Raw genomic sequence first — 56,953 nt, forward strand, 5'->3', positions numbered from 1 at the left:
GCCGCTCGCGGGCGAAATCGCGGGCCATGTCCCTGATCTGCTGCTGGGCGTCATTCAGAATCATCGCCGCCTCCCTTAATGTCGCTCTATGCCGAGCGCGGTTGCTTCACCGCCGCCGATGCACACGGCGGCCACGCCGCGTTTCAGCCCGTGGCGCTGCAAGGCGGCCAGCAAGGTGACGACGATCCTCGCGCCGGAAGCGCCGATCGGATGGCCGAGCGCACAGGCGCCGCCATGCACATTCACCTTGTCATGCGGCAGGTCGAGATCGCGCATCGCCGCCATCGCCACCACGGCAAAGGCCTCGTTGATTTCGAAGAGATCGACATCCTTCGCCGCCCAGCCGGTTTTTCCGAACAGCTTTTTCATTGCGCCGATGGGAGCCGTTGGATATCCGGCGGGCGCATCCGCATGGGAGGCCTGACCGATAATGGTCGCCAGCGGTGAAAGGCCCCGCCTTTCCGCTTCGGAGCGACGCATGAGAACAAGAGCGGCCGCACCATCGGAAATCGAACTGGAATTGGCGGCCGTCACCGTTCCGCCATCGCGGAAGGCAGGTTTCAGCTGCGGGATTTTTTCCGGCTTCGCCTTGCCCGGCTGCTCGTCCACGGCGACATCGCCGACAGGCGCTATTTCCGCTTCGAAAACCCCTTCAGCGATAGCACGCCGGGCGCGCTCCAGCGAGGTCAGCGCATAATCATCCTGCATGGCGCGGGTGAACTGGTAAGCTTCAGCGCAATCCTCCGCGAAAGTGCCCATCAGCCGGCCCTTGTCATAGGCGTCCTCGAGGCCATCCAGAAACATGTGGTCAGTGAGCTTGCCGTGGCCGAGACGATAGCCGTTTCGCGCGCGGTCCAGCAGATAGGGCGCATTGCTCATGCTTTCCATGCCGCCCGCCAGCACGATGGAAGAACTTCCCGCCGCAATCTGGTCATAGCCCAGCATGATCGCCTTCATGCCAGAGCCGCACATCTTGTTGATGGTCGCCGCGCCAACCGAGTTGGGAATGCCGGCGGCAATGGCCGCCTGTCTGGCCGGAGCCTGCCCCTGTCCGGCCGTAAGCACACAGCCCATCAGCACATCGTCAATATCAGAAAACGGAACAGCGGCCCGTTCGACGGCCGCGCGGATCGCCGCCGCCCCTAGGTCAGGCGCGGCCACCGATTTGAATTCGCCCTGGAACCCACCCATAGCAGTACGAGCGGCCCCGACGATCACGACAGGGTCATGCACAGCCAAATTCACCTCCCTTGGCCATTCTCCCGCTTGAGAAAACAACCGTCATCGCGATCTCCTCCAGACCTCGACTGACGTGAACGCTATCACTATCTCGAATTCATTTCAAAGCTATTTTGATTGACAGTTTTTTGATTGACGATATCTTTGATCCAACAATTAGTCATATCATAGAGCAAATGATCCATGATTGAGCTCGACAGTTTCGACCGGAAGATTCTGCATGTGCTCGGCGATGACGGGCGGGTGAGCTGGCGTGACCTGGCAGCGCGGATAGGTCTCTCTTTCACGCCGACGCTGCGGCGCGTGCGCAAGCTGGAAGAGGAAGGCATCATTCGTGGTTATACCGCCGTGTTCGATGAGAACCGGCTGCTCGGCAATATGGGCGTCTTCATCTCCGTCACATTGGAACGGCAGATCAAGGAAGCGCTGACAACCTTCGAACACCATGTCGCTTCCATTCCCGAAGTGGTGGGCGGTTACCAGACCAGCGGCAGTTCGGATTATCTGATCCACGCCATGGTGCGGGATCTGCCGCATTATCAGGAGCTTCTGGATTTCCTGACCACGGTGCCCGGCGTGTCGCGCATCCAGTCCAATTTCGCCATTAAGACATTCGTGCGCCGTTCCGCCGCCTTCACCGGAGGTGACACGCCGTAAATCAAGGGTTGCCGGCGCGGAGGAGGTGCCGGCTACTGACAAAAGGGACGGCCTGCCGTCCGGAGGAGGAGACGCGATGAGTTTGAACCTCGCCGCCATTTTCGATGCCGATCTCGGCCCGGAAATCGCAGCATTGCGCGATAGCGCAAGCGCATTCGCAGACGATAAAATCGCCCCTTTGGCGGCAGAGATCGACCGCGACGACCGTTTTCCACGCAAGCTCTGGCCGGAAATGGGTGAGCTCGGTCTGCACGGCATCACCGTTTCGGAAGAATTCGGGGGTGCCGACATGGGCTATCTCGCCCATTGCGTCGCGATGGAGGAGATAAGCCGGGCTTCCGCTTCCATCGGCCTCTCCTATGGCGCCCATTCCAACCTCTGCATCAACCAGATCCACCGCTGGGGAACGCAAGAGCAAAAGCACAGATATCTGCCGAAACTCGTCTCCGGCGAACATGTCGGCTCGCTCGCCATGAGCGAGACGGAAGCCGGTTCGGATGTCGTGTCGATGCGGCTGAAGGCGGAGCGCAGGGGCGATCGCTACGTGCTGAACGGCGCGAAGATGTGGATCACCAATGGCCACGAGGCCGATACGCTGGTGGTCTACGCCAAGACGGATATATCCGCCGGCCCGCGCGGCATCACCGCCTTCCTGATCGAAAAGGGCTTCAAGGGGTTTCGCCCGGCCCAGAAACTCGACAAGCTCGGCATGCGCGGCTCGCCTACCTCGGAACTGGTATTCGAGGATTGCGAGGTGCCGGAAGAGAACATTCTCGGCCGCCTCAATGACGGCGTGACGGTGCTGATGAGCGGACTGGATTACGAGCGCGCCGTGCTGGCCGCAGGCCCGGTCGGCATCATGCAAGCGGCGATCGATCTGGTGCTGCCCTATGCCCGCGAGCGCAAGCAATTCGGCAAGCCGATCGGCGAATTCCAGCTGGTGCAGGGCAAACTCGCCGATATCTATTCGGCCATGAATGCATCGCGCGCCTATGTCTATGCAGTGGCGCGGGCCTGCGACAATGGCCGCATCACGAGGCAGGACGCGGCCGGCGCAATCCTCTTTGCCGCCGAACGGGCGACGCAGGTGGCCCTGGATGCCATCCAGCTTCTCGGCGGGTCCGGTTATGTCAATGAAAGCCCGGCCGGACGGCTGCTGCGCGACGCCAAGCTTTATGAGATCGGCGCGGGCACCAGCGAAATCCGCCGGATGCTGATCGGCCGCGAACTGGTCAAGGGCAACGGGTGAGGACACGCGATGAAGCTGACATCCACTCTGAACCGCGACCCCACCTTCGCTGCCAATGTCGATTTCATGTCGGGTCTGGTGGAGGACCTGCGGCAGCACGTCGAGAAAATCTCCAGAGGCGGCGGCGACAAGGCCCGCGAACGGCATCTTTCCCGCGGCAAATTGCTGGCGCGCGACCGGATCGAAGCCCTTCTCGACCCCGGCAGTCCATTCCTGGAATTCTCGCAATTCGCGGCTTACGAGGTCTATGACGAACCCGTTCCCGCCGCCGGCATCGTCACCGGCATCGGCCGGGTCTCCGGCCGCGAATGTGTGATCGTCGCCAATGATGCGACGGTGAAAGGCGGCACCTATTATCCGCTGACGGTGAAGAAACATCTGCGCGCGCAGGAGATCGCCACGGAGAACCGCCTGCCCTGCATCTATCTGGTGGATTCCGGCGGCGCGAACCTGCCCAATCAGGACGAGGTGTTTCCCGACCGCGATCATTTCGGCCGCATCTTCTATAATCAGGCCAATATGTCGGCGGAAGGCATCGCGCAGATCGCCGTGGTGATGGGCAGCTGCACGGCGGGCGGGGCCTATGTGCCTGCCATGAGCGACCAGTCGGTGATCGTCAAAAATCAGGGCACGATCTTCCTCGGCGGCCCGCCGCTGGTGAAGGCCGCGACCGGCGAGGTGGTGAGTGCGGAAGAGCTGGGCGGCGCGGATGTGCATTCCCGCCAATCCGGCGTTACCGATCACTACGCCAATAACGACCGCCACGCGCTGGCGCTGACCCGGCGGATCGTTTCCACCCTCAACCGCCGCAAACAGGTGGAACTGGATATTCGCGAGCCGACGGAGCCGCTTTATCCGGCAGATGAACTTTACGGTGTCGTACCCGCCGATACGCGAAAACCCTTCGAGGTGCGGGAGATCATCGCGCGTCTGGTGGACGGTTCCGAATTCGATGAGTTCAAGGCGCTTTACGGCACGACTTTGGTCTGCGGTTTCGCCCATATCCATGGCTATCCTGTTGGCATCGTCGCCAATAACGGCATTCTTTTCTCGGAATCAGCGCTCAAAGGCGCACATTTCATCGAGCTCTGCTGCCAGCGCGGTATTCCCCTCGTTTTCCTGCAAAACATCACCGGCTTCATGGTCGGCAAAGCCTATGAGGCGGGCGGTATCGCCAAGGATGGCGCCAAGCTCGTCACCGCCGTCGCATCGGCAAGGGTGCCGAAATTCACCGTCATCATCGGCGGCTCCTTCGGGGCCGGCAATTACGGCATGTGCGGGCGGGCCTATTCACCGCGCTTTTTGTGGATGTGGCCGAATGCCCGCATTTCCGTGATGGGCGGCGAACAGGCGGCCTCTGTTCTGGCGCAAATCCGCCGAGACGGCATCGAGGCCGATGGCCGCCACTGGTCGAAGGAAGGCGAAGAGGCGTTCAAGCACCCGATCCGGGAAAAATACGAGCTGGAGGGACATCCCTATTATGCCAGCGCGAGACTTTGGGACGATGGCATCATCGACCCGAAGGACACACGTCTCGTGCTCGGTCTCGGTCTTTCCGCCGCGCTCAATGCACCGATAGAATCCACCCGTTTCGGCATATTCAGGATGTGAGGCAACCATGTTCTCAAAAATACTGATCGCCAACAGGGGCGAGATCGCCTGCCGCATCATCCGCACCGCCGCCAAGATGGGCATCCGCACCGTAGCGGTCTATTCGGATGCCGATCGTGACGCCATGCATGTGGCGCTTGCCGACGAGGCCATTGGCATCGGCCCCGCGCCTGCGCGTTCGTCCTATCTTGATGCGGAAAAGATCATTGCCGCGGCGCGCACAAGCAACGCGGAGGCCATTCATCCGGGTTATGGCTTTCTCTCCGAGAATGCCGGTTTCGCGGAAGACTGCGCCGCTGCCGGTCTCGTTTTCATCGGCCCAACGCCCGATGCCATCCGCGCCATGGGCGGAAAAAGCGAGGCGAAGGCACTGATGGCGAAGGCGGGCGTCCCCGTTGTTCCGGGCTATCATGGTGAGGATCAGGCCGATGCGCGGCTTGCCGAGGAGGCCCTCGGCATCGGTTATCCGGTGCTGATCAAGGCCTCGGCCGGCGGTGGCGGCAAAGGCATGCGCATCGTCCGCAAGAAACGCGAATTTGCGGCCGAACTTGCCGGCGCCAAGCGGGAAGCGCTTGCCGCTTTCGGCGACGACCGCATGCTGATCGAAAAATATCTGGAACGGCCACGCCATGTGGAAGTGCAGGTTTTTGCCGATGGCCAGGGCAATTGTGTTTCGCTTTTCGAGCGCGACTGCTCGATCCAGCGCCGGCACCAGAAGGTCATAGAGGAAGCCCCTGCCCCCGGCCTGCCCGATGCACTTCGGCAGCGCATGTATGAAGCGGCGATCGCCGCCGCCCGCGCCATCGATTATCGCGGCGCGGGAACCGTGGAATTTCTGCTCGCCCCTTCCGGCGACTTCTATTTCATGGAAATGAATACGAGGCTTCAGGTCGAACATCCGGTGACGGAATATATTACCGGTCTCGACCTGGTCGAATGGCAGATCCGCGTCGCCAATGGAGAGGCCCTGCCGGAAGACTGGACCGGTCTCAGCATAAACGGCCACGCCATCGAGGCGCGGATTTATGCCGAAGACCCGGCGCATGATTTCCTGCCGTCGATCGGCAAGGTCAGCCATCTCGTTTTTCCCGATCAGGGCCCTCACGTCAGGATCGACAGCGGCATCCGCGCCGGCGACGCCATCACCGTGCATTACGATCCGATGATCGCCAAGCTGATCGTCTGGGACCATGATCGCCCATCGGCGGTGCGGCGTCTGCGGTTGGCGCTCGAAAAACTGGCGATCTTCGGCGTCACCAGCAATGCCGCCTTTCTGACGCGGCTTGCGGGACTGGATACTTTCGGAGCGGCCGATCTCGATACCGGCTTCATAGCCCGTAACGAAGCGGCGCTGTTTGCTCCGGCAGCAACGGAAGGGAACGAGATAGCCATGGCCGCGCTTGGCCTGCTGCTCGCGCGGCAGAAAAACGGAAAGCCGGGGTCGCAGGCCGATCCCCATAGCCCGTGGAACACGACGACCGCCTTCCGCCTGAACGCGCCGGCAAGGGAAAAGCTGTATTTCGTGTTTGAAAACCAGCCGCTTGGCGTCGGCGTCACGCATGAGGCGGATGGTTTTTCGCTGGAGATCGACGGACGGGCGATCCGCGCCCATGGCATCCTCTCGGAGGACGGTAAATTCCGTGCGACCGTGGAAGGCAGGAAAAGGCAGGGCCATTTCTTTGCGGAGGATGGCCGGTACGCGCTTTTTCTGGATAGCGAGCATTATCGCATCAGCCAGCCGGATCCCGTCGATATCGCGGATTCCACTACCCATACCGGCGGTCTCGAAGCACCCATGCCCGGCGTCATCCGCGCCCTGCTGAGCAGCAGCGGTGCTGCGGTTGAAGTCGGCGAGGCGCTTGTGGTGATGGAGGCGATGAAAATGGAACACACGATCCGTGCGCCGGCAAAAGGCACCGTCACGGCCATCAATTGCAACGAGGGCGATATGGTCGCGGCCGGTGCGGTGCTGGTGGATTTCGAGCCGGACGGCGGCTGAGATGAGTTGGCCGCGAACCGTCAAAATCGTCGAAGTGGGTGCGCGTGACGGCCTGCAAAATGAAACTGCGCAGGTTTCCACCGCCATCAAGATCGAATTGATCGAGCGACTGGCTGCGGCCGGACTGGCCGCTGTAGAGGCGGGAGCCTTTGTTTCACCCAACAAAGTTCCGCAAATGGCAGGTTCCAACGATGTGTTTCAGGGCATTAAACGCCGACCCGACACGGCCTATCCTGCGCTTGTCCCCAATATGAAAGGTTTCGAGGCCGCCATTGAGGCTGGCGTCACCGAGATCGCGGTTTTCGTGTCCGCCTCGGAAGGCTTCAGCCAGCACAATATCGCCTGCTCGCGTGCGGAAAGCCTCGAGCGCCTGCGCGATGTCGCATCAGCTGCGGCTGGCCGAAACATCCTCATGCGCGGTTACGTCTCCTGCATTGCCGGCTGCCCCTATGACGGTAAGGTTGCACAAGATGACGTAGCGGCGATGGCAGAAGCGCTCATCGCGCTCGGCTGTTACGAAATTTCCCTCGGCGATACGATCGGCGTCGGCACGGCGGACCAGATTCGCAATCTCATCAAGCGGGTGTCTGCCCGCATCCCGCATGAAAAACTCGCCATGCATTTCCACGATACCTATGGGCAGGGCGTCGCCAATGTGCTGGCCTCGCTGGATGAAGGTATCTCGGTCTTCGACAGCTCCGTCGCCGGGCTGGGCGGCTGCCCCTTTGCACCGGGGGCCAGCGGCAACGTCGCCACCGAAGACGTCGTTTATCTGCTGCACGGGCTTGGCATTAAAACCGGTATCGACCTGATGGCGGTGGCGAAAACCGGAGACTGGATCAGCCGGCATCTTGGCAGGGCGAATGCAGCCCGGGCCGGCAAGGCGCTGCTTGCCGCAAATATGGAGGGTGATGCCCATGGCGGATGAACTGTTGAGCGAAAAGCGCAAGGACGTTCTGTGGCTGACGCTCAACCGGCCGGACGTCCACAACGCCATGAACGCCGCAATGACCGACGCCTTGACGGATGCGCTCCGCGCGGCCTCCGGCGATGGCAACCTTCGCGCCGTGGTGATAACGGCTGCGGGAGACCGCAGCTTCTGCTCCGGCGCTGACCTGAAGGAAAGTGCGGGCGGCATGTTCCTCTCCAGAGACGGAACGAACCCCATCGCCGATGTGATACGCGCCATCGAAATCTGCGACAAGATCGTGATTGCCCGCGTCAATGGTCGGGTTCTGGCCGGTGGGCTCGGGCTCATCGCGGCCTGCGACCTTGCCTATGCCGCCGATCATGCCGAGTTCGGCCTGCCGGAAGTGCGCGTCGGGCTTTTCCCGGCTATGGTGGCGGCGAAACTTCTGGCCAGAATACCGCCGGGAAGGCTTCACGAAATGGCCTATCTCGGCCAACCGTTCATCGCCGCGGAAGCCGAGCGCATGGGCCTTGTCAACCGCACTGCGCCATCCGCTACACTCGATGGCGTGATAGAGGAGGTTCTTGCCCGCTTGCGGCAAAACGCGCCGGGTGCAATCGCAGCTGGAAAGGCGGCATTACTGGCGATGCGCGACATGCCGAGCGGTGACCGGCTCACTTTTGCCGAAAGCGTCATCGCCACGATCAGCACCGGTGGAGAGGCGCGCGAAGGAAGGAACGCCTTCGCTGAAAAGCGCCCGCCAATCTGGGTTGCTGGGTCCTGAACCGCCCCTCAAGGTGTTAATCGATATAATGCTCAAAGCCGCGTTGACCCCGTTCGGCAAATCGAGTTCTATCCAGCACCTTTCGCCGGACGGCGATCGGGGAGCCGGAGGAGAGCCCATGCGCCTTGTAAAAACCGTCGCCGAATTGCGCGGCCTGACCGCCACATTTCGCCGCGATGGAAAGACTGTCGGCTTCGTGCCGACCATGGGCTTTCTCCATATCGGCCATTTGAGGCTCGTTGCCAAAGCGAAGGCTGAAAACGAGGTGACAGTGGTGTCGATCTTCGTCAATCCGCTGCAGTTCGGGGCCAATGAAGATCTTGCCCGTTACCCCCGCGATCTCGCCCGCGACAGCGCACTTCTGGAGGAGGCAGGTGTGGATATTCTTTTCGCGCCGGAGGTGACGGAAATGTATCCACGCCCGATGCAGACCGTCGTGGATGTGCCGGAACTGGGCCGCGAGCTCGAAGGCGCGGTACGTCCGGGGCATTTCGCAGGTGTTACGACGGTCGTGACCAAGCTTTTTAACCTCGTCCAGCCCGATGCCGCCTATTTCGGCGAGAAGGATTATCAGCAGGTGACGCTGATCCGCCGCATGGTCGAGGACCTTGCCCAGCCGGTCCGTATCGTGCCAGTCACCACTGTGCGTGAGGCGGATGGGCTGGCCTGCTCCTCGCGTAACGTCTATCTGAGCCACGCGGAACGCGCCGCCGCCGTGATCGTGCCGCGCGCGCTGGACGAAGCGGAACGGCTTTATGGTGAAGGCTTCGACGACCCCGCCGCATTCGAGGCGGCCATAGAAAAATTCATCGCCGCCGAGCCGCTGGCCTCACCGGAAGTCGTCGCGGTGCGCGATCCCGATACGCTCGCCCCCGTTGCTTCATTGCAGGCGGGACCGGTGCTGGTGGCGCTGTTCGTCAGGCTCGGCAGCACGAGGCTCCTCGACAACCGCGTCATCGGGCGCGACAGGATCAATCAACGGGAGGCGGCCGAATGAGCGCCCATGGAAAACACAAGCGGCTGACGACGGCCTCCATCCGGCAGATGAAAGGCGAGGCGCGCATCGTCTGCCTGACCGCCTATACCACGCCGATTGCCCGCCTGCTCGATCCGCATTGCGATCTGCTCCTGGTCGGCGATTCCCTCGGCATGGTGCTTTACGGCATGGACACGACGGTCGGCGTCACGCTGGATATGATGATCGCCCATGGCCGCGCCGTCATGCGCGGCGTCGAACATGCCTGCGTCATCGTCGATCTTCCCTTCGGCACCTATCAGGAATCCAAGGAACAGGCGTTCCGCAATGCCGTGCGGCTGATGCAGGAAACCGGCTGCGACGGCGTGAAGCTGGAAGGCGGCGAGGAAATGGCGGAGACCATCGCCTTTCTGGTGGCGCGCGGCATTCCGGTGTTCGGCCATGTCGGGCTCATGCCGCAGCTCGTGCACACCGCTGGCGGCTTCCGCTCGCTCGGACATTCGGATGCGGAAACGCAAAAAATCTGGCGTGACGCGATTGCGGTCGATCAGGCGGGCGCCTTCTCCATCGTCGTGGAAGGCACCGTCGAGCCGCTCGCCCGCGAGCTGACCGAAAAACTCGCCGCGCCCACGGTTGGCATCGGCGCATCGCCGGCCTGCGATGGGCAGGTGCTCGTTTCCGACGACATGCTCGGCCTCTTCACCGATTTCAAACCGAAATTCGTCAAGCGTTTCGCCGATCTGGGCCCGACGGTCTCGGAAGCAGCGGCCGCCTATGCCGGTGAAGTTCGCTCGGGGGCGTTTCCCGGGCCGGAGCATACGTTTCAGGTGCGCCGGCAATCGCCTTCCGGGAAGTGACATTATTTCCGTCATGCCGGGCTCGATCCGGCATCCAGCCACGGCGCGTCTGCGCCGTGAAAGACTCTTGCGCGATCAAGGACTTGATCGCACTGGACCCCGGATCAAGTCCGGGGTGACGGGTGTGGGGTACGTCCCCAAAAAACAACGCCCTTATACAATCCCGCCGCTGCCGCCAACCGAAGCCGGGCGCTTCGCCGCAACATGGCCGCGATAGCCGCTCGCACGATAAGTCGCGACCGGATCGATTGCGCCGCCCGCCAATTGCCGCGCCTGGGCAAGAATCGGTTCGACGTCGGTGCGATAGGCCCGCTTCAGCATATCGGAAGCCATCAGCGCATCATTGTCCTGCTGGTAGCCGTCGAGGGCCGCGCGATCCACCAGCAGCGCCTGCGCATAGGCGCGGCGGATTTCGTTGGCGCTGGAGATCAGGCTTTCGATCGGGTCCGTCACATTGTGAGACTGGTCGATCATATGGGCGGGATGGAAACCCTTCACGCCGCGATATTCGGCATCCACCAGCTCGTTGAAGACGAGGAACAGGCGGTATGGCTCGATTGAACCGGCATCCAGATCGTCATCGCCATATTTGCTGTCGTTGAAGTGGAAACCGCCGAGCTTGCCGAACTGGATGAGCCGGGCGACGATCATCTCAATGTTGGTGTTCGGCGCATGGTGGCCGAGATCGACGAGGCAGAAGGCCTTTTCGCCGAGCGTATTGGCGATGAGGTAATTGGTGCCCCAGTCCTGCACGACGGTCGAATAGAAGGCCGGCTCGTACATCTTGTGTTCGGAAAAGATGCGCCAGTCATCCGGCAGCGCCTTGTAGATATCGGCCATGGCGGCAAGATAACGCTCGAAACTTCTGGTGAAGTTGCTCTGGCCGGGAAAATTCGAACCATCGCCCACCCACACCGTCAGCGCTTTTGAGCCGATGGCATTACCGATCTCGATACATTCGATGTTGTGCTCGACCGCCTGCCGGCGCGTGGCGGCGTCCGTGTGGCTGAGCGAACCGTATTTGTAGGAATGGCTCTGGCCCGGCGCATCCGAAAACGTGTTGGAATTCATGGCGTCGAAGCCGAGACCCAGCGCATCGGCATGGGCTTTCAATCGCTTCGGGTCTTCCTTGTCCCACGGAATATGCAGGGAAACATTAGGGGTGGCGCGCGTCAGCTGGTTGATGACGGCGCAATCATCCAGCTTGTCGAAAATGCCGCGCGGCTCGCCCGTGCCGGGAAAACGGGCAAAGCGGGTGCCGCCGGTGCCAACACCCCAGGATGGCACCGCGACGAAAAATTCCGCGACCTTGGCCGTGACGGCCTCGATATCGATATTGCGGCGCGCAAGCTGGTTGCCCAGCGCCTGATAATCGTCCTTTAGCGCAGCAGCACGCTTGTCGTTTTCCGCCGCGATCACATCGGCGGCGATTTTCGTCTCGGTCATCTCTTCCTCCCCGGAATCGGTCCAGTGCATGCTAGTTCATCGCCCCACCTCCGTCATTCCGGCCTTGAGCCGGAATGACGGAGGTAAGACGTGCCGAAATTCCTACCGCGTAAAACTCTGCGCGTTACCGGCATCAACATTGATGATGTTGCCGGTCGACTTGGCGGAGGCGTCGGACGCCAGGAAGTAGATCGCCTCGGCGATATCTTCCGGGAAGACATTGAGCTTCAGCATGGAGCGCTTGCGGTAATGTTCCTCCAGATCGGTCACTTCGATCTTGGAAGAGGCCGCGCGCTGTTCGCGCCATTCACCAGTCCAGATTTTCGAACCGCGCAGCACGGCATCGGGATTGACGGTATTGACGCGAATGCCCGCTTCCGCCCCTTCAAGGGCGAGGCAACGGGCCAGATGAATTTCCGCAGCCTTGGCCGTGCAATAGGCGGACGCATTGGGCGAGGAAGCGAGACCGTTTTTCGAGGCGACGAACACCACGTTGCCGCCGAGATTCTGACGCCGCAGCAGCCGGAAAGCTTCCCGCGAAACGAGGAAATAGCCGGTGGCGAGAATGTCGATATTCTTGTTCCACATGGCAAGCGTCGTGTCTTCCACCGGAGCGGAGGAAGCGATACCGGCATTAGAAACGAGGATATCCACGCCGCCGAATTCCACGCTCGCTTCCGCGAAGGCCGCAATGACGGCATCCTCTTTCGTCACGTCAAGCTTGACGGTACGCACCGCGTCAGTGCTGTAGCACTTGACGAAATCGCCCTTGGCGGCTTCCAGCGCCGCTTCGTCAATATCCGCCAGAACCACGCAGGCGCCCTCGCCCGCCAGCCTTTCCGCCGTTGCCCGGCCGATACCGCCAGCACCGCCGGTGACGAAGGCCACCCGGCCGGCAAGGCTCTTCGGCTTCGGCATGCGCTGAAGCTTTGCCTCTTCCAGCAGCCAATATTCGATATCGAAGGCTTCCTGCTCCGGCAGGCCCTGATATTCGGAGACGGTAGAAGCACCACGCATGACGTTGATGGCGTTGACGTAAAATTCGCCGGCAATGCGGGCGGTGGCCTTGTCCTTCGCGAAGGACAACATGCCGACGCCGGGGATCAGGAAAATAACCGGGTTTGGGTCGCGTATATCAGGCGAATTGTCGTGGCGGCAGGCTTCATAGTAGCGGGTATAATCGGCGCGGTAAGCTTCAAGCGCCTTGTCGAGACCGGCCGTCAGCGCATCCACATCGGGATTGGCCGTATCGAGATCGAGGATCAGCGGGCGGATTTTGGTGCGCAGGAAGTGATCCGGGCAGGATGTGCCGAGCGCGCCGAGCGGCTTCAGGTCTTTCGAGTTGACGAATTCGAGCACCGCGTCCTGATCGTCGAAATGGCCGAGCTTGCGTTCCTCACGGCCGATGCGGCCACGGATTTCCGGCATCAGCCGGGCGCCGATGGCACGGCGTTCGGCAAGGGGCAGGCTCTTGGCGACAGCACCGCCGAAAATCGTCCTGCCTTCGGTCTGCGCAGCAAACCATTCGATCGCCTTGTTGATGATGGCTAGCGTCAGCTCGTAACACGCCTTGGCGTCGTTATCCCAGGTGAACAGGCCGTGACTTTCCAGCACCACGCCCTTGGCCTTGGGGTTGGCCTTGACGAAAGCTTCGAGATCGAGACCGAGCTGGAAACCGGGGCGACGCCAGGGCAGCCAGCCGATATCGTCACCGAAAATCTGCTGCGTCAGCTCTTTCGAATTCTTCGAGGCGGCAATGGCGATGATCGCGTCCGGATGCATGTGGTCGACATGATCGTAAGGCACGAAACCGTGCAGCGGCGTATCTATGGAAGCCGCGCGCGGATTGAGGTTGAAGGTGCAATGCGGCAGGAAGCCGACCATGCGGTCTTCATCCTCGACACCCTTGTAAATGCCCTTCAGCGCTTCCAGCTTGTCGAGATAAAGCGTCGCAAAACCATCGAGCTTGATGGTGCCGACATCACCGCCGGAGCCTTTGACCCACATGACGCGGACCTTCTCGCCGGTCAGCGGATCGGTTTCCAACACCTTTGCGGAGGTATTGCCGCCGCCATAATTGGTGATGCGCTTGTCCGCACCCAGCAGATTGGAGCGATAAAGCAGCTTGCCGGGCTCATCGAGCGTTCTGGCATAGGCGTCGTCCCAACGGCTTTCGAGAAGGCGGGATTTTCCCGTCATGTCTTCCTCCCAATATCTGTCTGCATTCGCGGAGCCGATACCGGCCCGCCTCCTTTGACGGCAGATATCGCGCATCCAAAAGCATAATGTCAATCAAAAACGATCATAAATTTTCATGTTGCAGCGCGATATTGATTAATTTGATCGTTCTTGATTGACAACGTAAAGAGATTGCGAATAATCACAATCAGGAGGACCCCATGCACGAACGCGAACGCCATCGCATCATCTTGAGCGCCACGCAGGAAAAAGCTGTCGTGACGGTGCAGGATATTGCCGAACTGACGGATGCGTCTGAAGCGACGATCCGCCGGGATATCGCGTCTCTGCATGTTCAGGGCAAATTGCGCCGCGTGCGCGGCGGGGCCGAAGCGGTGCATCCGCCGCAGCTCGGCAATCTGGCCGCAAGGCCGTTCCGCGTGTCCGAATCGGTCAATATCGACAAGAAACGCGCAATTGCGCGCAAGGCGGTCGATCTCTGCCACGATGGCGACGCGATCATCCTGAATGGCGGCACGACCACATTCCAGATGGTGCATTACATGGCAGCGCGACGCCTGCAGGTCATGACCAATTCTTTCGCCATCGCCGAGCATCTGGTCAAGCATTCCAAATGCAATGTCAGCGTTCCGGGCGGCGCGATCTATCGGGATCAGAGCCTTATCCTCTCGCCTTTCGAGAATGATGCGATCCGCAATTTTTATGCGCGTCGGATTTTTCTCGGTGCGCAAGGCGTGGGCGCACTCGGCATCATGGAATCCGACGCACTGGTTATCCAGAGCGAGCAGAAGCTGATGCGGCAGGCGGAAGAGCTGATCGTCATGGTCGATTCTTCGAAATTCAGAAAGCGATCCAGCCTCATTTTATGCCCGCTCGAAAATGTCTCGACCATCATTACCGATGACGGGATTTCCGATGAGGCGGCGAGGATGGTGGAAGATGCCGGCGTCGAATTGCTGGTCGTCGGCGCGGTGAGGGATGGCAAGACAGCCGCCCCACCGGATGAAGAGGATTCTTCTTCGGTCGCCTGAGGAGCACCGGAGGGAGGAAAAGGTTCAAAACGGGAGGAAAAGGGACATGAAACTTACACGCAGAACATTGACGAGCGCTCTGGCGCTCAGCGCGGCGCTCTCCGTCGCAGGACTGGGCAGCGTTGCCCAGGCCGCCGATGTGAAGATCGCACTTGTGGTCAAATCGCTCGGCAACGGCTTTTTCGAAGCCGCCAACAAGGGCGCGCAGGAAGCAGCAAAAGACCTCGGCGGCGTCGAGATCATCTATACCGGCCCGACCAGCACCACGGCGGAAGGCCAGATCGAAGTCATCAATTCGCTGATCGCGCAGGGCGTAGACGCCATCGCCATTTCCGCCAATGACCCCGACGCCGTGGTTCCCGCACTGAAAAAGGCGGCACAGCGCGGCATCAAGGTCATCTCCTGGGATTCGGGCGTCGCACCGGAAGGCCGCATTCTCCAGCTTAATCCCTCTTCCAACGCGCTGATCGGCAAGATGTGCCTGCAGCTTGCGGCATCGCATCTGGAAGGCGGCAAGGGCGATTTCGCCATTCTTTCGGCCACCACCACCTCCACGAACCAGAATATCTGGATCGATGAGATGAAGAAGCAGCTGAAGGATTTCCCCGGCCTCAACCTTGTCACCACGGTTTACGGCGACGATCTGGCCGACAAGAGCTACCGCGAAGCGCAGGGCCTGCTCTCCTCGCAGCCGAATGTGAAGGTTATCGTTGCGCCGACAACGGTTGGCGTTCTCGCCGCCTCGCAGGCCGTGAAGGACGCGGGCAAGATCGGTCAGGTCTATGTGACCGGCCTTGGCCTGCCGTCTGAAATGGCCGGCGCCATCAAGTCGGGCGCCACCAAGGAATTCGCCATCTGGAACCCGATCGACCTCGGCTACTCCGCCACCCAGATCGCCTATCGCCTGGTGAAGGGCGAAACCGATGGCAAGCCGGGCTCGGAAATCGAAGCCGGCCGCATGGGCAAGATCAAGGTTGGCGAAAACAGCGAAGCGGCGATGGCCGATCCGTTTGTTTATGATGCGAAGAATATCGATCAGTTCTCGAAGATTTTTTGATCTTGAGAAGTGACGGCAGTCTGCGGAGGGCACCCCCCTCTGCCCTGCCGGGCATCTCCCCCTCAAGGGGGGAGATCGATATGCCGCACCCGCTCGATCCATAAGGCAGGGTGCTATCCGCTTGCCGATCTCCCCCTTGAGGGGGAGATGCCCGGCAGGGCAGAGGGGGGTGCCCCTCGCCACTTCACTCAAAACAGACCGGTAAGACGGAATGATGCGTGCTGAAACCCAAACCATAGACATACCAGCGACTTCCAGCGCCACGCCCATTCTCGAAATGCGCGGCATCAGCCAGATATTCCCCGGCGTCAAAGCGCTGGATGGTGTCGATATCGCGCTTTATCCCGGCAAGGTCACCGCGCTGATCGGTGAAAACGGCGCGGGCAAATCCACGCTCGTCAAAATCCTCACCGGCATTTACCGCCCGAACGAGGGCGAAATCCTTCTCGATGGTCAGCCTGTCCATTTTCACAGCGCACAGGACGCCATCGATGCCGGCGTGACCGCCATTCATCAGGAAACCGTGCTGTTCGACGAGCTCTCCGTCGGCGAAAACATCTTCCTAGGCCATGCGCCAAAAGGCCGTTTCGGTCTGATCGACTGGAAGACCATCAACACGCGCGCCAGAACCCTGCTGGAACAAACGGAAAGCACCATCGATCCGACGATCCGGCTGAAGGACCTGTCCATTGCCCAGCGCCACCTCGTCGCCATCGCCCGCGCGCTGTCGGTCGAGGCGCGCATCGTCATCATGGACGAACCGACGGCTGCGCTTTCTCGCAAGGAGATCGACGATCTCTTTCGCATCGTCGAAAACCTGAAGCGGCAGGGCAAGGCGATCCTCTTCATCAGCCACAAGTTCGATGAAGTCTATGAGATCGCCGAGAACTACGCCGTGTTCCGCGACGGCAGGATGGTCGGTGCGGGCAATCTTGCGGCCACGCCGCAGGACGAGATTGTGCGGCTGATGGTCGGTCGCGACGTGACGAACGCCTTTCCCAAGCAGGCCGTCACACTTGGTCAGACGGTTCTTTCGGTCCGTGATTATTCGCATCAGACGGAATTCCGCGATATTTCGCTCGAACTGCGCAAGGGCGAGATTCTCGGCCTTTACGGGCTGATCGGCGCCGGTCGCTCCGAACTCTGCCAGTCGCTGTTCGGCATTACCCGGCCGGCTTCGGGACAGGTATCGCTGGAAGGCCAGCCGCTCACCATCCGCTCGCCGGAAGACGCGATCCGCGCCGGCATCGTTTATGTGCCGGAAGAACGCGGCCGCCATGGGCTGGCACTCGACATGCCGATCTACCAGAACATGTCGCTGCCATCGCTCACGCGTACCTCGCGCAAGGGGTTTCTGGCCGCCGCCAATGAATTCGCGCTCGCGCGCAAATATGCCTCGCGGCTCGATCTGCGCGCGGCCGCCCTTTCGGTGCCGGTTGGCACGCTTTCAGGCGGCAACCAGCAGAAGGTGGTGATCGGCAAGTGGCTCGCCACCCAGCCCAAGGTCATCATTCTCGATGAACCCACCAAGGGCATCGATATCGGCTCCAAGGCCGCCGTGCACGGTTTCATCAGCGAGCTTGCCGCCGAAGGGCTCTCCATCATCATGATTTCATCCGAACTTCCCGAAATCCTCGGCATGTCCGACCGCGCCATCGTCATGCGCGAAGGCCTGATGGCGGGCCAGTTCGAACGCGCCGATTTTTCTCCGGAAAAGCTGGTGCGCGCCGCCACCGGCAATGCCTGAGAGGGGCAAAACCATGCAACGTCTACTCAAAAATCGCGAATGGCTGCTGGCAGGCATCATCCTCATCATGATCGCCGGTTTTGCGCTGCGCGCGCCCGGTTTCAGCCGGCCCGGCAATCTCGTCAATATCTTCAATGACACGTCCATCCTCATCATTCTGGCGCTTGGCCAGATGGCGGTCATTCTCACCAAATCCATCGATCTTTCGGTTGCCGCCAATCTCGCCTTCACCGGCATGGCGGTGGCCATGACCAATGCCGCCTTTCCGGGTATTCCCCTGCCGCTGCTCATCGTCATGGCGGTCGGCATCGGCGCCTTTCTCGGCTCGCTCAACGGCGTGCTGGTCTGGTGGCTCGGCATTCCGCCCATCGTCGTCACACTCGGAACGCTCACCATCTATCGCGGCATGGCCTTCGTGCTGTCGGGCGGCGGCTGGGTGAATGCGCACCAGCTTTCGCCGACCTTCCTCAATGTGCCGCGCACCATGATCCTCGGCATGCCGGTGCTTTCCTGGGTGGCGATCCTCATCATCGCCGGCGCGTGGCTGGTGCTCAGCCGCACCTCCTTCGGCCGCTCGGCCTATGCATCGGGCGGTAATCCGAGTGCGGCCGTCTATGCTGGCATCGATGTCGGCCGCACGCGCTTCTTCGCCTTCGTGCTGTCAGGCGCGCTCGCCGGTCTCGCCAGCTATCTCTGGGTCTCGCGTTATGCGGTTGCCTATGTCGATATCGCCGCTGGTTTCGAGCTGGACAGCGTGGCGGCGAATGTGATCGGCGGCATCTCGATTGCCGGCGGCATCGGCTCGGTGGCGGGTGCGGTGCTTGGCGCGCTGTTCCTCGGCGTCATCAAGAACGCCCTGCCCGTCATCGGCATCTCGCCCTTCGCGCAGATGGCGATTTCCGGCGTGGTGATCGTGCTTGCCGTCGTGTTCAACGCCCGCGCCGAAGCGCGAAAAGGCCGCATCATCCTGCGTGACCGCGCAGCAAGCGATCAGGCCAGGGAGGCCGCAGCATGAGCACGACACCTCAACCAGCGCAGAATCCGCGCGTCATTCCAGACAAGCTCGGCACGCCGCTACGCCGCATCATGGCCAGCTGGGAAGTGCTGCTGCTTGGCGTTGCGATCCTCATCTTCATCGCCAATTCCCTGGCCTCGCCCTATTTCCTCAATGCGTGGAACCTGTCGGATGCGACCTTCAATTTCACGGAAAAGGCGATCATCGCCTTCGCCATGGCGCTGTTGATCATCGCCGGTGAAATCGATCTTTCCGTCGCCGCCATCATCGCGCTCGCCTCCACCGCCATGGGTGCGGCAGTGCAGATGGGGGTCGGCACGCCCGGCCTCGTCGCCATCGGCATCGGCACCGGGCTTTTGTGCGGGGCCTTCAACGGTTTTCTGGTCGCAGGGCTGAAGCTGCCGTCCATCGTCGTCACCATCGGCACGATGAGCCTGTTTCGCGGCATTTCCTACATGGTGCTGGGCGATCAGGCCTATGGCAAATATCCGGCCGATTTTGCCTATTTCGGTCAGGGTTACGTTTTCTCGGTGATTTCTTTCGAATTCGTGCTGTTCATCGCCATGGCCATCCTCTTCGCCATTCTGCTGCACGCCACCAATTTCGGCCGGCAGGTCTATGTGATCGGCAACAACTCCTTCGCCGCCCGTTTCTCCGGAATTCCGGTCGAGCGGGTAAAGTTCATCCTGTTCCTGCTCACCGGCCTGATGAGCGGCATTGCCGCCGTCTGCCTCACGTCGCGGCTCGGCTCCACGCGCCCGTCCATTGCTCAAGGGTGGGAGCTTGAGGTGGTGACCATGGTGGTGCTCGGCGGTGTCTCCATCCTCGGTGGCTCCGGCACCATTGCAGGCGTGGTCATTGCCGCTTTCGTCATGGGCCTCGTCACCTTCGGGCTCGGTCTTCTGAATGTGCCCGGTATCGTCATGTCGATCTTCGTCGGTCTGCTGCTCATCGTCACCATCGCCATCCCCATCGTTGTCCGTCGCCTTCGGGCCCTCAGAAACTGAACAATGAGAGGTTGAGCCATGCCGGAACTTGAAAAACACGCCTTCAGGATGAAACTCTTTGCCGGAAAAGAGGCCGAATATAAAAAGCGCCATGACGAGATATGGCCGGAACTGGTGGCGCTGCTGCGCGAGGCGGGTGTAAGCGATTACTCCATCCATCTCGACCCGGAAACCAACATCCTGTTCGGCGTGCTGACGCGCCCGAAGAACCACGGCATGGCGGCACTGCCCGACCATCCCGTGATGAAGAAGTGGTGGGCTCATATGGCCGATATCATGGAGAGCAATCCCGATCATTCGCCGGTCGCAAAAGATCTTGTGACGGTGTTCCATCTGCCATGAGCGAGAGCATCAAACCGGGCCGCGTCGCGGTCATCGATATCGGCAAGACCAATGCCAAGGTCGTCGTCATCGACACCGGCAGCGGCGAAGAGATTGTCGGCGAGAAACAGGCGAACCCCGTCCTTCGTGATGGAATTTATCCGCACTACGATGTGGAAATGCTCTGGCGCTTCATTCTCTCCGCACTTCAGCGTTTCGGCCAGAAGCCCGGTTTCGATGCAATTTCCATCACCACCCATGGCGCTTCGGCAGCACTTCTCGATGGCAACGGCGATCTCGCCATGCCGGTGCTCGATTATGAACACAGCTATCCCGGAGCCATTGAAGAAGCCTATCGCGGCATCAGGCCCGATTTTGCCGAGACCGGCTCACCGCAGCTTCCCGTCGGGCTGAACCTTGGCGCGCAAATCCATTTCCAGAAAACGGCCTTTCCAGACGATTTCTCAAGAGTGCGCAGCATCGTCACCTATGCGCAATATTGGGCGGGGCGACTGACGGGCATTCAGGCCACGGAAACGACCTCGCTCGGCTGCCATACGGATCTCTGGAACCCACGGCGGAAAAGTTTCTCCTCGCTTGTCGCGCGTCTCGGCATCGAGCATTTGATGGCGCCGGTTCGCTCCGCTTTCGATGTGCTGGGAACAATCCGCCCGTCGCTGGCAATGGAAACCGGTCTTTCACCGCATATGCCGGTCTATTGTGGCATCCACGATTCCAACGCATCGCTCCTGCCGCATCTTCTGCGCCGGGACGGAGATTTTTCGGTCGTCTCCACCGGCACCTGGGTGGTGAATTTCGCCATCGGCGGCGCGGCGGGTTCGCTCGACCCCACCCGTGACACACTCCTGAATGTCGATGCTTTCGGCCGTCCCGTTCCCTCGTCTCGCTTCATGGGCGGCAGGGAATATGAAATGCTTGCACAGCAATTCGGGCATGCCCCGGAGGAAGCAATCGAGGCCTCGCTCAAAAGCGTGATTGCCAAAGGCATGATGCTGTTGCCCAGCATTGTCAGCGGTTCCGGCCCCTTCCCCGATAAAACAGCGTGCTGGATAGGCGACGACAATGCCACTGTCGCCGAGAGACACGCAGCGGCAGCGCTTTATCTTGCCCTGATGACGGAGTTCAGTCTTTCGCTTATCGGGCGGAAAGGCCCAGTGCTCGTTGAAGGCCCATTCGCCAGCAACGCCCTTTATCTCAAGGCGCTAGCGGGTTTTGCCGATACGGAAGTGATCGCAGTCAGCGGCTCCACCGGCACCAGCGCCGGTGCCGCGCTCCTTACCGGCACCAGGCCGCTTGCCGGCCGCGAGCGTCATTTTGCCCCGGGCGTCATTGAAGGACTTGGTTCTTATCGCGAGGCTTGGAAGGCAAAGCTCGTCTGATGACATGATGTGGGAAGTACCTCCGTCCGTCTCCCCACACGCAGCGTCATCCTCGGGCTTGACCCGAGGATCCTCCGCCGCACGAAGAATGGATTCTCGGGTCAAGCCCCAGGATGACGTTGCGTGTGGGGGAGAGGTTCTGGACCAATCCCGAAATACGGCCTAATATCAGGCCGTACTCCTTTTCGCCCAAAGATCAGCCCTTGATGAAGGCCAGAAGATCGGCGTTCAGCACATCGGCATTCACCGTCAACATGCCGTGCGAGAAGCCGGGATAGGTCTTCAGCGTGCCGTTTTTCAACAGCTTCACCGATTTCAGGGCGGAGTCGGCAATTGGCACGATCTGGTCGTCTTCACCGTGCAGCACCAGCGTCGGAACGCTGATATTCTTCAGGTCTTCGGTCTGGTCGGTTTCCGAGAAGGCTTTGATGCCGTCATAATGGGCCTTTGCGCCGCCCATCATGCCCTGACGCCACCAGTTCTGGATAACGCCTTCATGAACAGTCGCGCCATCGCGGTTGAAGCCATAGAAGGGACCGGCCGGCACATCGCGGAAGAATTGCGCACGGTTTGCGGCAAGCGACGAGCGGAAGCCGTCAAAAACCTCCATGGGCAGGCCTTCCGGATTGGCCTCGGTCTTGAGCATCAGCGGCGGCACGGCGGAAACGAGAACCGCCTTGGCGACACGGCCGGCGGGTTCGCCATGCTTTGCGACATAACGGGCGACTTCGCCGCCGCCGGTGGAATGGCCGATATGGACGGCGTTCTTCAGATCGAGAGCTTCGACGACGGCAAAGGCGTCGGCGGCGTAGTGATCCATGTCGTGTCCGTCAGCAACCTGGGCGGAACGGCCATGGCCACGGCGGTCATGGGCGACGACGCGAAAACCCTTGGAAACGAAGAACAGCATCTGCGCATCCCAGTCATCGGACGAGAGCGGCCAGCCATGGTGGAACATGATCGGCTGGGCATCCTTCGGGCCCCAGTCCTTGTAGAAGATTTCGGTTCCGTCTGTCGTCTTAACAAAGCCCATGATCGTTACTCCTTCGGTTGCGTTGGCATCTCCGGCGCAGCCTGTTGTGCGCCGGTTTGATGGAGGGATGATGACGCAGGATAACGGTTGCAACAATTGCAACAATAATTGGGAATGAATTGCCGTTTATGAAATTATCTTCTCGGCCCGCATACCATTCCGGCACACGTGTCGACCCGCTCCGCGCCCTCATGCGAGTGTGAGAACGGGGATGACCGGCGAAGGGTTCCGTGAATTCGACGCGGCCTCAGTCTACTTCGGGATCATATTCCCGTGGGCTGTCATCCTTCGAGAACAACACACAGGGACCACGCGAGCCGCGCGGATCATAGGCATATCCCTTGGCGGTCAGCGCCTGCATGATATCGCGGACCCCGGCGAGGCCATAAAGATGGTCATGCAGTTCGACGAATATCCGCTCCACGCCGGCAAGTTCGGCCCTGCCGAGCAGATCGCGTTCCGCGCCCTCGATGTCCATGACGAGGGCTGTGATGCCTTTGCTTGCAATAAATTCATCGATATTCTCGGAAGAGATTTCGATGCGTTTTTCATAGGGGCCCTGGTATTCGTCCATGGACGACATCCAGAGATCCTTGCGGACATAAAAAGCATAGGAGCTTGGCTCGTCGGCGGTAAGAAGCCCCTGTGAAAACTCAACGTTACCGCGGCAATTGGCCTTGATCACCCGCTCTGCCAGCGCCGCCGTCGAGGGGTTGGCCTCGAAGGCCCAGACGGACACGTCCTTTATGCCGGCGATGATCGAGGTGATAATCCCGATACCGGATCCCAGCTCAAGCACGCGGTCACCTGGCTTGATGGCTTTCAGGACGCTGCGGGCCTCTTTCGCCTCATAGCTGCCATCGGTCAGCGCCTGCCAGATGACGGGCGACACCTCATGGGAAGAGAGGGGTAGAGCTACTCCATGCACGTCCAGTATTTCCATGTCTCAAACCTTTTCCCAAAACCCGGTCGCTTTACCCGAATGATCCCGTAGCGACCGGGAGTGGTCTACAGCATCGGCGCGACAACCGGTATCGGTTTTCGCGCTGAACGGCGCATCATCCTGAAATTGGATGCGCTCCGCCGAAGCGGAAGCAATTCTTGTTCAGACGGAACTCCAGGCCACCAGCTCCTTGGCCGGTAAAGGCCGGCTGATCAGATATCCCTGAACCTGATCGCATCCCAGACGTCTGACGCACTCATATTGCTCTTCCGTCTCGATGCCTTCGGCAATCGTGGTCATGCGCAGACTGCGGCCGACACCAACCACGAATTCAACGATCGCCAGCGCATCGCGGTCGCTGGTGATATCGCGCAGAAAGGACCGGTCGATCTTTATCTTGTCAAAGGGCACGCCGCGGAGATTTGCGAGAGAGGAATAACCGGTGCCGAAATCGTCCATGGCGATCTGGATGCCGACATCCTTCAGCCGCGTCAGCGTATTGATCGTTTGGTCGCTCTTGTTGAGCAGGATGGATTCGGTGATTTCAAGCTCGAGCCGGCTAGGCTCCAGCCCGCTTTTTTCCAGCGCACCCATCACGTTCTGGATGAGGCTGGTGCTGTGGAACTGAACCGGCGAGAGATTGACCGCCACCTTCATGTCCTCGTCCCATCTCATCGCCTCGCGGCAGGCGGTTTCCATCACCCATTTTCCGAGCGAGTGGATGAGGCCCGTTCTTTCCGCGACGGGAATGAACACGCTGGGCGGCACATCGCCCCGCACCGGATGCTTCCAGCGCAAAAGCGCCTCAAAGCCGCAGAGCTCGCGGGTCTGCGTCGCTACCTGCGGCTGGTAATAGACCTCCATCTCGTCGTTCTGCAGCGCTGTTTGCAGATCGGCCTCGAAGGATTTCTTCTCGGTCAGCTGCTTCTGCATGCGGACCTTGAAGACGCTCGCCCGGCCGGGGCCGATGGCCTTGGCCTCATAAAGAGCCAGATCGGCGCGCTTGAACAATTCGTCCGCGTCGACGGCGCCGTGCGATATGGCAATACCGATGCAGGTGCCGATTTTGACCTCCTGCTCGCCAAGCTGATAGGTCCGGCTGATCTGGTCGATGAGCTTTGAGGCGAGACGGCGCGCCGCATCCTCGTTGAGATCGTCGGAGACAACGGCGAACTCATCGCCGCCCAGGCGGCAAACCATATCGTAATCGCCGCTGATGCCTGAAAGGCGCTGCGCCACGGCCTGAAGCAGCGCATCACCCGCATCGTGGCCGAGTGTATCGTTGACGTCCTTGAAGCCGTCGAGATCAAGCAGGAGGATGGCTGTCGTGCCGCTGCCCCCGAAGGAACGGCGCAACCGCTCGATCAACTCCTGCCGGAACAACGAGCGGTTCGGCAGGCCGGTCAGCGCATCATGATAGGCGTCATGCTCCAGCCGGACATTCTTCGCCTGCAATTCGAGAGTGGCGGCACGCAGGTCATCCGTCAGCCCGCGCATGCTCTTTTGCGCGCGGTTCAAAAGATCATTCTGGCGTAGCAGCAATATTACCAGCGCGATGCCGCACAGGATGAGACCACCGGCCAGCGCGGTATAGACGATATGCAGCTTGCGCACATCCTCATGGGCGGTATCGATCAGATTGACGTCATAAGCGACGGAAGACGATGCCAGCGTGGTCATCGGCGCATCGAGAGCACTCATGGCCGAAAGCATAGCCGGCACGTCGGCCGGCTCCAGATGGTCAACCCGCTGCTCCATATCGGCCAGAACCGTATCGAGCTGGGTTACGAGATCCCGCCACTGCTGCTTTTCATTAATGAAAGCCCCAAGATTGCCCTGCTTCAACAGCTCAAGCCGACTGAGCATGATATCGAGACGCAGCTGCAATTCGTCCCGGTCGATCTTGCCGGGGCTAAGCGCGAAAACGGCCAGCTTGTTCTGGAGGCGCAGATATTCCGCCACGGTCTGGCTGACGGCCCAAGAGTCGTTGTAGCGGGCGAATTTCTGCAGAGCGGTCTGCCGCTCGGCAATGACGAAAGCGATATAGCCCGTTGCCAGGACGAAGCAACAGATGATCACCGCCACAAGTTTTCGCAAACGACACCTTTATTCCACTATCAGTTTGGCGACTTGCCATGCGGACCGCGAATAATAGGTCTGCTTCTGCAGCTCCGGGTCGCTGTCATAGGGATAAATGACAAACAACGGGCCCTTTTCGCGAACTGTCATGTAATTGCCATCCAGCTTGATCGCGAGGATAACGTTGAATTTCTTAAAATCCTCAACCGGTATCGTGCTGACATAATCATTGAGCGCGACCGCCGTGACGGTATCGCCCTTTGCGCCGACGACATCCATCAATTTTGCCAGAGATACGCCATCGAAGCGGACGCGGCCATCGTGCCAGGGCGTCGTCGTCTCCACCGTCACCATGCCAAGCGCTTCCAGCATGTCGCGGTCAAACTGCGCCGCACCCTCCGCATTGGTATTGGTGATGTTTCCGGATATGGTTAATATCGGCTTGCCTTGCGGCTTGGCGATCGTTCCGGCTTCGGCACAGGAAAGCCACATGAGTGACAGGAAAGCACTGAGAAGTACCCGGGCGAAACTCATACTTTTTCTCCATCGATAACGTTCGGGTCGAGGGTTTTCGCCAACCTTTGAAGGTCAAGGGAACCGACATCCGCAATATATATCAGGAATGGATGTTATATCCTCACTGAGATTTTATCCGTATTTTCTCTAGGTTTTGAGTAAACCCTTTGGATAATTTTTCCGTCTTATTGTACTTTTTCATGTTTCGCGCACTGTTATGACGCAAGCAGCAGCCGAGTTTCCCTCCTCCCACCAATCCGTCCGGCGTGACAAAGGCCGAATTGAGGCAAACGCTTTGCCGCCTAAGGATGGAAACAAGTGATTCGCACGAACTCGCCGTAAGGACCATTGGAAATTCAGCGCCGGATGCGTGCCAAACCGGAATGACCGGAGACTGGTTCCATTTCACAGAAAAATCATGGCGATTGCCGCAGTGGACGGTTGAAACATACCGCCCGGAACTTAATATAAAGACTGTCGCTTCCGTTTCCGGCCTTTCGAAAAGCCTGTTTGCCGGAAATACCAAGACATTCGTTCCGCGCAGCGAGAGCCGCGATGCCGGATATCGTCCGGCCAGGAAAATTCTGTTCACGTCTCCGGGCCGGACGGCATTTCGCCGTATCGGCCGCATCATGAAGGTAGCCCCTATGCACACCTATCCCGACATCAAACTTCTCATTGATGGCGAATGGCGAGACGCCGTTTCCGGCAAGACGATCGCCGTGTCCGATCCGGCAACCGACGAAATCATCGGCGCCATCGCCCATGCCGAAAAGGAAGATCTCGATCTGGCGCTTGCCGCCGCCGAGCGCGGTTTCAAGGTGTGGCGCGACACCTCACCCTTCGAGCGCTCGAAGATCATGCGCAGGGCGGCCGATATCCTGCGCGAGCGCAAGGACAAGATCGCTTATATGATGACCCGCGAGCAGGGCAAGCCGCTTGCCCAGTCCGCCGGTGAAATCATCGCCGCCGCCGATACCATCGACTGGTTTGCCGAAGAAGCGCGCCGCACCTATGGCCAGGTCATCCCCGCACGCGCAACCGGCGTTTCCCAGCTCGCCATCAAGCTGCCTGTCGGCCCCGTCGCAGCCTTTACGCCATGGAACTTCCCGATCAACCAGATCGTTCGCAAGCTCTCCGCAGCCCTTGCCACCGGCTGCTCCATCATCGTCAAGGCGCCGGAAGAAACACCGGCTTCGCCGGCAGAACTGATCCGCGCCTTCGTGGATGCGGGTGTGCCCGCCGGCGTCATCGGCCTCGTTTATGGTGTTCCCGCCGAGATTTCGGAATATCTGATCCCGCATCCGGTCATCCGCAAGATTTCCTTCACCGGCTCCACGCCGATCGGCAAACACCTCGCCGCGCTGGCCGGCAAGCACATGAAGCGCGCCACCATGGAACTCGGTGGCCATGCGCCGGTGATGATCTTCAACGACGCCGATATTGAAAAGGCGATCGAAGTGACTTCGCTGTCGAAATTTCGCAATGCCGGCCAGGTCTGTGTCGCCCCCACCCGCTTCCTCGTGCAGGACGGCGTGGCGGACCGTTTCCTTGAAGGCTTCGTGGAAGCCGCCAAGGCGGTCAAGGTCGGTAACGGCCTCGAAGAGGGCGTCATCATGGGCCCGCTCGCCAATGAGCGCCGCATTCCGGCGCTGGAAGGCCTCATCAGCGACGCCGTTTCCCATGGCGGCGAATTGAAGACCGGCGGTCGCCGCATCGGCAACAAGGGCAACTTCTTCGAACCGACGGTTCTCGCCAATGTGCCAACCACGGCAAAGATCATGAACGACGAGCCCTTCGGTCCTGTCGCCATTATCAACCGATTCTCGACCTTCGATGACGCCGTCACCGAAGCAAACCGCCTGCACTTCGGCCTTGCATCCTATGCCTTCACCGGCTCGGTCAAGACCGCACATGCGCTTGGCCAGCAGGTCGAGGCCGGCATGCTGACGATCAACCATAACGGCCTTGCGCTGCCGGAAGTCCCCTTCGGCGGCATCAAGGATTCCGGTTATGGCACGGAAGGCGGCTCGGAAGCGGTTCAGGCCTATCTGGAGACCCGCTTCATCAGCCAGATGAGTTGATTTGCGCCGAAATTTCTTCTCCCCATCTGGGGAGAATATGCCCGAAGGGGCAGATGAGGGGGCTAGCTCTCTGCATATCTCTACCCTCGCCCCCTCATCCCGCTGCCGCGACCTTCTCCCCGGCGGGGAGAAGGAGACAAGCCGCGCTCGCTCGATCCGACCTCAATCTCTGAAACTTGCTAGCCCTCCCTTGCCTCGAACCTCCTCCTGCCATAAAAGAACAAAAAGTGAACTTTGAGGGCGATATGAGCGAGACAGCGGCACCGGCGCTGAAGGAAATCTTCAACCACGAAAAACTGCGGCACATCGCCGATCAAACAAAGGCCGTCTACGCGCCTTTTGACGTTTCCGCCTTCATGGCGCTCGCCACCGAAAATCTCGAGGCTCTGGGCATCATGCAGCGCATGCGGCAGGTAGCGACAAGCCTGCACGCCACGCTTCCCGGGGACTACGCCCGCAATATCGAAATTCTGACCGCCGCCGCCCCCGGAATAGGCAACGGCTTCGCATCCATTTCACTGCCGGAATATGTAGCCCTCCATGGGCTCGACGATTTCGATATTTCCATGCAGGCGCTGCAATATTTCACCCGCTTCGGTTCCTCGGAATTCGCCATCCGGCATTTCCTGCAGAAGGACATCTCCCGCACCCTTGCGGTGATGGAAACATGGTCTCAGCACGAAAACGAGCATGTGCGGCGGCTGGCGAGCGAGGGCTGCCGGCCGCGCCTGCCATGGTCGTTCCAGCTCAAGCCCCTGATCGACGATCCGTCCCCGGTTGTGGCGATCCTCAATGCCATGAAGGCCGACGAGGCGCTTTACGTGCGTAAATCCGTCGCCAATCATCTGAACGACATCACCAAGGACAATCCCGCTTTCGTACTGGCGCTCATCGACTCATGGCCGAAAGATAACCCGCATACGCGCTGGATCGTCCGGCAGGCCTTGCGCACGCTGATCAAGAAGGGTGACGCCGCAGCGCTTGCCCATCTCGGCGCGCATGAGGAAGCAGAAATTGCACTTGAGGCGTTTCAGGTGTCTCCGGAAAAAGTTGCCCTCGGCAATCCGGTGCGGATTTCAGCCGCCTTCACCTCGACAGCCAAAGGCGCGCAGAAGCTGGTGATCGACTATGCCGTGCACTACGTGAAGAAAAGCGGTGACGCTTCGGCGAAGGTTTTCAAATGGAAAGAGATCGAGCTTCAGCCGGGCGAAACACTCAACCTGTCGATAAGCCGCGCCATGCGCGATTTCACCACCCGCAAGCACTATGCGGGTGTTCACAAGGTTGATCTCATGCTCAATGGCCGGCTGGCCGCCGAAGCCTCTTTCGAGCTTGTGATCTGAACCTGCCGAGGGCGTCTCACGCCGCCGGGAAAATCTTTGCCCGGCGGATGATAACGGAACCACGGTCTCCGGCAGCAACATCGTTTTCCGGCGGCACATCGAATTCCAGGAGATCGCCGCCATCGGTGTTGGCGATCACGCGGCGCTCACCCGCCCGGTCGAGAACCCGGGCCACGGAAGCCGGAATGCCCTCATGCAGATCCTCCCATTCCAGATCGGAGGGGCGGGCATAAATCTCGACAGCGCCATCCGCCTGACCATAGGAGAAAGGCAGCTCATTGTCGCCCACATAGACCTTGCCGCCGCGCGCCACACCGGACACCCGATTGGCATCGCCCAGGAAGCGCATGACGAAGGCGCTGTTCGGCTGGCGGCAGACTTCCTTCGGCGTGCCCTGCTGAACAATCTCACCCTGATTGAGAATGACGACACGGTCAGCCAGATCGAGCGCCTCTTCCTGGTCATGCGTCACGAAAATCGTGGTGATACCAAGCGCATCGTGAATTTCCCGCAGCCAGCGGCGCAGGTCACGGCGCACATTGGCATCCAGCGCCCCGAAAGGCTCATCCAGTAGAAGAACTTTCGGATCAACCGAAAGCGCACGCGCCAATGCCACGCGCTGCCTTTGCCCGCCGGATATCTGCGCCGGGAACCGGTCGCCGAGACCATCGAGTTTGACGAGGTTCAGCAGTTCCCTGACGCGGGCGTCGATTGCCGACCTGTCGCGCTTGACCTTCGATACCTTCATGCCGAAGGCAATGTTTTCGTGGAGCGTCATATGCGGGAAAAGCGCGTAGTGCTGGAACACGAAACCGACGCCGCGATCGCGCACCGGAATATTGGTGGCGTCCTCGTCTCCGAAAAAGATGCGGCCGCCATCGCTATATTCGAGACCGGCGACCATGCGCAGAATCGTCGTCTTGCCTGAACCGGAGGGGCCGAGCAGCGCCAGAAGCTCACCGCTTTCAATATCCAGCGAAACATCGCGGACGGCACGGAAGGTATCGAAGGTCTTCACCACATTTTCGAGGCGGATTTTCATGGGAATCAGGTCTCCGTGGCGATGGCGGCACCGCCATTGGTCTTTTTGGCTCCGCGCCCCGCGCCGCGCCGTTCCAGCGCCACCTTGGCGATGATGGTGACGACGGCGAGCAAAGCGAGGATGGAGGCCGAAGCAAAGGCGCCGGCCGTCTGGTAATCGTGGTAAAGCAGCTCGATATGCAGCGGCAGCGTGTTGGTCTGGCCCCGAATATTGCCCGATACGACCGACACCGCGCCAAACTCGCCCATCACGCGGGCGTTGCACAGCACCACGCCATAAAGCAGCGCCCATTTGATGTTCGGCAGCGTTACCGAAAAGAAGGTGCGCCAGCCGGACGCACCGAGAGACGTCGCCGCCTCCTCGAGATCGCGGCCCTGCGCCTGCATCAGCGGGATAAGCTCACGCGCCACGAAAGGTGCGGTGACGAACATCGAGGCGATGACAATGCCGGGAAGCGCAAAGAGTATCTTGATGTCATGCGCATCAAGGAACGGGCCGAACAGCCCCTGCAGCCCGTAAACGAAGAGATAGGCGACACCGGCGACGATCGGCGAGATAGAGAAAGGTATCTCGATCAGCACCAGCAGGAAGCGCCGGCCGGGGAAATCGAACTTGGTGATCGCCCATGCCGCCGCAACGCCGAAGGCCGTATTGACCGGCACGGCGATCAACGCCGTCAGCACCGTCAGCATGATCGCGTGGCGGGTATCTGGATGGGTAATGGTGGCCGAATAGACCTTCCAGCCCTGCGAAAAGGCCTCGACGCCGATGATGATGAGGGGTGCCACAACCAGCAGAGCACCGATCACAAGAACGAAAGCGATCAGGCTGCGGCGAACCCAGGTTGCATCACCAACGCGCGGCGGCTTGCGGTGTGAGGAAAAAGCGCTCATATCTCAGCTCCTCACCGTGTAGCGAAGCGCGCGCGCCTGCAGGTAATTGGTCACCGCCAGCATCACGAAAGCGGTGATGAGCAGCACGGAAGCAATGGCCGCGGCGGCCTGATAGTCATATTCCTCTAGCCGGATGAAGATCAGCAATGCCGTGATTTCCGTCGAGAACGGCTGATTGCCCGCGATGAATATGATCGCCCCGAATTCACCGAGGCTGCGCGCGAAGGACAGCGAAAGACCGGCGAGCAGTGCCGGTGTCAGGAGCGGCAGGATGACCTTGCGAAAGATTTCAAGATCGGAACCGCCAAGCGATTGTGCCGCTTCCTCCAGCGCCGGATCGAGGTCTTCCAGTACCGGCTGCACGGTACGTACGATAAAAGGCAGACTGGTGAAGGCCATCGCTACCATGATGCCAAGTGGCGTATAGGCCACCTTGATGCCGAGCGGCGCAAGCAACGAACCGAACCAGCCATTGCCCGCAAACAGCGTGGTAAGCGCGATGCCGGCAACGGCGGTGGGAAGCGCAAAAGGCAGGTCGACAATGGCATCGATAAGACGCCAGCCGGGAAAACGGTATCGTGTCAGCACCCAGGCGAGCGCCAGCCCGAAGATGACGTTGAAGAGCGTGGCGGCGAGCGCGCAGAGCACGGTCACGCGGTAACTTGCAACGGCGCGCGGCGAGGAGATGATCGACCAATATTCGGCCGGCCCAAGGCTCGCGGCCTTGAACACCAGCGCCGAGAGCGGCAGGAGCACGATGATGGCGACGTAAGTGAGGGTAACGCCAAGGGACAATTTAAGTCCCGGCAGAACATTCCGCTTCAAACCCCGCCCCCATTTCATCATAAAGCGACCCGGCAGTTTCCCGCCGGGTCGTTTGCCTGTTGCATATCGCTGTGATTAACGGCTGCCGTAAAGCGTATCAAGCGTCGCGCCGGATGCAAAATGCTCTTTCTGGATTTTATTCCAGCCGCCGAAGGTATCGTTGACGTTGACGAGGCGGATGGCCGGGAACTTGTCCTTGAACTCGCCGACGACCTTCTCATTGTGAACACGATGACCGAATTCGGCGGCGATGCGCTGGCCTTCTTCGGTGTAGAGGAAATCGAGATAGCTCTTTGCCAGATCGCGGGAACCGCGCTTGTCGACCACCTTATCCACCACGGCGACCGGGAATTCGGCCAGCAGGCTGACGGAGGGCACGACGCCTTCGACCTTGTCAGCGCCATATTGCTTGGCGATGCCGCGGGTCTCGGCCTCAAAAGTGATCAGCACATCGCCGATTTCACGCTCCACGAAAGTGGTGGTGGCGGCACGGCCTCCGGTGTCGAACACCGGTGTGTTGTCGAAGATTTTCTTGACGAATTCCTGAACCTTCTTCTCGTCGCCGTTGAACTTCTCCTTGGCGTAAGCCGTGGCGGCGAGATAGGTGTAGCGAGCATTACCAGAGGTCTTCGGATTGGGGAAAACCACCTTCACATCGTCACGGGCAAGATCGTCCCAATCCTTGATTTTTTTTGGGTTTCCGGCGCGCACGAGGAAGGACGGGAAGGAATAGAACGGCGAAGCGTCGTTCGGGAAGTCTTTCTGCCAGTCGGCGGAAACAAAGCCCTGCTTCACCAGAAAATCGACATCGGTGACCTGGTTGAAGGTAACGACATCGGCTTCCAGACCCTCGACGATGGCGCGCGCCTGCTTGGAGGTGCCGGCATGCGACTGATCGACCGTAACGCCCGGATGCTGCTTGATGAACGCCTCGTTTTCGGCGGCAAAGACCTCACGGGCGACGTCGTAGGACGCGTTGAGGATGGTGGTCGGAGACTGTGCCTGCGCCGCGCCAGCAATGAGAGCGGCTATGGCAGTGCCGATGATAAGAAGACGTTTCATAAATACCCCCGGAAAATCGAATGGTCGTCAACATAACGGGCGGCGGCAACGCCCGCGAGAAACAGCCGTGCGTTAGGGAGCCGGGGATTGGAAATTTCACCCAAACAGGAGCAGCTCAAAAGACGATGATTTCATATTTGGCTGCAAGCCGGATTTCTTTTGCGTCGCACAATCTAGAGGCGATGTTCGGGAAACAAATTTCCGGCATGTTCGGCAAAATACGGCGAAAGATCTTCTGCACGCACCTCCTCCAGCCGCGCCGGCCGCCAGCGCGGATTGCGATCCTTGTCGACCAAGGCAGCGCGCACGCCCTCATAAAAATCATGGCCCCGCAATATTTCGGTCCCGGCGGCAAATTCGCGCTCCAAGCATTCGATGAGGCTCGCGCTTTCCCGACCGAGGCGAAGCAATTTCAGGGTCAGCTTCAGGCTGGTGGGGGAGCGTTTCTGAAGGGCCTCGAGGGTCTCTCGCGAAAACGCATCATCGCGTGCAGAAAGTGCCGCGAAAATCTCCTCCACCGTGTCGAAGCGGAATGTCGCGTCGATGATATCGCGGTTTAAAGCCAGCACACCTTCGCCCGCATCGCCGGCATAGGCCGCGATCGCCACCTCGATACCTTCAATATCCTTCGCCCTCGATAGATCCTCCACGAGAGATTCGAGACCCTCCGAAGGCATGAGATAGTCGGCGAAACCGGCATAGATCGCATCGGCGCCAGCGACGGCATTGCCGGTCAAGCCCAGCCAGGTGCCGCATTCGCCCGGCGCTTTCGGCAGAAGCCAGGAGCCTCCGACGTCTGGAAAGTAACCGATGCCCGTTTCCGGCATGGCGAGCCTTGTCCGCTCCGTGACGATGCGGTGGCTGCCATGGGCGGAAATACCGACGCCGCCGCCCATGACGATGCCGTCCATCAGCGCCACATAGGGCTTGCCAAAGCGGGCGATGCGATAATTGAGCGGGAACTCTTCCCGCCAGAAATCAAGCACCTGCGGATCACCCGCCTTGCCCAGATCATGAATGATGCGAACATCCCCGCCGGCGCAAAGGCCCCTTTCACCTTCTCCTGACAGCACCACACAGGAAACCTCGGGGTCATCCTCAAAACGGGCAAGCGCCTGAAACAGGAGGCGAACCATCGGCAAAGTCAGACTGTTGATGGCTTTCGGGCGGTTGAGGCGGATGATACCTGAGCCTCCCCGCTGCTCGACAATGACCTGCGCCTCCGCTTCGGTTGCAAGCTCCAAGGTCCCCTCCTGCACTATTGTTCATCCGCCCATCTTGGCGGGGTTGGCGTCATCACGCAACGTTGATGTTGTCGTGTGGGAACGTCTTTCGCCTAAACCGCTTTCACCGGCGTAAAATGCCTGAAATCCGCTTTCGCAATGCAGCATGTTTGCTTGACGCCCGGAAGATCATGGCATGTAATGCAACTTGGAAATGCCGGCATTGATTCCTGTCGAGCGTGTGCCGGACCAAGCGGGATGTCGCCTTCTCAAAGGCGCTGTAAACAGCAACGGGAGACGAGCATGCAGGTTTCGGAAAACGAATGGATCAGTAAACGGGCCTATACCCTCTGGGAAAAGGAAGGCCACCCCCACGGCCGCGATGCGGAACATTGGGCACAGGCAAAACACGAATTTTCGCTTTTGAAGACATCGGAAGCGACGAAACCGGCGCAGCGCAAAAAGGCAGCTCCCAAGGCCGTTTCCGCTGAAGCCGCTCCGGACGCAGAGACGCCTGCAAAACCCAAGGCCCGTGCCCGCAAGGCTGCGGCCGCGAAATAAGCGCCCGACCGATAGTCAAAGGCAGCATATGAAAAGCCCGACGAAATCTCGCCGGGCTTTGTCTTTTTAGCGCGGGTCGCAACCCGGGTCGCCGATCCGGCATCCACCCTGGGGGTTTTCCGAGGCGGGCGCACGACGTGGGTCATCCCACTGACGGCGTTCGGGACGGCGCTGACCTTCGTCCTGATTTGGCTGGCGATCGCGATTGCGGTCGCGGTTTTCCTCTTCGAAGCGCGGGCGATTATCCTCACGGCGCGGCCTGTCACCCTGGTTTCTGTCACCCTGATTCCAGTCACCGTAACGGCGCTCCCAGCGTCCGTCATTCGGTCCGCCGCCCTGGCGCGGATCGCGCCATTCGTCACGGCGGCCGTCTCGCCACTCGTCGCGCGGACGCGGCCGGTCCCAGTCGCCACGCGGCGGCGGAGGGGCCACATTCCAGTAACCGCCGGAGGGCGGCGGGCGACGCCAGCGATCACGCTCGCGATAGAAATCGCGGTCGCGGTAATAACGGTCCCAGTAACGACCGGCTTCGAAGGTGATCACCGGAACGCCGAGATCACGATAATAGCGTGGCTCCACATAGACCCGGTTTTGCCGGTACGTCGTCTGAATATAGCGACCGGCGACCCAGCCGCGACCGCTAACGAAAGAGACGTCGCACCACGGCGTATCGGACAGGCAGCCATGCACCGTCAAGGGCGCGCCCGCCGAGATGACAACGACGGCCGGATAGGCCGTGCTCGGGCCGGAGCGCATATTCACATTCGCGGTGGCAAAGCCGCGCGTCGCGGCTTCGGCAAGTGCCGGCGCGGCGAGCATGGCCACCAGCGCTATTGCGCCAAACAGTTTTTTCTTCACTTCTTTCTCCTCAAGCAAAGGCCCGCTTTGCCCATGTCGGCATCCATCGCTGTCGATGGACGAGTATGCGTTCCGCATACTGCCACGACCGGAAAATACGCGTTCCTCCATGAACGCAGCATGAAACAAATGAGGCGCCCCATCGGTTCCACCTGCGGCAATGAGGCACCCGACAATTTGCCGGCGGAATGGACCGCCGGTCTTGACTTCGGGGGGCAATCATCCGACTTCAATGCAACAGCAATATGGAGCAGAACCATGAGCGAAACCGCAAAGACGACCGTCGACCAGAGCGAGGTGGATCGCTTCTCCGCGATGGCTGCGGAATGGTGGAGCCCGACGGGCAAGTTCCGCCCGCTGCATAAATTCAATCCCGTGCGGCTGGAATATATCCGCAACCGCATCTGCGACAATTTCGGCCGCGACCCGAAAGCGCACCGCCCGCTGGAAGGGCTGCGCGTGCTCGATATCGGCTGCGGCGGCGGTCTTCTTTCCGAGCCGGTGGCGCGTATGGGCGCGGATGTCGTGGGCGCCGATCCTTCGGAAAAGAATATCGGCATCGCCTCCACCCATGCGCGGGAAAGCGGTGTGACCGTCGACTACCGCGCCGTGACCGCCGAACAATTGCTGGAGGCCGGCGAAACCTTTGACGTCGTCCTCAACATGGAGGTGGTCGAACATGTGGCCAATGTCGATCTCTTCGTCACCACCTGCGCGAAAATGGTGCGCCCCGGCGGGCTGATGTTTGCCGCCACCATCAACCGTACGCTCAAAGCCCGGGCGCTCGCGATCTTCGCCGCCGAAAACGTGCTGCGCTGGCTGCCGCGCGGCACACATCAGTATGAGAAGCTGGTTCGTCCGGAAGAGCTTGAGCGGCCGCTGGTGGCAAGCGGCATGGATATCGTCCACCGCACCGGCGTCTTCTACAACGTGCTGCAGGACAGCTGGAATCTTTCGCCGGACATGGATGTCAATTACATGATGCTGGCGAAAAGGCCGTCGTAAACTAGTGCGCCCAACTCTCCGTCATGGTCGGGTTTGACCCGACCGTCGATTTGCGAACGTTGGGATGCATCCTCGGGTCAGGCCCGAGGATGACCTTGCTTATTGGTCGATATCGTCAAAACCGAATGAAGTTCAATTAACGTCGTCAGGCAGCACCGGCAGCGGCGCAATTTCAATGCCCTCGTCCAGCAGGGCCTTGGCATCCTGAGCCGAGGCATGGCCGATGATGCCGCGTTCGTCGGCCTCGCCATAGTGGATCTTGCGGGCCTCTTCGGGAAATTTATTGCCGACATCTTCCGCATTCGCGCGAATATTGGCGACGGCTTCACGGATTTTTGCCAGCGCTTCTTTTTTCGCCGTATCCATGGCGAGTGTCTGGCGTTCATCCTTCTTGCGGGCGGTGGAGACCGAAGGCGCCATCAGAAGCTTGGAGACCTGCACCGAATTGCAGACCGGACAGGACAGGAAGCCGCGCTGCAACTGATTGTCGAAATCGTCACTCCCGGAAAACCAGCCTTCGAACTCATGGCCCTTGTCACAGGCCAGCGCATAACGGATCACGCCGCCTCACCTCCGGCAGATTTCAGGGGAACAACCGTATCCAGCGCGAATTCGCGGGAATTGCGCAGATTGGGAATTTTTCCGCGCGCGGCAGCCACGAGCGACGTGTCGATCTCGGCGAAGATAATCTCTTCACCGGCGCCACCGGCAATTGCCAGCACCTTGCCCCATGGATCGATGATGATGGAATGACCGAAGGTTTCGCGCCCGTCCTCATGCACGCCGGCCTGTGCGGCGGCAATGACAAAAGCACCATTTTCAATAGCGCGGGCGCGCAGCAGAATTTCCCAGTGGGCTTCCCCCGTCTGGCGGGTGAAGGCGGCCGGAACCGTCAGAACCTCGGCGCCGGCAAGCGCTTCCGCCCGGAAAAGCTGCGGAAACCGAACATCGTAGCAGATCGCAAAGCCGAATTTTGCCAGCGGAAGTTCGGCGACACGCGCCTCGACGCCGGGTTCATAGGCAGCGCTTTCGCGCCAGCTCTCGCCATTGTCGAGATCGACATCGAACATGTGGATCTTGTCATAGCTGCAGATACGCGAACCATCCGGCGCGAAGAGAAAACCGCGATTGGCGATCTTGCCATCCGGACGGGCAATCGCCGTCGAACCGACATGGACATGAATGCCGAGTTCGCGTGCCAGCCGCGCGGCGGTCGCGACAATAATATCGCCGTCATCATCACGCAGCTGGGCGCGCAGCGCCTGCCGGTCCTTCTGGATGGCGCCGGTCATTTCCGGCGTCTGGACATAGACAGCACCTTCAGCTGCAGCGGCACGCACCAGGCGCTCCATATCGGCAGCATTTTTTACCGGGTCGACGCCGGATCGCATCTGAATGGCGGCAGCCTTGAAAGTCATCACGTCCTCCACGCCCGGAATAGAGCCGATCAGGCGGCCAGCATAATGTCGAGTTTACCGGCACGCTCCAGCGCATGCAGATCATCGCAGCCGCCGACATGCTCGCCATTGATGAAGATTTGCGGGAAGGTCGTCCCGCCGGATTTCTCGATCATTTCCTGCCGGTATTCCGGCGTCGTCGTGGCGTTATATTCAGCGTAGTCGACGCCCTTGCTGTCCAGCAGCGCCTTGGCGCGCGCGCAATAACCACAAAAATCCCGCGTATAGATCGTCACCGGTGCCATGTTCTTCCAAGCCTCGCAAACATGCGCCGAAGCGCACAATTTCCTCATCGCATTCAGGCTTCATATAGGCGCGGAAATGGCCATTGCAAAGGTCAAAACGGTCACTTCCGCGGCACCCGCTTTCCTTAGCGCACGGCTTGCCGCACCGACCGTCGCACCCGTGGTGTAAACATCGTCAACCAGCACCACACGCTTGCCGAAAATTCCCATTTCCCGACCGGATGATATTGCAAAAGCACCGCGCATATTGTCCCGCCGGGCAAGTGCCGAAAGCCCCACCTGCCGCTCGGTGGGCTTTACCCGCAATAGCGTATCCACAAGCAGGGGCTTGCCGGCGGCCTTGGCCAGATGCCGTGCCAGTTCAGCAGACTGATTGAAACGGCGACGCCAGAAACGGTGGCGATGCAAGGGCACAGGCACGATGCAATCACAGGCGTCAACCGTCCCATCACTCGCTCTCAGCATCCACAGTGCCATAAGCCGGGCAAGATCGGTCCGGTCCTGATATTTCAGCCGATGCACGAGCTTGCGGGCGGTTCCCTCATGGCTTGCGGCTGCGCGCAGACGATCAAAGGGCGGCGGATTTGCGATAGCCTCAGCGCTCACAGCGCCTTCGCCGTGATTCCGGGAAAAGGGAATGCCGAGAATCTCGCAAAACGGGCGATCGATGAAGCTGACATCCCGCCAGCAATCGGCACACAGGGCGCCCTCGCCGCCCGTCATGCGGGCGCATCCGGCGCAGGTCGGTGGATAAACCATGCGGAAGGCCGAGCGCAATGTGATACGTGCCGCCGCCGACACGGCAGCGGACTTCGACAGCAATCCCGAAAACAGATCATCGCCAGCACCCATGAGGTTGACTTTACCGCCGAACGGGTGCCTTTGCGAGAGCGATACGGTCCGGTTTCATCCCGGCAAAACGATGCCCAAGCGGCATGACAGCAACGATGCGGCCCGCCGATCCCGAAGGCGATGGAGGCCGAGCAGGCAAGACGATGGATATTCTCTTTGACCAGGCCCTGATTGAACAAAACCGTCACCGGGCGTGGAGCCGGCGTGACGACAAGGCCCTGTTCCTTCTCGACATGGCAGCCGAGGAGCTTGCCGACAGGCTCGCAATCGTCGAGCGCCGGTTCGAGACCGCAATCGAGCTGCATGGCGGAACGGGCGTCACTGCCCGGCGCGTGGCCGAGACCGGCAAGGTGGATATTATCCGCCGCATCGAGACCGAGAGCAGTTTTACGACGGATGGAAATATCCCCGAGGCCGCTTCCATGGAGCATCTGCCGCTAGAGGAGGCCTCCGCCAATCTCGTCGTTTCGCCGCTTGCCCTGCATCTTACCAATGATACGCCCGGTGCGTTGATCCAGATAAGGCGGGCATTGAAGCCGGACGGGCTGTTTCTCGGCGCCATTCCCGGCAGCGGCACCTTGCAGGAATTGCGCGACGTGCTTTTGACGGCAGAGGCGGAACTGACCGGCGGCGCAAGCCCGCGCGTCATTCCCTTTGCCGATGTCCGCGACGTCGGTGCGCTTTTGCAGCGCGCCGGTTTTGCGCTCCCTGTCACCGATTCGGAAACATATACGGTACGTTACGACTCGATTTTTCCCCTGATGCGCGACCTGCGCGCCATGGGCATGGCAAATCCGCTGGCAAGCCGCAGCAGAAAACCGCTCGATCGGGCGTTTTTCCTGCGGGCAGCGGAACTTTACGCCGAGCGTTATTCCGATCCGGATGGGCGGATAAGGGCGACGTTTTCCATCATCTATGTTTCAGGCTGGGCGCCGCATGAGAGCCAGCAGAAACCGCTGAAGCCCGGCTCCGCCAAGATGCGCCTTGCCGACGCTCTGAAGACAACTGAGGTGAAACTGTCCTGAGCTACCGGGGCGGTTTCAGCTGTTGGCGAAAGTGTCGGCGATAAGCTGGAACACTGTATTGATATTGCCGCTGATGGCGGTTGCGCCACCGATGAGTGCGGCGGAAATCAGTCCGACAATTAAGCCATATTCGACCGCGGTCGCGCCACGTTCGTCCTTATAGAAACCGATCAAAAAATGCAGCACAGGATATTCCCCATCCGCCATCCGGTGCGCTCAGCCAGCCGGCATTATGACATATTGAAATCGGATTTATCTTAAGGCCGAGCGCATGAGGGATTCGTTACCGATGATGGTAAACGATCAGCAACCGCTCTCATTGCTATAGCCAGTGACGACACAGGGCATTTCCGGCATCGGCTGTGTTATGCTGCGACGGATGGAATAGGTCTTGCCGGCATCGGTCTTCTTGATGGAGCCGGTGCTTATCATGTCGTAATTATCGGGGAACTGCGCAACCCGGGTCGAGGACTTGCCTGCCAGCATGGGGGTGACGATCAGGGAGAGAGCGATCACCGCCGTCCCGAAAAGCAGGGCGACGTTGAGAACGCCGGTGCGACGGGATTTATTGGAATAAGAGTGACGACCTTCCACCGTCTTCCAGAAATCCTCGTTCATGACCAACCTCGTCTCGCGCAGTTTACCGCTTCTTTAGATTAACAATCTGCCAGAGGGTGCTGAACGATCTCTTAACGCAGCCCCGTTTTGGCACGGCAAAACCGGGATACATTGCCTTTTCACGAAGCTGTTACGGCGTGAGGCACGCCAGCTGCGCTTTAAAGCAGGTCCTGAAGGAAGGGAATGAGTGGCTCGTCGGCCGGTGGCATGGGGTAGTCGCGCAGAGCCTGCGGCTTCACCCATTTTATCGCCTGCCCTTCCCGCCCATGGGCAATGCCCTCGTAACGACGGCAGACATAGAGCGGCATCAGCAGATGAAAAGTCTCGTAGGTGTGGCTGGCGAAAGTCAGCGGCGCAAGGCAGGCGACCTTGGTTTTCACACCGAGTTCCTCATCCAGTTCACGGACAAGGGTTTCCTCCGGCGTCTCACCGTGCTCCACCTTACCGCCGGGAAACTCCCAGAGACCGGCAAGCGACTTGCCTTCCGGACGCTGGGCCAGAAGGATGCGGCCATCCTGATCGAGCAGGGCACAGGCGGCGACCAGCAGGATTTTTTTGCCCGCTTCACTCATTCTCCCGCACCCTTGCGCCAGTAGCGATAGCTATAGGCCTCGCTGAAACCGAATTTTTCGTAAAGCGCAATCGCGGGTGCATTGGTTGAAACAACCTGCAACCAGGCGCTTTTGGCGCCGCTGATCCTGGCCCACCGCAGCGCTGAGGCCAGAATCTGGGTGCCAAGCCCCCTCTGGCGCTGCGACCTGGCAACATCGAGCGAGAGGATGCCGGCCAGATCGTTGTCCTGCACGCAGATGACGGTCGCAAGCGCGCTGCCTTCAACTTCCTCGTTGATGAACAGGCCAAGCGTCGGCTTGATCGAGCTGACGATTTCCGCAATCGCCGGCCTCTGGGCCGGGTCGCCATCGCTGACCTTGATGCTCGCTTCGACAAAGCGGCCAATATCGTGGCTAGGCAGGCTTACGAGGGTTTCCGGCAATTCCATGCCGGCAAGATCAGCCGTCATGACCTTGACCTCTTCGAAAACGGACCAGCCATCGTCCAAGAGAAAAGCCTTGAGCTGCGGCGGCATCAGCGTCGTTTCACGCACCACCAGCTGGCGGCCGAAATCCTCGAAACGCTTGCGCGCCTTTTCCAGCCGCACCGCGCAATTGCCGTAATCGGAAGGGTCGAGCGGCACCACGCAGTTGATGCGCTTGGAGGGGTGCGAACCCGTGAGGCGAATTTGCCAGCTGCCATCATACATCACCGACGAGGCCGGCCATGCCCGGAAGCTGACGGCTTCCAGACGGCGAACAAGCGGCAGATTGACGGCCTTGTTTTCCTGCATTCTCTTCGGCTCCAACGGTCAGCTCCGGTAGTCGCCGTTGATCGCAACATATTCCTTGGTCAGATCGCAGGTCCAGACAGTGGCGGTGCCCTGACCGAGACCGATATCCACCTTCACCGGAATGTCCTCCAGCCGCATCACGGCCGTGGTCTCGGCTTCCGAATAGGCGGGATCGCGTTCGCCATTGACGGCCACACGCACGTCACCGAACCAGATGGCAAGACGATCACGATCGGCCATTTCGCCGGATTTACCGACAGCCATGACGACACGGCCCCAGTTGGCGTCTTCGCCGGCAACGGCGGTCTTCACCAGCGGCGAATTGGCGATGGACAGGGCTATCTTCTTGGCGGCGGCATCGTTTTCCGCACCCGTGACGGTGACTTCCACCATCTTGCGCGCACCCTCACCGTCGCGCACCACCTGCAACGCCAGATCCTTCAAAAGATCGTTGAGCGCAGCGCGGAAGGAGGACAGACGCTCGTCATCGGCGCTCGTCACCTTCACCTGGCCATCTTCAGCCGCCGCACCCGTGGCAAACAGCATCAGCGTGTCTGACGTGGACGTGTCGCTGTCGACCGTCACGGAATTGAAGGTTGGGCCGACACCGGCGGAAAGCAGGGATTGCAGGACGGCAGGCTCAATATCGGCATCCGTCACCACAAAAGAGAGCATCGTCGCCATATCGGGGGCAATCATGCCCGCCCCCTTGGAAATACCGTTGATCGTCACGATCACGCCGCCGATTTCGGCTGTGCGGGTCGCGACCTTGGGGTAGGTGTCGGTGGTCATGATCGCCTTGGCAGCTTCCTGCCAGAAATCGGCTTCCGCCCTGACGTTCATGTCGCCGAGAACACCGGCAAATTTCGAGGCATCGAGCGGTTCGCCGATCACGCCCGTCGATGCGAGAAACACTTCACCCTCAGAGCAGCCGACGGCGGCGGCGGCAGATTTCGCCGTCAGTTCGGTCGCCGCCTTGCCCTTGACACCGGTAAAGGCGTTGGCGTTGCCGGAATTGACCACCACGGCGCGCGCTACGCCGCCGCCGAGATTGGCGCGGCAGAAATCAACGGGGGCCGAGGGGCACTTCGATTTGGTGAAGACGCCTGCCACACTTGCCGGCTTGTCGAATACCATCAGGAGAACGTCAGTACGGTTCTTGTACTTGATGCCGGCGGCAGCCGTCGCCATGCGAACACCGCGCAGCGCGGGCATCTCGGGATAGGATTTCGGAGCGAGCGGGGAAACGGCAACGGACATGGGGAAGCGCCTGAAATTCTGGAAAAGAGAGGTATGGGAATGCCTGAGATGAAACGGGGCGGCCTGTAAGCCGCCCCGTAACATGGGTCATTATTACTGCTGCGGCTGAGCCTGCTGTTCCTTCGTGGCTTCGTCGTAGCCCTTCTTAAGCGTCTCATCCATGATTTCGATCTTCTGGTCAGCCTTTGCCTTCTCGATGAGGGCAACGTACTTGTCACGCATGACAAGCTGACGAACCTGCGGCTCAACCTGCTCGAAAGCCGGCGGCGGAGCGATGCGCTTGTCTTCCAGCTTGATGACGTGGAAGCCGAACTGCGTCTTCACAGGGGTCTTGGTGTAGGCGCCCTTTTCGAGGCCGAAAGCGGCTTCTTCGAATTCCGGCACCATGCGGCCCTTGCCGAACCAGCCGAGATCGCCACCGTCATCCTTGTTGGAATCGGTCGACTTCTCCTTGGCGAGGGCTGCGAACTCCTTGCCCGAATCAAGCTGCTTGATGATGTCCTTGGCTTCATCTTCGCTCGCGACCAGAATGTGGGCGGCCTTGATTTCTTCTTCCTGAGGCAGGGCTGCGACTTCCTTGTCGTAACGCGCCTTCACTTCGTCGGCGGTAACGGCATCGACCACATGCTTGCGGAAATAGGCATTGTGCAGCTCACGGTCCTGGATGAATTCCATGCGCTTCTTGAAATCCTCGGTCTTTTCGAGACCTTCTGCGCTGGCGTTCTTCACCAGAAGCTTGACGTCGATCGCGCCGGAAAGGGCTGCAACCTTCTTCTGCTCGTCGGGAAGCTGCGCGAGCTGCGGGTCGAGATTGCCCATGGCGAGGTCGAGTTCGGACTGGTGGATTTCCAGATCGCCGACCTTGGCGACAACCTTGTCTTCCTGTGCGAAAGCCGGAAGCTGGAGGCCGAGCGTGGCCACAATCACCGCAGCCGCAATTTTATTATAGCGCAACATTTTGAACCTTTCGGGGACAATGCCGGCTCCAGACATGGTTTCCGGCTCTGAAAAAACTTCCAAACACCGGATTGTGGCCATTCTGTAACGGGCAGAACCGTTGACATCATTTGCCCCCCCTCTTATCTGTCACGCAACCTCGCGTCCAGATACGTTGAAGGGCGAAGTCCGTCATTTGTGCTGAAAACAGCGTGACGGAGAACAGCGCCCGGCAAAACGGAATTTCAGAAAGGGCCAGTAAGATGGTCAGTCTCGGCGGAATAGCCCGCAAGTTGTTCGGTTCGGCAAATGATCGCCGCGTCCGCTCCTATAAAAGCAAGATCGCAGCCATCAATGCGCTGGAAGAGGCCACCAAGGCACTCTCCGACGAAGCGCTGGCGGCCAAGACGGCGGAATTCCGCCAGCAGCTTGCCGATGGCAAGACGCTGGATGACCTGCTGATCCCGGCTTTCGCCGTCGCCCGTGAGGCGTCGCGCCGCGTTCTGCACATGCGCCCCTTCGACGTGCAGCTGACCGGCGGCATGATTCTGCATGGCGGCGCCATCGCCGAAATGAAGACCGGTGAAGGCAAGACACTGGTGGCGACCCTTGCGGTCTACCTCAACGCGCTCGCCGGCAAGGGCGTGCATGTCGTTACCGTCAACGACTACCTCGCCAAGCGCGACGCCGCCACGATGAGCAGGCTCTATGGCTTCCTCGGCCTGACGACCGGCGTCATCGTGCACGGCCTGGACGACGACCAGCGCCGCGAGGCCTATGCCTGCGACATCACCTACGCGACAAATAACGAACTCGGCTTCGATTATCTGCGCGACAACATGAAATATGATCGCGCCCAGATGGTGCAGCGTGGCCACAACTACGCCATCGTCGACGAAGTCGACTCGATCCTGGTCGATGAGGCGCGCACGCCGCTCATCATTTCCGGCCCGCTGGACGATCGCTCCGATCTTTACAACACCATCGACGCTTTCATTCCGCTTCTGTCGCCGGAAGATTACGAGATCGACGAGAAGCAGCGTTCGGCCAACTTCTCCGAAGACGGCACCGAGAAGCTCGAGAACCTGCTGCGTCAGGCGGGCCTTCTGAAGGGCGAATCGCTTTACGACATCGAAAACGTCGCCATCGTCCACCACATCAACAACGCGCTGAAGGCCCACAAGCTCTTTACCCGCGACAAGGACTACATCGTCCGCAACGACGAGATCGTCATCATCGACGAGTTTACCGGCCGCATGATGCCCGGCCGCCGTTATTCCGAAGGTCAGCACCAGGCGCTGGAAGCCAAGGAAAAGGTGCAGATCCAGCCGGAAAACCAGACGCTTTCCTCCGTCACCTTCCAGAACTATTTCCGCATGTACTCAAAGCTTGCCGGCATGACCGGTACGGCATCGACGGAAGCGGAAGAATTCGGCAACATCTACGGCCTCGATGTCATCGAAGTGCCGACCAACCTGCCGATCCAGCGTATCGACGAGGATGACGAGGTTTACCGCACCGGCGAGGAGAAATTCCTGGCCATCATCACCGAGATCAAGGCGGCGCATGAACGCGGCCAGCCGGTTCTCGTCGGCACCACGTCGATCGAAAAATCCGAACTTCTGGCCCATATGCTGCGCCAGTCCGGCTTTACCGATTTCCAGGTCCTGAACGCCCGTTATCACGAGCAGGAAGCCTATATCGTTTCGCAGGCCGGCGTTCCCGGCGCCGTGACCATCGCCACCAACATGGCCGGCCGCGGTACCGACATCCAGCTTGGCGGCAACGTCGACATGCGCCTCGAGCGCGAGCTGGAAGGCATGGAGCCGGGTCCCGAGCTTGATGCCAAGGAAGAGGCGATCCGCGCCGAGATCAAGGTGCTCAAGGAAAAGGCGCTTGCCGCCGGCGGTCTTTACGTCATCGCCACCGAGCGCCACGAAAGCCGCCGTATCGACAACCAGCTGCGCGGCCGTTCCGGCCGTCAGGGCGACCCCGGCCGCTCGAAATTCTATCTGTCGCTCCAGGATGACCTGATGCGCATCTTCGGCTCCGAGCGCATGGACTCGATGCTGCAGAAGCTCGGTCTGAAGGAAGGCGAGGCCATCGTCCATCCCTGGATCAACAAGGCGCTGGAACGCGCCCAGAAGAAGGTCGAAGCCCGCAACTTCGAGACCCGCAAGAACCTTCTGAAATATGACGACGTGCTGAATGATCAGCGCAAGGTGATCTTCGATCAGCGCCTCGAGCTGATGGAAGCCGACAATATCGGCGAAACCGCAGCCGACATGCGCAATGAAGTCATCGAAACGCTCGTCGCCAAGCATATTCCCGAAAATGCCTATGCCGAACAGTGGGATATCGCCGGCCTGAAGGCGGGTATCGCCCAGTTCCTGAACCTCGACCTCCCGGTGGAGGAATGGGCCAAGGAAGAAGGCATCGCCGAGGACGACATTCTTCAGCGCGTTACCGAGGCGGCCGACAAATACGCCGACGAGCGTGCGGAACGTTTCGGTCCCGAGATCATGACCTATGTGGAACGTTCGGTCATTCTCCAGACGATCGACCATCTGTGGCGCGAACATATCGTCAATCTCGACCATCTGCGCTCCGTCGTCGGTTTCCGTGGTTACGCCCAGCGCGATCCGTTGCAGGAATACAAGGCGGAAGCCTTCGAGCTGTTCCAGGCACTGCTTGCCAATCTGCGTGAAGGCGTCACCGCCCAGCTGATGCGCGTGGAACTCGTGCAGCAGGAACCGCAGCAGCCGGAACTGCCGGAAATGACCGCACATCACCTCGACCCGGTCACGGGCGAAGACGAGATGTCGCATGGCGGACAAGTCGTGCCGGTTGCTTTCGTGCCGAGCGAGGAGCGCGATCCGGAAAACCCCGCCACCTGGGGCCGTATCGGCCGCAACGAAATGTGCCCCTGCGGTTCGGGCAAGAAATACAAGCACTGCCACGGCGTTTACGAACAGGCTTAAGCCCGGTCGACCAGAAATGAAAAATCGCCCGTAACCCGCGTTACGGGCGATTTTGTTTGTGGCGGATCGTTGCCACCGATCGGGGTGTTGACTGGTATTCGCACTTTCCATATGGGAGCCGGATCATCTGCTGGAAACTGCCCCCATGGCCCCTCGCGATCTCGCCGCCTATATTTTTCTCGCACTCGCGTGGGGTGTGTCTTTCCTGCTGCTTCTCCATGTTGTGGCCGCCTTCGGCTGGATAGGCGCAGTCACACTTCGCTCGCTGATGACCGCCGTGGCCCTCTTTCTCATCGCGCTCGCGGCGCGCCGGAAGCTCACATTTTCTGCGGGCTGGCGGGCATTTGCAATTGTCGGCGCAACGACGGTCGCTGGGCAATTGATCGGCCTGTCCTACGCGACACCCCAGATCGGCACCGCAATGGCCGCCATTCTGGTCGCCACAATCCCACTTTTTTCCATGCTCATTTCGCAGATATGGGGGATCGAGCGGCTGACGCGACAGGGAATTGCGGGTCTCGTCATCGGATTTGCCGGCATTGTCCTGCTTGTCGGTTTTCCCGCCGTGCCCGTTACCACCGGCTTCATCATCGGCTGCGCCGCCGCTGTCGCCGCCTGCATCTGCGCCGCCTATGGCAGTAATTATGCGAGCCTTCACCTGAAAGGGGTGGGCTCCTGGGAAATCACCATCGGCTCCTTCCTGACCGGCGGCCTGATGACCTTCCCGCTTCTTCTCGCCGTACCCTTGCCCGGAACGCCGGGTCTTGTCGATTACGGATATCTTCTCATCCAGGCGGTCGTCATGAGCGGCCTCACCTACATCACCTATTTCCGGCTTGTCTCCTCCATCGGCGCGACCAAGGCGATCAGCGTGGAGTTCGCCGTAACTGTCGTCGCGGTGCTCGTCGGCGCCCTGGTGCTCGATGAACCCCTATCGCTTCCCCAGCTGTTTGGCGCCGGCATCATCATACTGGGCTGCGCATTGGTACTTGATCTCCTGCCCGGCAGGAAAGCACCGCCCACGCCATCGGGGGCATGAAGGGTTTATTAGCGTTTTCCACTAATAGTCGTGCCGGTCGTAACAGATCACACGGGATCGCGTTTTCAACGCGAGGGAAAAATGCAACCGGGCAATTCAGACTATGAGCATTATTGGGACCCGCTCAGGGCTCTCCTGATGCTGCTCGGCATTCCCTATCACGCCTCGCTGCTCTACAGCCACGCCCTGCCCTGGGACATCAAAGATTTCGAGACCAGCCCGTTCCTGAGCGCGCTTGGAGCGGCATTCGTGACGTTCCGCATGCCTGCGTTTTTTCTCGTCGCCGGGTATTTCTCGGTCATGGTCATCGGCAAAAAAGGCAGGATGCGCTGGCTCAAACAGCGCTTCCTGCGCCTTGGCATACCCTTCGTCGTGGCGGTGCTCCTGCTTGGGCCATCACAGCTTTTCATGCTCAAACTGTCGGAATTTGCCAAGGGCGACATCACTGCCGGCGAAATGATGCAGAACCTGCCGGATCTGTTGCAGCCGAGCGAGCAGTGGATCATGCATCTATGGTTCCTGCCTGCCCTTCTCGCCTATTCGGTGCTGCTTGCGGGCCTCTTGCATCTCCTGGAGCAACCACCGTTTGCAGATGCAAAAGACTGGCTCGACAGGGTGAAGGACCGATATCCGCGCCTGTTCTTCACCGCCCTCTGCGCCCTCCCCGTTCTGTGGGAATTGTTGGTTTATGGCTCCGACCTGCTTGCCGCGAAAAGCGAAAACAGCGTTTTTCTTCTTTATGAACGGGCCTCGGACCCCTATGCGCGCTATCTGCCATTCTTTTTAATCGGGGCTCTGCTGCGCCGTGACAGAAGCCTGTTTCACCGCTTTCGCCAGACCGGCATTCTCACGGGTATCGTCGCGTCCGGTTCCATCGCGACGGCGGTAACGCTGCGATTGCAAAACCCTTTTTCAAACTCGGCGCCACTGGTACTGGTTTCGGCGATTGCAGCCGTGACGACGAGCCGGCTCCTGATCGACCTTGCCTGCCGCTATTTTGACAGGCCCAGCCCGCTTGCCAAACGGATGACGGATGCCTCCTTCACCATCTATCTGCTTCATCATCCGCTGATTTATGCCTTCGGCACGCTTTTCATTCTAATTTCACTGCCGCCCGTCTTGGAATTCGCCGTCATCGTCGCGGCCACCACAGCAACGGCCTATATGCTGCACCAGGCGATACGGTGCAGTCCGCTTGCCCTCTTTCTTTTCAACGGCATCCGCAGGCCGCCGGTGGCAAACGATATTGGCACACAAGTCCCCGCCTCCCACACCCTTCGTTAATGATGAAGCCCTTATAATCGGGTTGCCCACTCAACTGGAAATGATGGCGTGTGGATCATGGCTATCCTCAACACGGCGGAAAAAGCCCTACCCGCAGGCCTGCGTGCGAAACTCGCGCCGCTGGTAGCGAAAATCGCTGTCATTGTGTCCGGCGGAGATGATGTCTCCCGCGCCCAGCGCATGGCGCTGGTCGCTTTTGCGGTGCGCATCGTCAGTGCCGGTATTGCATTCATCTCCCAGATCATCCTCGCCCGCCTGATGGGCGAATTCGAATACGGCCTGTTCGCCTTCGTCTGGGTTCTGGTGATCCTGTTCGGCAATCTGTCCTGTCTTGGCTTCCACACCACCGTCATTCGCTTTTTGCCCGGCTATCGTCTGGAAGAGGCCCATGACAAGATCATGGGGCTGACCTCGACGGCGCGCATCTTCGCCATGCTTTCGGCCAGCGCTCTGGCGCTTTTCGGCTTCATCTTCCTGTATTTCTTCGGCGAGCGGATCGCAGCCTATTACCTCATTCCCGTTGCGCTGGCGCTTTTCACCCTGCCAATGGTGGCGCTTGGGGACGTGCTGAACGGCACCGCACGCGCCAATGGCTGGGCCATTTCCGCGCTCAGCCCCACCTATATCGTCCGTCCCGTGCTGATCCTGCTGTTCATGCTGGTGGCAATCGGCCTCGGCGCGGAAAAGACCGCAACGACGGCGATGCTGACGGCCCTTATGGCCACCTATGTGACCACGCTTTTCCATTTCGCCTTCATGAACCGAAGGCTCAACCGGCACTTCCGCAGCGTTACCCGCCAGGTGCATTTCCGCCACTGGTTGCGCTTCGCCTTTCCCGTCTTCCTGATCGATGGCATCGGCTTTCTGATGACCAATTCGGATGTGGTGATCGTCGGTCTTTATCTGCCGCCGGATCAGGTCGGTATCTATTTCGCCGCGGCAAAGACCATCGTGCTGATGCAATTCGTGTTTTTCTCAGTGCAGGCAGCGGCGGCGCCGCGCCTCGCCGCCCTGATTTCGGCAAATGACCGGCAGGGCCTGGCGGGCTTCGCCAGCCAGGCGGCGCGATGGGCTTTCTGGCCGTCGCTGGCCGTGGGCGGCGTCGTGCTTCTGGCGGGCCCTTTCCTGCTATCGCTGTTCGGTCCGGGCTTCGTCCAGGGTTACGAGTTGATGTTCTTCCTCTTTGCCGGCTTCCTTGCAAAAGCGTTGATCGGCCCCGGAGAAACGCTGTTGAATATGGCCGGCAAACAAAAATTGTGCGTGGCTCTTTATATTATTATCTTCGGTTGCAACATTCTGCTCAACATGGCGCTGATTCCGGTCTATGGTCTGAAAGGGGCCGCGGCGGCGGTCGCGATAGCCATGTGCATAGAAGCTGTGCTATTGCATATTGCCATTCGCCGTACACTCGGGATCGTCCTTTTTGCCTTCAACGATCCCCGGGCGGGTCAAGACACTGGGAAGGCGGTGTAACGATAAGCATGTCCAGCGACCCAAAGAATCCGGATTTTCAGGACCCGCGCATCGCTGCGCTGATGGCGTCTGCGGAGCGTGACCGCCCCGTTGCAGACAGCAGCCGGCGCGTGGGACGCGACGGCCGCGAATTCTGTATCTATCCGGGCCAGCTCGGTTATGAAATGCAGGAGGAACTCGACTTCCTGTCCAATCGCGTCATGGAAGCGAATGTCTTCTTCACCGGGCGGCTGCTTGCGCCCGCCATGCCGCGTATCGACGATAAGTCCGTGCGTTTCGCCCTCATTCGCGACGAAAACGGCGCCAGAAGCCGCATGCGTTTTCTGATGCCCTTTACCGTCGAAAAGCCGGGCTTTTCCATCGGTCCTTCCATTATCCGCGTCTGGGCGAACCCCTTCGGTCCGCTCGGCACACCGCTGGTCGATACCGAAGGCGCTGCGGAAACGCTCGACAATCTTTTCGACGCGCTCTCCGATCCGGAAATGCGCCTGCCGAATGTGCTCGTGCTGCCGGATGTGCGGCTTGAAGGGCCTTTCGCCAGCATGTTCAGGGCCATCGCCATCAGCCGCAACCTGCCATTGACCACGACAGGAAGTTATCAGCGGCCGGTTCTGGAAAGCCTTCTCGACGGTGAGGCCTATCTGCGCAACTCGCTTGCGCCGCACCATATGCGGGAAATGCGCCGGCAGTGGCGACAACTCGAGCAACTCGGCACGCTATCCTATACGGTTGCCCGTCAGCCGAAGGACATACGCTACCGCATGGAGGAATTCCTGGCGCTGGAGGCGAGCGGCTGGAAAGGCCGCAAACGCACCGCGCTGGTCAATGATCGTTATCGCGCGGCCTTCGCCCGCGAGGCGATCACCAATCTGGCCGAAGCGGATGCGGTGCGCATTCACACCATCGATCTCAACGGCAGCGCGATTGCGTCCATGGTCGTCTTTTTGACGGCCGGCGAGGCCTATACGTGGAAAACCGCCTTTGACGAAAACTACGGGCAGTTCTCTCCCGGCAAGCTGCTGGTGCAGAAACTGACCGGCTGGCATCTGGACGACGCCAATATCATGCGCAGCGACAGCTGTGCGGTGCCCGACCATCCGATCATGAGCCGCTTCTGGCAACAGCGTCAGGAAATGGGCACGTTGGTCGTGGGGTTGACCCATAACAGCGACCGCGACGTGCGGCAGGTTTCCACGCAGGTGGACATGTATCGCAACACCCGGAACCTCGCCCGCAGCCTGCGGCAGAAGATCCTGTCCTTCGGACGCAAGGGCAATTAAAACCGAAGGACGCGGATAGCGTCCTTCGGTCGATGCTGCGGTATCAGACCCGATCAGCGTGAAGCGGTGCGGATCATCTTGCACAATTGCGTCAGGGCCGCATCGTAGCCGCCGCCCAGAATATCGATACAACGGCGGGCGAGCTTGATCTGCTCGGTCCGTGACATGTCATTATAGGCCTGTATGGCATTGCGCATGCCACCGGGGGAAACCGTTCCCGGATTGCCGGGATTGGATGGATTGCCCGGGTTACCGGGATTTCCGGGGTTCGTGGATGAGCCGCCGATACCAACCCCGACCCCAAGGCCAAGACCGCTCGATCCACCCACATTGGCGCCGACATTGGCATTGATGCCGCCTGAGCCGCCAACCGAGGCATTAACCCCCGCGTTGACACCGCTCGATCCGCCAACGGAAGCATTGACGTCCGCATTGACGCCGTTGCTGCCACCGACCGAAGCGTTGACATCCGCACCCAGCCCGCCGCCGCTCCTGCCGCCGACATCCGCACTTGCATTCACGCCGCTGCTGCCGCCAACGGAGGCGTCGACACCGAGCCCACCGCTGCCATTGCCGCCCACGCTGGCATTCACCCCATTCTCACCGCCAATCCCGATATCCAGCGCATGAGCGTTGACCGGCAGGATGAGACAGGCAGACAATAATAAATTGCGAGAAAGCGCCCTCATAGTTTCCTCCATATGAGTTAGGCCATTCCCGCCCCGCGTGGAAACTCCACCCGGACATCATAATTCAATTAGCAATTGCGTATATTCTAATTTATTAGAGGTGCCTAATATTAGATTGCCGACGCAACTACAGGTGTATCGATGTGGGAAAGCGTAGATATTGCGAGTAATATAGGGGACAAAATCTAAATCCGACGTAAGATCGTGCTAGATTATTTGCCGCTCACTGCTTCAAATCGATGAAGTAATTCAGGAAACGAGAATGCCACCGAAAGAACAAAAGAACCGCGGCACGTGCATCTTCTGCGGAAAATCGAACAACCGTTTAAGTAAAGAGCACATCTGGCCCAAATGGCTGCAGAACCATATCCCAGATCCCGGTCCATCGCGACATACAGTCAGTCAAGGGTTCATTATCGATGGGCAAATAGTCAATGTAATGGACAAAGGTCAACTCTATCGACCGGGAACAATAATATCGCAACGACTTCGTGTAGTCTGCTTACCCTGCAACAACGGCTGGATGAGTAGACTGCAAAACCAAAACAAACCCATCATTGAAGAGTTTATCAAAGGGCAATGGCCAAAACTGGATCTGCTTAGGCAACGTGATCTAGTTCGCTGGTGTTTGATGTTGGCTACGATGATGGACTTTGCCCACCCGCTCACTAGCGCTATCCCAGCGGAGCAAAGGCTTGCTCAGTCGACTGGCGTTATACCAGAGCAAACAATTGTCTGGATCGGAAAAATCGCAGGGGAGAAATGGCGTATAGGGTTCAATCATTTTGGCTTTGATCCGCACACGATTGCCTTTACGGCAAAAGATGCAGAGAATGTATTGAAGAATGGCCTATATATGGCTCAGACAACTACCTTCGTCGTCGGCAGCCTACTAGCTGTAGTCTATACTTCAACCAAACCCAGGACAGTCGCGGCAGCACATCTGGGAAACGCTCATTCACTAGCCATTGCTTGGCCTACTGGAACCACCATCAATGAGCCAAAACGAATACATAATGATGAGAGCGCGAATGCAGCTAGTCAAATTCTACTACCACCTGAACAACGCCAAATAGTTCGACCGGCTTGGGTCACACTATAAATGCCTACATTTTCGCGAGTTAAGGTTTTGAGTCTCAACTGCGCTGGTTCCAAAAACAAGAGGAGACTGACAACGAAGGCCGTAAATGCCTCTAACTCAAAGCTTTGGGGTTGCACGCATGGCCTTGACCATGATAGACGCCGTGGCATTACCACCGTTGCCCCAATGGCGGAATTGGTAGACGCGCCGCACTCAAAATGCGGTTCCGAAAGGAGTGCTGGTTCGATCCCGGCTTGGGGTACCACTTTCCAGAAACAGCATTGATTTTCTTTTATTTTTGCCTCGGCCTTGCCGCAAGGCCGTTCGATTGCCCAATGGTCGCCGGCATCCTCACGAAACTTTGCTTACGCACCTCGTTTATTACCGGGCTTTCATTTGCCAGATGCAGCGGACTGGATTAGACGCATCCTGTGACACACGTTGAACTGGCGACTTAATTTCGCCATCACGCCCGCCTTTTTGAAAGCCCGTTCGGGATATCTGCTTCTTCGCGAAGTTTGGGGAAAACATCATGGCCACTGCAACGACCGCCGACAACAGCCGCACGCTCGCCGCTCTTGGCGTCACGGCGGGAATGATCTTCACCGTGGGCTCCGCCCTCGGTTTCCAGCATATTGGCGGTTACACGCCCTGCGCCTTGTGCCTGTTGCAGCGCGATCCCTATTATTATGCCATTCCGCTGGGCATATTGGCCGTTGCCACCAGCGTCTTCAAGCTGCCGGTTCAGATCACCCGGCTGCTGCTTGCCCTCATCGGCGTGGCGATGCTGATCGGCGCCGGGCTTGGCGTTTATCATGCCGGCGTGGAATGGGGTTTCTGGGAAGGCCCGATCACCTGCGCCACCGGCGCGCCGTCCATCACCACCAATGCCGGCGATCTGCTGGGCAATCTGAACGCCATCAAGGCGCCTTCGTGCAACGATGCGGCACTTCGGGTACTCGGCCTTTCCTTCGCCGGCTGGAATGTCATCGCAAGCGTTGCACTTGCGGCAGTCGCCTTTTTTGGCGCGAGCCGTAAAAGCCGGTAAGCGGGAAAACTCCCTTGCAGTCCTGAAGGATCAGGGCTGCAGCTCGGTATCCCAGTAAAGATAGTCCATCCAGCTTTCGTGCAGATAATTGGGCGGGAACAGCCGCCCATTATTGTGCAAATCCTGAACCGTGGGCTGGAAAGGCTTCTGCGCCGGGAACATGCCCGCCTGCTTGGGAAGCTTGCTGCCCTTTTTAAGGTTGCAGGGAGAGCACGCCGCAACGACATTGTGCCAGGTGGTTTCACCGCCATGCGCGCGTGGAACCACATGGTCGAAGGTCAGTTCGTCCCGCGTGCCGCAATACTGGCATTCGAACTTGTCCCGAAGGAAAACGTTGAAGCGCGTGAAGGCGGGGTTGCGGGTGGGCTGCACATAGGTCTTGAGGCTGACGACACTCGGCAGCCGCATGGAAAAGCTGGGGGACGACACCGCGTGATCATATTCTGCAATGATGTTCACACGGTCTAGAAAGACGGCCTTGATCGCGTCCTGCCAGGACCATAACGACAAGGGATAATAACTCAGTGGCCTGTAGTCTGCGTTCAGAACGAGCGCCGGCAGGGCCTGTGGTGAAACTGCAATCGTCAAGGGCTTCTCCTGAGCGATTCGGCATCTGCACTTGTATATTAGGTCCGTTGTTACAGGATTGTGAAGCCTATAAATGCAGCGGAGAAGAGCTTAATTTTTCAGCGCTAAAAACGTCTTTTTTACGTTCTGGCGTCCACACGACGGGTGGGGTTCCCCGCCGCCTTCCGCTGATGCGTGACGACGACACGGCGGCGATTCGGCTGCCGCCGGGCGCAAAATCAATTTCACGCACGAAAGGGCATCGGTGGTATAATCATCGCGGCGAATGAGCGGGAAACGCTTCTGTCATTCCATGAAGGGAAGGAAACGGCCATGGTCCTGCGCAGGCATCGAGCAGAACCGTTGTGGGCAAGCCTGGCGGCTGGCGTTTTTGCCGCGCTGATGGGTGTCACCACCTCCGTCCAGGCGCAGCAATATCAGAATTTCGAAGTCACACCGGACGGCCGCGGCGGTGCGCAGGGCACGGTCGGCGGGCGCAATTTCGAGGTCTATCGCAATTACGACCGGCCACCGGCCGGTGGCCGTGTGTCGCCTGAGACAAGGCGCGAGCAACGCAATGCCGTTCCGCAGCAGACCTGCATTATCGACGCCCAGGGCAAGACCCGCTGCAAGTGAGCGTAGCAGCGTCTGATTTGCCGCCTTTTATCAACCGGGAATAAAATTCAATTTCCTTAAAAAGCAATCTATCGACTTAAACGGCCTGCAAGAAAGGGCGGCTATCTTCCCGGGTACAAGAGAAAACAACTGTGCAGGGGCAAGACATGGCGAAGAAAGCAATCC

Annotated in this window: 56 protein-coding genes and 1 tRNA gene (2 of these 57 running past the window's edge); 30 read left to right on the plus strand and 27 right to left on the minus strand. The window is 59.7% G+C overall.

All coding sequences use genetic code 11. The features are described 5' to 3' along the window. Window positions 1–64 carry the 5' portion of an acyl-CoA dehydrogenase gene (locus FY152_16765; GenBank protein UXS33823.1) on the minus strand. The gene continues 1,064 nt to the left of window position 1, outside the view, so only the first 64 of its 1,128 coding nucleotides appear in the window; its start codon is at window positions 62–64; its stop codon lies beyond the left edge, outside the window. 11 nt (window positions 65–75) lie between these two features. After that, window positions 76–1,239 carry an acetyl-CoA C-acyltransferase gene (locus FY152_16770; GenBank protein UXS33824.1) on the minus strand — a complete coding sequence of 388 codons (1,164 nt, stop codon included), beginning with the start codon at window positions 1,237–1,239 and terminating at the stop codon, window positions 76–78. 183 nt (window positions 1,240–1,422) lie between these two features. On the opposite strand from FY152_16770, the gene FY152_16775 reads away from it, so the two are divergent. From FY152_16775 to panB, 8 genes are all read left to right on the plus strand, one after another. After that, window positions 1,423–1,896: an Lrp/AsnC family transcriptional regulator gene (locus FY152_16775; protein UXS33825.1), complete on the plus strand. Its 474-nt coding sequence runs from the start codon at window positions 1,423–1,425 to the stop codon at window positions 1,894–1,896. Window positions 1,897–1,972: 76 nt separating this feature from the next. Next, entirely contained in the window at window positions 1,973–3,145 is a 1,173-nt protein-coding gene (locus tag FY152_16780; protein ID UXS33826.1) for an isovaleryl-CoA dehydrogenase, read from the plus strand. A 9-nt stretch (window positions 3,146–3,154) separates the two neighbouring features. Then, window positions 3,155–4,756, plus strand: a complete 1,602-nt coding sequence (locus tag FY152_16785; protein UXS33827.1) for a methylcrotonoyl-CoA carboxylase — start codon at window positions 3,155–3,157, stop codon at window positions 4,754–4,756. A gap of 7 nt (window positions 4,757–4,763) precedes the next feature. Next, window positions 4,764–6,755 (plus strand): acetyl/propionyl/methylcrotonyl-CoA carboxylase subunit alpha, encoded by a 1,992-nt coding sequence (locus FY152_16790; GenBank protein UXS33828.1) that lies wholly within the window; start codon window positions 4,764–4,766, stop codon window positions 6,753–6,755. Window position 6,756: 1 nt separating this feature from the next. Beyond that, the gene (locus tag FY152_16795; protein UXS33829.1) at window positions 6,757–7,683 is read left to right on the plus strand and encodes a hydroxymethylglutaryl-CoA lyase; all 927 of its coding nucleotides are present in this window, start codon (window positions 6,757–6,759) and stop codon (window positions 7,681–7,683) included. Further along, a complete protein-coding gene (locus tag FY152_16800) occupies window positions 7,673–8,449 on the plus strand; it encodes an enoyl-CoA hydratase (protein ID UXS33830.1) in 777 nt (258 codons plus the stop codon). Before FY152_16795 ends, FY152_16800 begins: the two co-directional genes overlap by 11 nt. A gap of 118 nt (window positions 8,450–8,567) precedes the next feature. Further along, window positions 8,568–9,446, plus strand: coding sequence for a pantoate--beta-alanine ligase (locus tag FY152_16805; GenBank protein ID UXS33831.1), 879 nt, complete (start codon window positions 8,568–8,570; stop codon window positions 9,444–9,446). After that, a complete protein-coding gene (gene panB / locus FY152_16810) occupies window positions 9,443–10,282 on the plus strand; it encodes a 3-methyl-2-oxobutanoate hydroxymethyltransferase (GenBank protein UXS33832.1) in 840 nt (279 codons plus the stop codon). Before FY152_16805 ends, panB begins: the two co-directional genes overlap by 4 nt. A 153-nt stretch (window positions 10,283–10,435) precedes the next feature. Here panB and rhaI read toward each other — a convergent pair whose 3' ends face one another. Continuing rightward, entirely contained in the window at window positions 10,436–11,728 is a 1,293-nt protein-coding gene (rhaI, locus tag FY152_16815) for an L-rhamnose catabolism isomerase (protein ID UXS33833.1), read from the minus strand. 102 nt (window positions 11,729–11,830) lie between these two features. After that, complete coding sequence (locus tag FY152_16820) at window positions 11,831–13,927, minus strand: bifunctional rhamnulose-1-phosphate aldolase/short-chain dehydrogenase (GenBank protein ID UXS33834.1); 2,097 nt, start codon at window positions 13,925–13,927, stop codon at window positions 11,831–11,833. A gap of 200 nt (window positions 13,928–14,127) precedes the next feature. Between FY152_16820 and FY152_16825 the strand changes: the two genes are divergently transcribed. From FY152_16825 to FY152_16855, 7 genes are all read left to right on the plus strand, one after another. Next, complete coding sequence (locus tag FY152_16825; GenBank protein UXS33835.1) at window positions 14,128–14,958, plus strand: DeoR/GlpR transcriptional regulator; 831 nt, start codon at window positions 14,128–14,130, stop codon at window positions 14,956–14,958. A gap of 46 nt (window positions 14,959–15,004) precedes the next feature. Further along, entirely contained in the window at window positions 15,005–16,015 is a 1,011-nt protein-coding gene (gene rhaS / locus FY152_16830; GenBank protein UXS33836.1) for a rhamnose ABC transporter substrate-binding protein, read from the plus strand. A gap of 211 nt (window positions 16,016–16,226) precedes the next feature. Continuing rightward, window positions 16,227–17,762, plus strand: coding sequence for a sugar ABC transporter ATP-binding protein (locus tag FY152_16835; protein UXS33837.1), 1,536 nt, complete (start codon window positions 16,227–16,229; stop codon window positions 17,760–17,762). 13 nt (window positions 17,763–17,775) lie between these two features. Continuing rightward, window positions 17,776–18,777, plus strand: a complete 1,002-nt coding sequence (locus FY152_16840) for an ABC transporter permease (protein UXS33838.1) — start codon at window positions 17,776–17,778, stop codon at window positions 18,775–18,777. Then, complete coding sequence (locus FY152_16845; GenBank protein UXS33839.1) at window positions 18,774–19,784, plus strand: ABC transporter permease; 1,011 nt, start codon at window positions 18,774–18,776, stop codon at window positions 19,782–19,784. The genes FY152_16840 and FY152_16845 overlap by 4 nt, the downstream gene beginning before the upstream one ends. An 18-nt stretch (window positions 19,785–19,802) precedes the next feature. After that, the gene (gene rhaM, locus FY152_16850) at window positions 19,803–20,126 is read left to right on the plus strand and encodes an L-rhamnose mutarotase (GenBank protein ID UXS33840.1); all 324 of its coding nucleotides are present in this window, start codon (window positions 19,803–19,805) and stop codon (window positions 20,124–20,126) included. Continuing rightward, complete coding sequence (locus tag FY152_16855) at window positions 20,123–21,505, plus strand: carbohydrate kinase (GenBank protein UXS33841.1); 1,383 nt, start codon at window positions 20,123–20,125, stop codon at window positions 21,503–21,505. Before rhaM ends, FY152_16855 begins: the two co-directional genes overlap by 4 nt. Window positions 21,506–21,701: 196 nt before the next feature. On the opposite strand, the gene FY152_16860 is transcribed toward FY152_16855, so the two are convergent. The 5 genes from FY152_16860 to FY152_16880 form a co-directional block, all read right to left on the minus strand. Continuing rightward, window positions 21,702–22,538: an alpha/beta hydrolase gene (locus tag FY152_16860; GenBank protein ID UXS33842.1), complete on the minus strand. Its 837-nt coding sequence runs from the start codon at window positions 22,536–22,538 to the stop codon at window positions 21,702–21,704. 247 nt (window positions 22,539–22,785) lie between these two features. Next, window positions 22,786–23,481 (minus strand): FkbM family methyltransferase, encoded by a 696-nt coding sequence (locus FY152_16865; protein UXS33843.1) that lies wholly within the window; start codon window positions 23,479–23,481, stop codon window positions 22,786–22,788. Between the two features lie 162 nt (window positions 23,482–23,643). Further along, on the minus strand, window positions 23,644–25,578 hold the full coding sequence (locus tag FY152_16870) for an EAL domain-containing protein (protein ID UXS33844.1): 1,935 nt from the start codon (window positions 25,576–25,578) through the stop codon (window positions 23,644–23,646). 9 nt (window positions 25,579–25,587) lie between these two features. Continuing rightward, complete coding sequence (locus tag FY152_16875; GenBank protein ID UXS33845.1) at window positions 25,588–26,094, minus strand: oxidoreductase; 507 nt, start codon at window positions 26,092–26,094, stop codon at window positions 25,588–25,590. A 103-nt stretch (window positions 26,095–26,197) separates the two neighbouring features. Then, window positions 26,198–26,710: a hypothetical protein gene (locus tag FY152_16880; GenBank protein ID UXS33295.1), complete on the minus strand. Its 513-nt coding sequence runs from the start codon at window positions 26,708–26,710 to the stop codon at window positions 26,198–26,200. A 13-nt stretch (window positions 26,711–26,723) separates the two neighbouring features. On the opposite strand from FY152_16880, the gene FY152_16885 reads away from it, so the two are divergent. After that, window positions 26,724–28,160, plus strand: a complete 1,437-nt coding sequence (locus FY152_16885; protein UXS33846.1) for an NAD-dependent succinate-semialdehyde dehydrogenase — start codon at window positions 26,724–26,726, stop codon at window positions 28,158–28,160. 245 nt (window positions 28,161–28,405) lie between these two features. Then, window positions 28,406–29,503: a DNA alkylation repair protein gene (locus FY152_16890; protein ID UXS33847.1), complete on the plus strand. Its 1,098-nt coding sequence runs from the start codon at window positions 28,406–28,408 to the stop codon at window positions 29,501–29,503. 16 nt (window positions 29,504–29,519) lie between these two features. Here the strand turns inward: FY152_16890 and FY152_16895 are convergent, their stop codons facing one another. The 5 genes from FY152_16895 to FY152_16915 all read right to left on the minus strand — a co-directional run bounded on the left by FY152_16895 (window position 29,520) and on the right by FY152_16915 (window position 34,569). Beyond that, entirely contained in the window at window positions 29,520–30,545 is a 1,026-nt protein-coding gene (locus FY152_16895) for a sulfate/molybdate ABC transporter ATP-binding protein (GenBank protein UXS33848.1), read from the minus strand. Between the two features lie 5 nt (window positions 30,546–30,550). Beyond that, window positions 30,551–31,438: a sulfate ABC transporter permease subunit CysW gene (gene cysW / locus FY152_16900; GenBank protein ID UXS33849.1), complete on the minus strand. Its 888-nt coding sequence runs from the start codon at window positions 31,436–31,438 to the stop codon at window positions 30,551–30,553. Between the two features lie 3 nt (window positions 31,439–31,441). Next, entirely contained in the window at window positions 31,442–32,263 is an 822-nt protein-coding gene (cysT, locus tag FY152_16905; GenBank protein UXS33850.1) for a sulfate ABC transporter permease subunit CysT, read from the minus strand. 75 nt (window positions 32,264–32,338) lie between these two features. Continuing rightward, window positions 32,339–33,325 (minus strand): sulfate ABC transporter substrate-binding protein, encoded by a 987-nt coding sequence (locus FY152_16910; GenBank protein ID UXS33851.1) that lies wholly within the window; start codon window positions 33,323–33,325, stop codon window positions 32,339–32,341. A 173-nt stretch (window positions 33,326–33,498) separates the two neighbouring features. Beyond that, a complete protein-coding gene (locus FY152_16915) occupies window positions 33,499–34,569 on the minus strand; it encodes an enoyl-CoA hydratase/isomerase family protein (protein ID UXS33852.1) in 1,071 nt (356 codons plus the stop codon). Window positions 34,570–34,851: 282 nt separating this feature from the next. Between FY152_16915 and FY152_16920 the strand changes: the two genes are divergently transcribed. Continuing rightward, window positions 34,852–35,109: a DUF2934 domain-containing protein gene (locus FY152_16920; GenBank protein UXS33853.1), complete on the plus strand. Its 258-nt coding sequence runs from the start codon at window positions 34,852–34,854 to the stop codon at window positions 35,107–35,109. Window positions 35,110–35,175: 66 nt separating this feature from the next. Here the strand turns inward: FY152_16920 and FY152_16925 are convergent, their stop codons facing one another. After that, window positions 35,176–35,967: an SH3 domain-containing protein gene (locus tag FY152_16925; protein UXS33854.1), complete on the minus strand. Its 792-nt coding sequence runs from the start codon at window positions 35,965–35,967 to the stop codon at window positions 35,176–35,178. A 258-nt stretch (window positions 35,968–36,225) separates the two neighbouring features. Between FY152_16925 and ubiG the strand changes: the two genes are divergently transcribed. Next, a complete protein-coding gene (gene ubiG / locus FY152_16930) occupies window positions 36,226–36,972 on the plus strand; it encodes a bifunctional 2-polyprenyl-6-hydroxyphenol methylase/3-demethylubiquinol 3-O-methyltransferase UbiG (protein ID UXS33855.1) in 747 nt (248 codons plus the stop codon). Window positions 36,973–37,104: 132 nt separating this feature from the next. Here ubiG and FY152_16935 read toward each other — a convergent pair whose 3' ends face one another. From FY152_16935 to FY152_16950, 4 genes are read right to left on the minus strand one after another with little or no spacing between them, the layout of a single operon-like run. Then, window positions 37,105–37,533, minus strand: coding sequence for a DUF1178 family protein (locus tag FY152_16935; protein UXS33856.1), 429 nt, complete (start codon window positions 37,531–37,533; stop codon window positions 37,105–37,107). After that, window positions 37,530–38,390: a carbon-nitrogen hydrolase family protein gene (locus FY152_16940; protein ID UXS33857.1), complete on the minus strand. Its 861-nt coding sequence runs from the start codon at window positions 38,388–38,390 to the stop codon at window positions 37,530–37,532. Before FY152_16940 ends, FY152_16935 begins: the two co-directional genes overlap by 4 nt. Before the next feature lie 29 nt (window positions 38,391–38,419). Then, entirely contained in the window at window positions 38,420–38,674 is a 255-nt protein-coding gene (grxC, locus tag FY152_16945; GenBank protein UXS33858.1) for a glutaredoxin 3, read from the minus strand. Between the two features lie 60 nt (window positions 38,675–38,734). Further along, window positions 38,735–39,526, minus strand: a complete 792-nt coding sequence (locus FY152_16950; protein UXS33859.1) for a ComF family protein — start codon at window positions 39,524–39,526, stop codon at window positions 38,735–38,737. A 143-nt stretch (window positions 39,527–39,669) separates the two neighbouring features. Here FY152_16950 and FY152_16955 point away from each other — a divergent pair, with 143 nt between their 5' ends. Then, complete coding sequence (locus tag FY152_16955; GenBank protein UXS35087.1) at window positions 39,670–40,551, plus strand: methyltransferase domain-containing protein; 882 nt, start codon at window positions 39,670–39,672, stop codon at window positions 40,549–40,551. 15 nt (window positions 40,552–40,566) lie between these two features. Here the strand turns inward: FY152_16955 and FY152_16960 are convergent, their stop codons facing one another. The 6 genes from FY152_16960 to FY152_16985 form a co-directional block, all read right to left on the minus strand. Further along, on the minus strand, window positions 40,567–40,758 hold the full coding sequence (locus tag FY152_16960; GenBank protein UXS33860.1) for a Flp family type IVb pilin: 192 nt from the start codon (window positions 40,756–40,758) through the stop codon (window positions 40,567–40,569). 96 nt (window positions 40,759–40,854) lie between these two features. Continuing rightward, window positions 40,855–41,169: a hypothetical protein gene (locus tag FY152_16965; GenBank protein ID UXS33861.1), complete on the minus strand. Its 315-nt coding sequence runs from the start codon at window positions 41,167–41,169 to the stop codon at window positions 40,855–40,857. A 158-nt stretch (window positions 41,170–41,327) separates the two neighbouring features. Beyond that, window positions 41,328–41,741 carry an 8-oxo-dGTP diphosphatase MutT gene (mutT, locus tag FY152_16970; GenBank protein UXS33862.1) on the minus strand — a complete coding sequence of 138 codons (414 nt, stop codon included), beginning with the start codon at window positions 41,739–41,741 and terminating at the stop codon, window positions 41,328–41,330. Then, the gene (locus FY152_16975) at window positions 41,738–42,514 is read right to left on the minus strand and encodes a GNAT family N-acetyltransferase (protein ID UXS33863.1); all 777 of its coding nucleotides are present in this window, start codon (window positions 42,512–42,514) and stop codon (window positions 41,738–41,740) included. Before FY152_16975 ends, mutT begins: the two co-directional genes overlap by 4 nt. 18 nt (window positions 42,515–42,532) lie before the next feature. Further along, window positions 42,533–43,774: a bifunctional glutamate N-acetyltransferase/amino-acid acetyltransferase ArgJ gene (gene argJ / locus FY152_16980; protein UXS33864.1), complete on the minus strand. Its 1,242-nt coding sequence runs from the start codon at window positions 43,772–43,774 to the stop codon at window positions 42,533–42,535. A gap of 93 nt (window positions 43,775–43,867) precedes the next feature. Further along, window positions 43,868–44,767: a peptidylprolyl isomerase gene (locus tag FY152_16985; GenBank protein ID UXS33865.1), complete on the minus strand. Its 900-nt coding sequence runs from the start codon at window positions 44,765–44,767 to the stop codon at window positions 43,868–43,870. Window positions 44,768–44,973: 206 nt separating this feature from the next. Between FY152_16985 and secA the strand changes: the two genes are divergently transcribed. The 5 genes from secA to FY152_17010 all read left to right on the plus strand — a co-directional run bounded on the left by secA (window position 44,974) and on the right by FY152_17010 (window position 52,767). Next, the gene (secA, locus tag FY152_16990) at window positions 44,974–47,691 is read left to right on the plus strand and encodes a preprotein translocase subunit SecA (protein ID UXS33866.1); all 2,718 of its coding nucleotides are present in this window, start codon (window positions 44,974–44,976) and stop codon (window positions 47,689–47,691) included. Window positions 47,692–47,836: 145 nt separating this feature from the next. Continuing rightward, on the plus strand, window positions 47,837–48,730 hold the full coding sequence (locus FY152_16995; GenBank protein UXS33867.1) for a DMT family transporter: 894 nt from the start codon (window positions 47,837–47,839) through the stop codon (window positions 48,728–48,730). A gap of 81 nt (window positions 48,731–48,811) precedes the next feature. Continuing rightward, window positions 48,812–50,014: an acyltransferase family protein gene (locus FY152_17000; GenBank protein UXS33868.1), complete on the plus strand. Its 1,203-nt coding sequence runs from the start codon at window positions 48,812–48,814 to the stop codon at window positions 50,012–50,014. A 57-nt stretch (window positions 50,015–50,071) separates the two neighbouring features. Then, a complete protein-coding gene (locus FY152_17005) occupies window positions 50,072–51,487 on the plus strand; it encodes a lipopolysaccharide biosynthesis protein (GenBank protein UXS33869.1) in 1,416 nt (471 codons plus the stop codon). Window positions 51,488–51,495: 8 nt separating this feature from the next. Then, a complete protein-coding gene (locus FY152_17010) occupies window positions 51,496–52,767 on the plus strand; it encodes a GNAT family N-acetyltransferase (protein ID UXS33870.1) in 1,272 nt (423 codons plus the stop codon). 53 nt (window positions 52,768–52,820) lie between these two features. Here the strand turns inward: FY152_17010 and FY152_17015 are convergent, their stop codons facing one another. After that, complete coding sequence (locus FY152_17015) at window positions 52,821–53,456, minus strand: hypothetical protein (GenBank protein UXS33871.1); 636 nt, start codon at window positions 53,454–53,456, stop codon at window positions 52,821–52,823. Between the two features lie 262 nt (window positions 53,457–53,718). Here FY152_17015 and FY152_17020 point away from each other — a divergent pair, with 262 nt between their 5' ends. The 3 genes from FY152_17020 (at window position 53,719) to FY152_17030 (ending at window position 55,585) form a co-directional block, all read left to right on the plus strand. Further along, entirely contained in the window at window positions 53,719–54,558 is an 840-nt protein-coding gene (locus FY152_17020) for a hypothetical protein (GenBank protein ID UXS33872.1), read from the plus strand. 159 nt (window positions 54,559–54,717) lie between these two features. Further along, window positions 54,718–54,802: transfer RNA gene (locus FY152_17025), tRNA-Leu, on the plus strand. 267 nt (window positions 54,803–55,069) lie between these two features. After that, window positions 55,070–55,585, plus strand: a complete 516-nt coding sequence (locus FY152_17030) for a disulfide bond formation protein B (GenBank protein UXS33873.1) — start codon at window positions 55,070–55,072, stop codon at window positions 55,583–55,585. A 30-nt stretch (window positions 55,586–55,615) separates the two neighbouring features. On the opposite strand, the gene FY152_17035 is transcribed toward FY152_17030, so the two are convergent. Next, a complete protein-coding gene (locus tag FY152_17035) occupies window positions 55,616–56,173 on the minus strand; it encodes an HNH endonuclease (GenBank protein UXS33874.1) in 558 nt (185 codons plus the stop codon). Between the two features lie 312 nt (window positions 56,174–56,485). Here FY152_17035 and FY152_17040 point away from each other — a divergent pair, with 312 nt between their 5' ends. Continuing rightward, complete coding sequence (locus FY152_17040) at window positions 56,486–56,788, plus strand: hypothetical protein (protein ID UXS33875.1); 303 nt, start codon at window positions 56,486–56,488, stop codon at window positions 56,786–56,788. Between the two features lie 146 nt (window positions 56,789–56,934). Next, window positions 56,935–56,953 carry the start of a transglutaminase-like cysteine peptidase gene (locus FY152_17045; protein ID UXS33876.1) on the plus strand. The gene runs 587 nt beyond the window's last position, so the window shows 19 of its 606 coding nt (coding positions 1–19); it begins with the start codon at window positions 56,935–56,937; its stop codon lies off the right edge, out of view.

This window comes from Agrobacterium tumefaciens (genome assembly GCA_025560025.1).
GTDB lineage: Bacteria > Pseudomonadota > Alphaproteobacteria > Rhizobiales > Rhizobiaceae > Agrobacterium.

Coding starts and splice junctions, on each gene's coding strand:
- FY152_17020 (UXS33872.1), top strand. CDS start 53,719: ATGCCACCGAAAGAACAAAAGAACCGCGGCACGTGCATCTTCTGCGGA.
- FY152_16965 (UXS33861.1), bottom strand. CDS start 41,169: ATGAACGAGGATTTCTGGAAGACGGTGGAAGGTCGTCACTCTTATTCC.
- FY152_16985 (UXS33865.1), bottom strand. CDS start 44,767: ATGTCTGGAGCCGGCATTGTCCCCGAAAGGTTCAAAATGTTGCGCTAT.
- FY152_16875 (UXS33845.1), bottom strand. CDS start 26,094: ATGAGTTTCGCCCGGGTACTTCTCAGTGCTTTCCTGTCACTCATGTGG.
- argJ (UXS33864.1), bottom strand. CDS start 43,774: ATGTCCGTTGCCGTTTCCCCGCTCGCTCCGAAATCCTATCCCGAGATG.
- grxC (UXS33858.1), bottom strand. CDS start 38,674: ATGGCACCGGTGACGATCTATACGCGGGATTTTTGTGGTTATTGCGCG.
- FY152_16825 (UXS33835.1), top strand. CDS start 14,128: ATGCACGAACGCGAACGCCATCGCATCATCTTGAGCGCCACGCAGGAA.
- mutT (UXS33862.1), bottom strand. CDS start 41,741: ATGAGTGAAGCGGGCAAAAAAATCCTGCTGGTCGCCGCCTGTGCCCTG.
- FY152_16920 (UXS33853.1), top strand. CDS start 34,852: ATGCAGGTTTCGGAAAACGAATGGATCAGTAAACGGGCCTATACCCTC.
- FY152_16820 (UXS33834.1), bottom strand. CDS start 13,927: ATGACGGGAAAATCCCGCCTTCTCGAAAGCCGTTGGGACGACGCCTAT.
- FY152_17010 (UXS33870.1), top strand. CDS start 51,496: ATGTCCAGCGACCCAAAGAATCCGGATTTTCAGGACCCGCGCATCGCT.
- FY152_16795 (UXS33829.1), top strand. CDS start 6,757: ATGAGTTGGCCGCGAACCGTCAAAATCGTCGAAGTGGGTGCGCGTGAC.
- FY152_16995 (UXS33867.1), top strand. CDS start 47,837: ATGGCCCCTCGCGATCTCGCCGCCTATATTTTTCTCGCACTCGCGTGG.
- FY152_16775 (UXS33825.1), top strand. CDS start 1,423: ATGATTGAGCTCGACAGTTTCGACCGGAAGATTCTGCATGTGCTCGGC.
- FY152_16855 (UXS33841.1), top strand. CDS start 20,123: ATGAGCGAGAGCATCAAACCGGGCCGCGTCGCGGTCATCGATATCGGC.
- FY152_16785 (UXS33827.1), top strand. CDS start 3,155: ATGAAGCTGACATCCACTCTGAACCGCGACCCCACCTTCGCTGCCAAT.
- FY152_16910 (UXS33851.1), bottom strand. CDS start 33,325: ATGAAACGTCTTCTTATCATCGGCACTGCCATAGCCGCTCTCATTGCT.
- FY152_16840 (UXS33838.1), top strand. CDS start 17,776: ATGCAACGTCTACTCAAAAATCGCGAATGGCTGCTGGCAGGCATCATC.
- FY152_16865 (UXS33843.1), bottom strand. CDS start 23,481: ATGGAAATACTGGACGTGCATGGAGTAGCTCTACCCCTCTCTTCCCAT.
- FY152_17015 (UXS33871.1), bottom strand. CDS start 53,456: ATGAGGGCGCTTTCTCGCAATTTATTATTGTCTGCCTGTCTCATCCTG.
- FY152_16895 (UXS33848.1), bottom strand. CDS start 30,545: ATGAAAATCCGCCTCGAAAATGTGGTGAAGACCTTCGATACCTTCCGT.
- FY152_16955 (UXS35087.1), top strand. CDS start 39,670: ATGGATATTCTCTTTGACCAGGCCCTGATTGAACAAAACCGTCACCGG.
- panB (UXS33832.1), top strand. CDS start 9,443: ATGAGCGCCCATGGAAAACACAAGCGGCTGACGACGGCCTCCATCCGG.
- cysW (UXS33849.1), bottom strand. CDS start 31,438: ATGAGCGCTTTTTCCTCACACCGCAAGCCGCCGCGCGTTGGTGATGCA.
- FY152_16940 (UXS33857.1), bottom strand. CDS start 38,390: ATGACTTTCAAGGCTGCCGCCATTCAGATGCGATCCGGCGTCGACCCG.
- FY152_16880 (UXS33295.1), bottom strand. CDS start 26,710: ATGATGCGGCCGATACGGCGAAATGCCGTCCGGCCCGGAGACGTGAAC.
- FY152_16800 (UXS33830.1), top strand. CDS start 7,673: ATGGCGGATGAACTGTTGAGCGAAAAGCGCAAGGACGTTCTGTGGCTG.
- FY152_16780 (UXS33826.1), top strand. CDS start 1,973: ATGAGTTTGAACCTCGCCGCCATTTTCGATGCCGATCTCGGCCCGGAA.
- FY152_17000 (UXS33868.1), top strand. CDS start 48,812: ATGCAACCGGGCAATTCAGACTATGAGCATTATTGGGACCCGCTCAGG.
- ubiG (UXS33855.1), top strand. CDS start 36,226: ATGAGCGAAACCGCAAAGACGACCGTCGACCAGAGCGAGGTGGATCGC.
- FY152_16890 (UXS33847.1), top strand. CDS start 28,406: ATGAGCGAGACAGCGGCACCGGCGCTGAAGGAAATCTTCAACCACGAA.
- FY152_17030 (UXS33873.1), top strand. CDS start 55,070: ATGGCCACTGCAACGACCGCCGACAACAGCCGCACGCTCGCCGCTCTT.
- FY152_16960 (UXS33860.1), bottom strand. CDS start 40,758: ATGGCGGATGGGGAATATCCTGTGCTGCATTTTTTGATCGGTTTCTAT.
- FY152_16885 (UXS33846.1), top strand. CDS start 26,724: ATGCACACCTATCCCGACATCAAACTTCTCATTGATGGCGAATGGCGA.
- FY152_16790 (UXS33828.1), top strand. CDS start 4,764: ATGTTCTCAAAAATACTGATCGCCAACAGGGGCGAGATCGCCTGCCGC.
- FY152_16860 (UXS33842.1), bottom strand. CDS start 22,538: ATGGGCTTTGTTAAGACGACAGACGGAACCGAAATCTTCTACAAGGAC.
- FY152_16975 (UXS33863.1), bottom strand. CDS start 42,514: ATGCAGGAAAACAAGGCCGTCAATCTGCCGCTTGTTCGCCGTCTGGAA.
- secA (UXS33866.1), top strand. CDS start 44,974: ATGGTCAGTCTCGGCGGAATAGCCCGCAAGTTGTTCGGTTCGGCAAAT.
- FY152_16950 (UXS33859.1), bottom strand. CDS start 39,526: ATGGGTGCTGGCGATGATCTGTTTTCGGGATTGCTGTCGAAGTCCGCT.
- FY152_16845 (UXS33839.1), top strand. CDS start 18,774: ATGAGCACGACACCTCAACCAGCGCAGAATCCGCGCGTCATTCCAGAC.
- FY152_17040 (UXS33875.1), top strand. CDS start 56,486: ATGGTCCTGCGCAGGCATCGAGCAGAACCGTTGTGGGCAAGCCTGGCG.
- rhaM (UXS33840.1), top strand. CDS start 19,803: ATGCCGGAACTTGAAAAACACGCCTTCAGGATGAAACTCTTTGCCGGA.
- rhaI (UXS33833.1), bottom strand. CDS start 11,728: ATGACCGAGACGAAAATCGCCGCCGATGTGATCGCGGCGGAAAACGAC.
- FY152_17005 (UXS33869.1), top strand. CDS start 50,072: ATGGCTATCCTCAACACGGCGGAAAAAGCCCTACCCGCAGGCCTGCGT.
- FY152_16805 (UXS33831.1), top strand. CDS start 8,568: ATGCGCCTTGTAAAAACCGTCGCCGAATTGCGCGGCCTGACCGCCACA.
- FY152_16835 (UXS33837.1), top strand. CDS start 16,227: ATGATGCGTGCTGAAACCCAAACCATAGACATACCAGCGACTTCCAGC.
- rhaS (UXS33836.1), top strand. CDS start 15,005: ATGAAACTTACACGCAGAACATTGACGAGCGCTCTGGCGCTCAGCGCG.